The sequence below is a fragment of the Blautia sp. AF32-4BH genome, assembly GCF_003460565.1.
In the GTDB taxonomy this organism is placed as follows: Bacteria; Bacillota; Clostridia; order Lachnospirales; family Lachnospiraceae; genus Fusicatenibacter; species Fusicatenibacter saccharivorans.
This window is the reverse complement of sequence record NZ_QTVL01000008.1, coordinates 115,344-172,685: the sequence shown is the minus strand read 5'-3', so window position 1 is coordinate 172,685 and position 57,342 is coordinate 115,344. Positions and strand designations below refer to the sequence as shown.

At 50.1% G+C, this 57,342-nt stretch carries 57 protein-coding genes and 1 other annotated feature (2 of these 58 running past the window's edge); of the genes, 10 read left to right on the top strand and 47 right to left on the bottom strand.

The window, feature by feature from the left end; genetic code table 11:
• The 12 genes from DWZ44_RS11785 to DWZ44_RS11730 form a co-directional block, all read right to left on the bottom strand.
• A protein-coding gene (locus DWZ44_RS11785) for a YeiH family protein (protein WP_117802372.1) crosses the window boundary here: on the bottom strand, positions 1–933 show its 5' portion. 108 nt of this gene lie to the left of the window's left edge; 933 of the gene's 1,041 nt are visible here — the first part of the coding sequence; the start codon lies at positions 931–933; its stop codon lies beyond the left edge, outside the window.
• A 66-nt stretch (positions 934–999) separates the two neighbouring features.
• Complete coding sequence (locus DWZ44_RS11780) at positions 1,000–2,349, bottom strand: MATE family efflux transporter (protein WP_117804930.1); 1,350 nt, start codon at positions 2,347–2,349, stop codon at positions 1,000–1,002.
• Between the two features lie 116 nt (positions 2,350–2,465).
• Positions 2,466–3,023, bottom strand: a complete 558-nt coding sequence (locus DWZ44_RS11775) for a hypothetical protein (RefSeq protein ID WP_117804929.1) — start codon at positions 3,021–3,023, stop codon at positions 2,466–2,468.
• Positions 3,024–3,114: 91 nt separating this feature from the next.
• Positions 3,115–3,600 (bottom strand): hypothetical protein, encoded by a 486-nt coding sequence (locus DWZ44_RS11770; protein WP_117804928.1) that lies wholly within the window; start codon positions 3,598–3,600, stop codon positions 3,115–3,117.
• A gap of 25 nt (positions 3,601–3,625) precedes the next feature.
• Complete coding sequence (locus DWZ44_RS11765) at positions 3,626–4,108, bottom strand: hypothetical protein (RefSeq protein ID WP_117761627.1); 483 nt, start codon at positions 4,106–4,108, stop codon at positions 3,626–3,628.
• Positions 4,109–4,235: 127 nt separating this feature from the next.
• On the bottom strand, positions 4,236–4,490 hold the full coding sequence (locus DWZ44_RS18235) for a hypothetical protein (protein ID WP_055219949.1): 255 nt from the start codon (positions 4,488–4,490) through the stop codon (positions 4,236–4,238).
• Positions 4,491–4,648: 158 nt separating this feature from the next.
• The gene (locus tag DWZ44_RS11755; RefSeq protein ID WP_055219951.1) at positions 4,649–5,368 is read right to left on the bottom strand and encodes an N-acetylmuramoyl-L-alanine amidase; all 720 of its coding nucleotides are present in this window, start codon (positions 5,366–5,368) and stop codon (positions 4,649–4,651) included.
• Positions 5,365–5,784: a phage holin family protein gene (locus tag DWZ44_RS11750; RefSeq protein WP_055219953.1), complete on the bottom strand. Its 420-nt coding sequence runs from the start codon at positions 5,782–5,784 to the stop codon at positions 5,365–5,367. Before DWZ44_RS11750 ends, DWZ44_RS11755 begins: the two co-directional genes overlap by 4 nt.
• Before the next feature lie 95 nt (positions 5,785–5,879).
• Positions 5,880–6,365 (bottom strand): hypothetical protein, encoded by a 486-nt coding sequence (locus DWZ44_RS11745; protein ID WP_055219954.1) that lies wholly within the window; start codon positions 6,363–6,365, stop codon positions 5,880–5,882.
• Between the two features lie 81 nt (positions 6,366–6,446).
• Entirely contained in the window at positions 6,447–8,015 is a 1,569-nt protein-coding gene (locus DWZ44_RS11740; RefSeq protein WP_117804927.1) for an RHS repeat domain-containing protein, read from the bottom strand.
• Between the two features lie 110 nt (positions 8,016–8,125).
• Entirely contained in the window at positions 8,126–9,679 is a 1,554-nt protein-coding gene (locus DWZ44_RS11735) for a DUF3794 and LysM peptidoglycan-binding domain-containing protein (protein ID WP_117804926.1), read from the bottom strand.
• Positions 9,680–9,694: 15 nt separating this feature from the next.
• Positions 9,695–10,117 (bottom strand): protease complex subunit PrcB family protein, encoded by a 423-nt coding sequence (locus tag DWZ44_RS11730; RefSeq protein ID WP_022461788.1) that lies wholly within the window; start codon positions 10,115–10,117, stop codon positions 9,695–9,697.
• 177 nt (positions 10,118–10,294) lie between these two features.
• Between DWZ44_RS11730 and DWZ44_RS11725 the strand changes: the two genes are divergently transcribed.
• On the top strand, positions 10,295–11,026 hold the full coding sequence (locus DWZ44_RS11725; RefSeq protein ID WP_117804925.1) for a lysophospholipid acyltransferase family protein: 732 nt from the start codon (positions 10,295–10,297) through the stop codon (positions 11,024–11,026).
• 131 nt (positions 11,027–11,157) lie between these two features.
• Here the strand turns inward: DWZ44_RS11725 and DWZ44_RS18715 are convergent, their stop codons facing one another.
• From DWZ44_RS18715 to DWZ44_RS11700, 6 genes are all read right to left on the bottom strand, one after another.
• Positions 11,158–11,274: a putative holin-like toxin gene (locus DWZ44_RS18715; RefSeq protein WP_226906323.1), complete on the bottom strand. Its 117-nt coding sequence runs from the start codon at positions 11,272–11,274 to the stop codon at positions 11,158–11,160.
• 81 nt (positions 11,275–11,355) lie between these two features.
• Positions 11,356–12,735, bottom strand: a complete 1,380-nt coding sequence (locus tag DWZ44_RS11720; protein ID WP_117804924.1) for a UDP-N-acetylmuramoyl-tripeptide--D-alanyl-D-alanine ligase — start codon at positions 12,733–12,735, stop codon at positions 11,356–11,358.
• Positions 12,732–13,781 (bottom strand): D-alanine--D-alanine ligase family protein, encoded by a 1,050-nt coding sequence (locus DWZ44_RS11715; RefSeq protein ID WP_055228033.1) that lies wholly within the window; start codon positions 13,779–13,781, stop codon positions 12,732–12,734. The genes DWZ44_RS11720 and DWZ44_RS11715 overlap by 4 nt, the downstream gene beginning before the upstream one ends.
• Positions 13,782–13,836: 55 nt before the next feature.
• A complete protein-coding gene (locus tag DWZ44_RS11710) occupies positions 13,837–15,255 on the bottom strand; it encodes a L,D-transpeptidase family protein (protein ID WP_117804923.1) in 1,419 nt (472 codons plus the stop codon).
• 130 nt (positions 15,256–15,385) lie between these two features.
• A complete protein-coding gene (locus DWZ44_RS11705; RefSeq protein WP_117804922.1) occupies positions 15,386–16,672 on the bottom strand; it encodes an aminotransferase in 1,287 nt (428 codons plus the stop codon).
• A 218-nt stretch (positions 16,673–16,890) separates the two neighbouring features.
• A complete protein-coding gene (locus DWZ44_RS11700) occupies positions 16,891–17,757 on the bottom strand; it encodes a class I SAM-dependent methyltransferase (protein WP_022461781.1) in 867 nt (288 codons plus the stop codon).
• Positions 17,758–17,920: 163 nt separating this feature from the next.
• Here DWZ44_RS11700 and DWZ44_RS11695 point away from each other — a divergent pair, with 163 nt between their 5' ends.
• Together DWZ44_RS11695 and DWZ44_RS11690 are read left to right on the top strand one after the other, a co-directional pair.
• Positions 17,921–18,301, top strand: coding sequence for a DUF3783 domain-containing protein (locus DWZ44_RS11695; RefSeq protein ID WP_055219975.1), 381 nt, complete (start codon positions 17,921–17,923; stop codon positions 18,299–18,301).
• Positions 18,302–18,411: 110 nt separating this feature from the next.
• Positions 18,412–19,005, top strand: coding sequence for an ECF transporter S component (locus DWZ44_RS11690; protein ID WP_022461779.1), 594 nt, complete (start codon positions 18,412–18,414; stop codon positions 19,003–19,005).
• A 169-nt stretch (positions 19,006–19,174) separates the two neighbouring features.
• Here the strand turns inward: DWZ44_RS11690 and DWZ44_RS11685 are convergent, their stop codons facing one another.
• The gene (locus DWZ44_RS11685) at positions 19,175–20,257 is read right to left on the bottom strand and encodes an NUDIX domain-containing protein (protein ID WP_117761621.1); all 1,083 of its coding nucleotides are present in this window, start codon (positions 20,255–20,257) and stop codon (positions 19,175–19,177) included.
• 278 nt (positions 20,258–20,535) lie between these two features.
• Here DWZ44_RS11685 and proB point away from each other — a divergent pair, with 278 nt between their 5' ends.
• Together proB and DWZ44_RS11675 are read left to right on the top strand one after the other, a co-directional pair.
• Entirely contained in the window at positions 20,536–21,618 is a 1,083-nt protein-coding gene (proB, locus tag DWZ44_RS11680; RefSeq protein ID WP_226906324.1) for a glutamate 5-kinase, read from the top strand.
• Positions 21,619–21,793: 175 nt separating this feature from the next.
• The gene (locus tag DWZ44_RS11675; protein WP_055219980.1) at positions 21,794–22,996 is read left to right on the top strand and encodes a MalY/PatB family protein; all 1,203 of its coding nucleotides are present in this window, start codon (positions 21,794–21,796) and stop codon (positions 22,994–22,996) included.
• A gap of 99 nt (positions 22,997–23,095) precedes the next feature.
• On the opposite strand, the gene DWZ44_RS11670 is transcribed toward DWZ44_RS11675, so the two are convergent.
• The 3 genes from DWZ44_RS11670 to spoVAD all read right to left on the bottom strand — a co-directional run bounded on the left by DWZ44_RS11670 (position 23,096) and on the right by spoVAD (position 25,305).
• A complete protein-coding gene (locus DWZ44_RS11670; protein WP_055220159.1) occupies positions 23,096–23,758 on the bottom strand; it encodes a methylated-DNA--[protein]-cysteine S-methyltransferase in 663 nt (220 codons plus the stop codon).
• Positions 23,759–23,915: 157 nt separating this feature from the next.
• Positions 23,916–24,272 (bottom strand): SpoVA/SpoVAEb family sporulation membrane protein, encoded by a 357-nt coding sequence (locus DWZ44_RS11665; RefSeq protein ID WP_117761653.1) that lies wholly within the window; start codon positions 24,270–24,272, stop codon positions 23,916–23,918.
• Between the two features lie 13 nt (positions 24,273–24,285).
• Positions 24,286–25,305, bottom strand: a complete 1,020-nt coding sequence (gene spoVAD, locus DWZ44_RS11660) for a stage V sporulation protein AD (RefSeq protein WP_055219982.1) — start codon at positions 25,303–25,305, stop codon at positions 24,286–24,288.
• Positions 25,306–25,462: 157 nt separating this feature from the next.
• Here spoVAD and DWZ44_RS11655 point away from each other — a divergent pair, with 157 nt between their 5' ends.
• From DWZ44_RS11655 to spoVAC, 3 genes are read left to right on the top strand one after another with little or no spacing between them, the layout of a single operon-like run.
• Positions 25,463–26,131 (top strand): stage V sporulation protein AA, encoded by a 669-nt coding sequence (locus DWZ44_RS11655; RefSeq protein ID WP_055219984.1) that lies wholly within the window; start codon positions 25,463–25,465, stop codon positions 26,129–26,131.
• Positions 26,088–26,510, top strand: coding sequence for a stage V sporulation protein AB (locus DWZ44_RS11650; RefSeq protein ID WP_191901198.1), 423 nt, complete (start codon positions 26,088–26,090; stop codon positions 26,508–26,510). The genes DWZ44_RS11655 and DWZ44_RS11650 overlap by 44 nt, the downstream gene beginning before the upstream one ends.
• Before the next feature lie 19 nt (positions 26,511–26,529).
• On the top strand, positions 26,530–27,003 hold the full coding sequence (spoVAC, locus tag DWZ44_RS11645; protein ID WP_022461770.1) for a stage V sporulation protein AC: 474 nt from the start codon (positions 26,530–26,532) through the stop codon (positions 27,001–27,003).
• Position 27,004: 1 nt separating this feature from the next.
• On the opposite strand, the gene DWZ44_RS11640 is transcribed toward spoVAC, so the two are convergent.
• From DWZ44_RS11640 to DWZ44_RS11535, 24 genes are all read right to left on the bottom strand, one after another.
• The gene (locus DWZ44_RS11640; RefSeq protein WP_117804921.1) at positions 27,005–28,384 is read right to left on the bottom strand and encodes a DUF4129 domain-containing protein; all 1,380 of its coding nucleotides are present in this window, start codon (positions 28,382–28,384) and stop codon (positions 27,005–27,007) included.
• Entirely contained in the window at positions 28,375–29,505 is a 1,131-nt protein-coding gene (locus tag DWZ44_RS11635; RefSeq protein ID WP_022461768.1) for a DUF58 domain-containing protein, read from the bottom strand. Before DWZ44_RS11635 ends, DWZ44_RS11640 begins: the two co-directional genes overlap by 10 nt.
• A gap of 6 nt (positions 29,506–29,511) precedes the next feature.
• On the bottom strand, positions 29,512–30,456 hold the full coding sequence (locus DWZ44_RS11630) for an AAA family ATPase (protein ID WP_117761619.1): 945 nt from the start codon (positions 30,454–30,456) through the stop codon (positions 29,512–29,514).
• A gap of 187 nt (positions 30,457–30,643) precedes the next feature.
• A complete protein-coding gene (locus DWZ44_RS11625) occupies positions 30,644–31,828 on the bottom strand; it encodes an iron-containing alcohol dehydrogenase family protein (protein WP_117804949.1) in 1,185 nt (394 codons plus the stop codon).
• A gap of 78 nt (positions 31,829–31,906) precedes the next feature.
• On the bottom strand, positions 31,907–33,430 hold the full coding sequence (locus DWZ44_RS11620; protein ID WP_055219995.1) for an APC family permease: 1,524 nt from the start codon (positions 33,428–33,430) through the stop codon (positions 31,907–31,909).
• 3 nt (positions 33,431–33,433) lie between these two features.
• Complete coding sequence (locus DWZ44_RS11615; RefSeq protein ID WP_055219997.1) at positions 33,434–34,054, bottom strand: cytidylate kinase-like family protein; 621 nt, start codon at positions 34,052–34,054, stop codon at positions 33,434–33,436.
• A gap of 163 nt (positions 34,055–34,217) precedes the next feature.
• The gene (locus DWZ44_RS11610) at positions 34,218–35,435 is read right to left on the bottom strand and encodes an aspartate aminotransferase family protein (RefSeq protein WP_117509834.1); all 1,218 of its coding nucleotides are present in this window, start codon (positions 35,433–35,435) and stop codon (positions 34,218–34,220) included.
• 336 nt (positions 35,436–35,771) lie between these two features.
• Positions 35,772–36,326: a helix-turn-helix domain-containing protein gene (locus DWZ44_RS11605; RefSeq protein ID WP_055220001.1), complete on the bottom strand. Its 555-nt coding sequence runs from the start codon at positions 36,324–36,326 to the stop codon at positions 35,772–35,774.
• A gap of 193 nt (positions 36,327–36,519) precedes the next feature.
• Complete coding sequence (locus tag DWZ44_RS11600) at positions 36,520–37,236, bottom strand: SigB/SigF/SigG family RNA polymerase sigma factor (protein WP_055220004.1); 717 nt, start codon at positions 37,234–37,236, stop codon at positions 36,520–36,522.
• A 33-nt stretch (positions 37,237–37,269) separates the two neighbouring features.
• On the bottom strand, positions 37,270–37,740 hold the full coding sequence (gene spoIIAB / locus DWZ44_RS11595; RefSeq protein ID WP_270423031.1) for an anti-sigma F factor: 471 nt from the start codon (positions 37,738–37,740) through the stop codon (positions 37,270–37,272).
• 38 nt (positions 37,741–37,778) lie between these two features.
• Positions 37,779–38,102, bottom strand: coding sequence for an anti-sigma factor antagonist (locus tag DWZ44_RS11590; RefSeq protein ID WP_022461763.1), 324 nt, complete (start codon positions 38,100–38,102; stop codon positions 37,779–37,781).
• Between the two features lie 207 nt (positions 38,103–38,309).
• On the bottom strand, positions 38,310–39,725 hold the full coding sequence (locus tag DWZ44_RS11585; RefSeq protein WP_022461762.1) for a tetratricopeptide repeat protein: 1,416 nt from the start codon (positions 39,723–39,725) through the stop codon (positions 38,310–38,312).
• A gap of 9 nt (positions 39,726–39,734) precedes the next feature.
• Positions 39,735–39,908 (bottom strand): hypothetical protein, encoded by a 174-nt coding sequence (locus DWZ44_RS18445; protein ID WP_022461761.1) that lies wholly within the window; start codon positions 39,906–39,908, stop codon positions 39,735–39,737.
• A gap of 26 nt (positions 39,909–39,934) precedes the next feature.
• Complete coding sequence (locus DWZ44_RS11580; protein WP_055228045.1) at positions 39,935–41,230, bottom strand: bifunctional folylpolyglutamate synthase/dihydrofolate synthase; 1,296 nt, start codon at positions 41,228–41,230, stop codon at positions 39,935–39,937.
• Between the two features lie 182 nt (positions 41,231–41,412).
• Positions 41,413–43,629: an LTA synthase family protein gene (locus DWZ44_RS11575; protein ID WP_117761616.1), complete on the bottom strand. Its 2,217-nt coding sequence runs from the start codon at positions 43,627–43,629 to the stop codon at positions 41,413–41,415.
• The gene (locus DWZ44_RS11570; RefSeq protein ID WP_117761615.1) at positions 43,630–46,281 is read right to left on the bottom strand and encodes a valine--tRNA ligase; all 2,652 of its coding nucleotides are present in this window, start codon (positions 46,279–46,281) and stop codon (positions 43,630–43,632) included.
• Between the two features lie 95 nt (positions 46,282–46,376).
• Positions 46,377–46,597: a binding site (T-box leader), on the bottom strand.
• Between the two features lie 110 nt (positions 46,598–46,707).
• A complete protein-coding gene (locus DWZ44_RS11565) occupies positions 46,708–47,508 on the bottom strand; it encodes an MBL fold metallo-hydrolase (RefSeq protein WP_117761614.1) in 801 nt (266 codons plus the stop codon).
• 21 nt (positions 47,509–47,529) lie between these two features.
• Entirely contained in the window at positions 47,530–47,874 is a 345-nt protein-coding gene (locus DWZ44_RS11560) for a putative signal transducing protein (RefSeq protein ID WP_117509828.1), read from the bottom strand.
• Positions 47,875–48,021: 147 nt separating this feature from the next.
• Positions 48,022–48,462 (bottom strand): SseB family protein, encoded by a 441-nt coding sequence (locus DWZ44_RS11555; RefSeq protein ID WP_243002073.1) that lies wholly within the window; start codon positions 48,460–48,462, stop codon positions 48,022–48,024.
• 83 nt (positions 48,463–48,545) lie between these two features.
• Complete coding sequence (locus DWZ44_RS11550; RefSeq protein WP_117761613.1) at positions 48,546–49,505, bottom strand: hypothetical protein; 960 nt, start codon at positions 49,503–49,505, stop codon at positions 48,546–48,548.
• An 18-nt stretch (positions 49,506–49,523) separates the two neighbouring features.
• The gene (locus DWZ44_RS11545; protein WP_117761612.1) at positions 49,524–50,096 is read right to left on the bottom strand and encodes a M48 family metallopeptidase; all 573 of its coding nucleotides are present in this window, start codon (positions 50,094–50,096) and stop codon (positions 49,524–49,526) included.
• A 156-nt stretch (positions 50,097–50,252) separates the two neighbouring features.
• The gene (locus tag DWZ44_RS18230; RefSeq protein ID WP_156327580.1) at positions 50,253–50,390 is read right to left on the bottom strand and encodes a hypothetical protein; all 138 of its coding nucleotides are present in this window, start codon (positions 50,388–50,390) and stop codon (positions 50,253–50,255) included.
• Positions 50,391–50,412: 22 nt separating this feature from the next.
• Positions 50,413–51,168 carry a transglycosylase domain-containing protein gene (locus DWZ44_RS11540; protein ID WP_330411459.1) on the bottom strand — a complete coding sequence of 252 codons (756 nt, stop codon included), beginning with the start codon at positions 51,166–51,168 and terminating at the stop codon, positions 50,413–50,415.
• Positions 51,169–51,460: 292 nt separating this feature from the next.
• Positions 51,461–52,021 carry a biotin transporter BioY gene (locus DWZ44_RS11535; RefSeq protein ID WP_022461328.1) on the bottom strand — a complete coding sequence of 187 codons (561 nt, stop codon included), beginning with the start codon at positions 52,019–52,021 and terminating at the stop codon, positions 51,461–51,463.
• A 279-nt stretch (positions 52,022–52,300) separates the two neighbouring features.
• Here DWZ44_RS11535 and DWZ44_RS11530 point away from each other — a divergent pair, with 279 nt between their 5' ends.
• The gene (locus DWZ44_RS11530; protein ID WP_117804920.1) at positions 52,301–53,674 is read left to right on the top strand and encodes an MATE family efflux transporter; all 1,374 of its coding nucleotides are present in this window, start codon (positions 52,301–52,303) and stop codon (positions 53,672–53,674) included.
• Positions 53,675–53,874: 200 nt separating this feature from the next.
• Here the strand turns inward: DWZ44_RS11530 and DWZ44_RS11525 are convergent, their stop codons facing one another.
• Positions 53,875–56,304, bottom strand: coding sequence for a glycoside hydrolase family 3 protein (locus DWZ44_RS11525; protein WP_117804919.1), 2,430 nt, complete (start codon positions 56,302–56,304; stop codon positions 53,875–53,877).
• 405 nt (positions 56,305–56,709) lie between these two features.
• On the opposite strand from DWZ44_RS11525, the gene DWZ44_RS11520 reads away from it, so the two are divergent.
• Positions 56,710–57,342, top strand: partial view of an MGDG synthase family glycosyltransferase gene (locus tag DWZ44_RS11520; RefSeq protein WP_117804918.1) — the 5' portion only. 483 nt of this gene lie beyond the right edge of the window; 633 of the gene's 1,116 nt are visible here — the first part of the coding sequence; the start codon lies at positions 56,710–56,712; its stop codon lies beyond the right edge, outside the window.

The following is a 57,342-nucleotide window of genomic DNA, read 5'->3' as shown; positions in this document are numbered from 1 at the left end:
GCGGCAGAGGGATTTGAAATCGGTGTTCAGGCCGATGGCCGCAAGGGCGGCCACCATCAGAAATTTGCTGATGGTTTTTAATGCGGCTGCTGTGCCTGCCGGGATAAGACCTAAGGAGGTCAGTGCTGACATGGCGAGAAAACCTAAGATAAACCATGGAAAAATGGATTTGATGCTTACCTTTACGGCGGTTCCTTCTGCTGCCTGCGCCTTCCGTTTCAGATGTACGTTGATGGCGGCGAATGCCAGAACAGCCGGAATGATGGCGAGGGTCCGTGTCAGTTTTACCATGGTGGCGAAATCACCGGCGGCCTCGCTGAATGCGTAACCGGTGGCAACGACGCTTGAGGTATCGTTGACCGCAGTTCCGGCCCAGAGGCCAAACGCGGCATCCGAAAGGCCCATCCAGTGACCGAGGATCGGGAATACGACGATCATGACCGTATCAAATAAAAACGTTGCGGAGAGGCCATAGGCAATGTCCATATCGGTCGCCTCGATGACCGGCGCGATTGCCGCGATCGCGGAACCGCCGCAGATACCCGTGCCGGCGTTGATGAGACTGCTCGTCTTCCAGTTCAGTCCAAGTGCTTTTCCGATCAGCGCGCCAAGGCCGAAGCACGTTGCCAGGGTAAATACCATAACCGTCAGGGAAAATCTTCCGACCGTCAGCACCGTGCGGATATTCAGGCTCGCACCGAGCAGAATAATCGCAAATTTCAGGATCTTCTTCGATGTAAATTTAATTCCCGGCGCTGTCACGCTGTTCGGCTTGTAAAAGGCATTCACAATCATACCGATAAACATGGCGATGACCGATGCCCCGATAAAGTGCAGTCCGGCGCTCTCCTCCAGGCTTTCCAGGAATTTCGCCGCAGCGGCAATCACCAGCGCAATCGCCGCTCCGGGAATCAGTTTCTTTGCGTTTTTCATAATAATAACTTCCTCCAGATGTATCGTTTTTTCTTTCTCTCTCCCCAAAACATTCCGTATTTTTCATCACGTCTGATGCTGCCACTTCCCGCTTCGATAGCGAAGGACAAAGAAAATGGCACGAACAACCCAGTCCATCGTCATGGCGACCCAGACACCGAAGACGCCGAATCCCATACGCACACCGAGCACATAGCTCATGCCGATTCTGCAGATCCACATGGAAAGAATCGAGAGAATCATGCAAAATGCCACATCATTGGACGCGCGGAGTACATTCGGCAGATTGAAGGCAATTGGCCAGATTATCATACAGCAGATGCCGTGGTAAACGATGATATCTTCCGTCATGGCTGTTGCCTCCGCAGACAGACTGTAAACGTGAAGCACCGCCGGAAGTGCCGCGATGACACCGAGACAGCAGACGATCATCAGGCCATAAATGATGATGTGCAGCTTTTTCGCATAGTATTTTACCTGCTCATAGTCTCCCGCTCCCGCGCACTGTGCGCTTACGGTCAGCACTGCATTTCCGATCGCCATACCGGGCAGTGTCTGGAAGACAGCAATCGTGTTGGACACCGCATTTGCCGCGATCGACGCTGTTCCGAACTGTGTGATCATACTTAAGACCATAATTTTGCCGAGCTGGAACATACTGTTCTCGAGGCCGTTCGGAATGCCGATGCCAAGGATTTTTTTCAGCATATGGAAATCCGGTTTTAATTTCACCGGATAAGAGCACCGCACTGGATACCGCTTATTATGTACGAGAACAAATGCTGCCGCAGCCGCGTACATACGTGAAAGCAGCGTCGGAATCGCAACGCCGTCCACGCCGAATTTCAGCGCATAGACCAGAAGCGCATTTCCCGAAATATTGATCAGGTTCATGACGATGGATATTTTCATCGGCGTTTTCGAATCACCCTGCGCACGGAAAATGGCCGCACAGCCGTTGTAAACCGCCAGAAACGGAATGGAGGCCGCTACGATCATCAGATAAATATTGCAGTTTCTTTCTACCTCTGCCGTAATGTTTCCAAACACAACATGCAGAATAAACGGCTTTAAAAGATAGACCGCCGCCATGATCACAACTGACAGCGCCGTTGTCACCAGCAGAAGCTGGTCAGCTGCCTCACATGCTTTGTGTGGCCGCTTCTTTCCGATATACTGGCCGCACACGACGGCTCCGCCGGTTGCAATCGCGGTGAACATGTTGATCAGCAGAATAAAGATCGTATCAATCAGCGACACACTCGACACCGCCGCCTCGCCGACACTGGATACCATAATTGAATCCGCCATGCCGACTGCGATGGCAAGAAGCTGTTCAATCAGAAGCGGCACAATCAGCTGTTTCAGATCCGCATTGGAGAACAGGTCACCATCCCGTTCCTTCAGATAATTCATCTTTTGTTTCCTCCATTTTCATACCTTCTCCGTTGATGAGTTTTTACGCATGTGTATTACACTTATGCTGTTTTTATCTTACCTGCATTTTTACGTAAAAGCAAGAAGAACCGGCATTATCTCTTTACCGGTTCTCCATTGATTGTCTGTACCAGGACTTTGTCAAATCTTGCGTATTTTTTTACTTCTTTCATCAGCGTATCGAGGTCTTTCACAATCTGCTCGCGCTTTCCTGTCGGTCCTATGAAATATTCTCTGCCGCCCATTTCCAGCGGATTTCCTGTCGTTCTTGTGCGCACACCGAAAGTAAGTCTTCTGCTTCCTCTCCGGTAATAAATTGTATAGGTACGCGGCACATAGTTGAACAGGGAACTTTCTATTTCAGAAACCGTATAAAATTCACCACTCTCTTTCGCCGCCGCATACCGCCTGTCCTTCAGGCAGTCCATTTCGGCTACAGAAATAAAGCAGATCAGATAGTCCAGAAACGAAAACACAACCAGAATCAGCGCTTCCACGATTCGCCCCGTCTTTGTTTTATCCAAAATGTGAACATAGATATCTCCGTAAAATACCGCAAAGAAAAGAATAATACTCAAAATAATCTTAATCCACGGCCAGAGACGGGATTTAATTTTCCGGTTTACTTTAAAAACATTGATCCAGTCAAGCAACTGTTTTTCCTCCAAAGCTGTAATTATACATGTATTATACTACTCTCTTTCCCCCGTAAAAACAACAGAAATCCGATCACTTCCACTCTTCTCATGCTTTATTTTCCTTATACTTGACACCGTATGAAGTGAGGAGATCACAAAATTCGTCGGCACTGATTGGCATAGTACGGACACAACTAAATTGTGACTTATCAAATATCACAAAGCTAGTAAATGGATGATATGTTGAAAAAAACAGACCACTATCTTTTTGTTTTGATACGTTAAAGAAAAAATGATTTTTATATCTTTGTATAACGGAAAAATCCTCCCATACAATTTTTTTCTTATATCCCAAAAAGGCAAGTTCCATTCCCCACTTATGGATGTAAATACGTGTTAAAGCATCTACACTTCCCCATGACACTATCCCACAAATAAACATTATTCCAAATATTACCCAAAGCTTTTGAGGCAAATTATATAATTCACATTGTTTTTTTGCATCTTCCCAAAATCTTGTCATAAGATACCCGATGCCTATTAATGTAGCAACTTGTGCAAACATAAAAAACTTACGATATCCTGCTCTCATATTTTCTCTTTAATTCCTTCGATCTTTATTTTCTTTCCGTGTACTGAACACCATATGAAGTGAGCAGTTCACAAAATTCGTCGGCGTTAAGCGGCATGGTATGAACAGAACGATTTCGCGAATTATCGAATATTACAAAACTGGTAAAGGGATGAAACATTGCCCAATACGGACCTGCATCTTTTTGTTTTGACATATTGAAGAAAAAATGATTATGATATCTTCGTATAACAGAAAATTCTTCCCATTCGATTTTTTTCTTATATTTCAAAAATGAGATCTGCATTCCCCATTCATAAATGTAAATACTGGTTAAAGTATTTATAATTCCAGCAGCCGTACCAAAAGTATAAATCATAAACCACAATATCATAAGTGCTTTATCTTGCATGTTATAAGAACTAATTTGACCTTTTCCCTCTTCCCAAAAATTCAGCATAAGGTATCCGCAGCCCATAAATACCAATATACTAAAATATTTATAAAATTTACGATATCCTGCCTTCATATTTGCCACCTACTAATTTAACTTTTTGAACATTTCCGCTTTTACAACATCAAAGTTGTCTGCGCAAAGGAATCTGCACAATTCCAGATCGTAATAGCGGCTGGCGGTGACATAGAGCTTGGTGTCGTCATCGTAGCAGTAAGCACGATAGCGGAATGGATTGAGCTTTCCGATATTTTCTCCGCTGGTATCGGTCAGACCGGTCTGTTTTCCCCATATTTAAAACGAGCATTACCTCTATTAGAAATATAATACTTGTTTTTAATGAATATGCATGGAACTCATCTTTTCCATTTACCCATATACTCACCACATAGTAATTAATAATAACACACAGAATCAAATCTACACCTGTACCAAATTTTCCCCATATTACTTTCATACAATTTTCTCCTCGTTATTTCTTTCGACTGTGCAATATTCGCACCACTTGTATCCATGGTATTTACCAGTTCTCCCCCTGCATCGTAAGAATAGTTTACTCCCTGCTTTCCATCGCTGTCAATCCGTCCGATGACATCGTTTTGCAAAGATGGGATTTTATACTCTTCCCCCGTAAAAACAATATGCTTTATGGCAGTTGATCCATCCCGCTCCCGACAGCAGTCTGCCCCAGCTTTTGTTTCTGATTTCTGTGATCGTATAGCTTCCCTGGTCTTTGATGACTCCCACCACCGGGTATTCTACTCCGGGACCTGTGCGGATGTTGAGCGCCGGGTCTGTTACACGGTAGATGCCGGGATTGTATTCACTTTTCTCACTGCCGTCTTCTGTTTCCCGAATCAGACGCTGGAACCGCTCCCAGTCTCCCCGCTTCTGAATCTGGGACGGGCAGTTTTTGCTGCAGATGTCGTAATGCCGGTAAACTGCATCTGATGGAATCCCCGTCTCGTTCATCAGGTTTTTCACCAGCTCCACCGTATGTAAAAATGCGGTTTCGTAATCATATCCTTTCTGCACGCACATCTCAACCGCGATGCTGTTCCGGTTTCCATATCTGCCGAATAGATTTTTACTTCCATAATTTCTCCCGACATGCCAGCATCCTCTGCTGTGCGGCGCAGCCTGATAAGCGATCTCCCCGTCATCTACGTAATAATGCGCCGACATAATCTGAAAATTTCCCTGGTACTGCGCTCTTGCATGCGCGCGGGCATCGGCTCCGGCGGCAAAATTGTCTGTATTGTGTACCACAATACACTGCGGATGATTTTCCGACCATGTATTCTGGTTGCTACAATAGCTTCTGTCAACCCTCATTTACTCTGCTCCTCCTTTCTCAGCACATCAATCCTTGACCGCAGAACCTCAGGGATTTTCACACCCATCAGCCCTGCATTTTCCAAGATCGAAACCGCTTCATTTAAAATAAATCCAATGCAGACGGCATCCCGCAGGTAATTCGTCTGTGTGAGCTGATCCAGTTTTTCCGCGACCAGCACAAAGAACAGCATCATCCCTTTTCTGCAAAGCCCTTTCCATCCCGCACGGCTCTCCAACGTTCCGTTTTCAGATTTCGGACTCTTTTTAAAAACAACAGGAAGCAGAACACCTCCTGTGATCCAGTCAATTGCCATGAAGCAGACCAGCGTTTCCAGCGCAGCATCCCAGCCTCCAAACTGTGCCGCAAGGAAGCTGCCTGCTGCGGCAAGGATCGTGCGATAAATTGATTTCATTGGCATTTCCTTCTTTCTTTTTCTAAATTTGCATATAAAAAGGGAAGTGGCTGGTAATTCGTGGATCTTACGGCCACTTCCACTCTTTTTGTATGTTATTTACTTTCCGTATACTTGACACCGTATGAAGTGAGGAGTTCACAAAATTCGTCGGCGCTGAGCGGTATGATTCCCCAGCCCGGTCCGCGGAACTTGTCGAATATCATGATACTGGTAAATGGGTGATAGGTACACCAGAACAAACTGTCATCTTTCTGTTTCGATATGTTGAAGAAAAAATGATCATTGTATCTTTGTATCACAGTAAAATCTTCCCATTCTATCTTTTTTTCATAGCCCCAAAAAGATAACATTATTCCCCATTCATAAATATAAATTCGTTTTAGTAGAAATGTCACAGTTCCATAAGCTGCTATGCTTAAAAAGAACATTATTCCTAGAAACACTATGATACTTGTTTTTAATGAATAGGCGTGGAACGCATCTTTTTCATTTACCCACAGGCTCACCCACCAATAACTACTAATAGCACACACAATCAGGTCTACGCCGGTACCAAATTTTCCCCATACTACTTTCATACAATCTTCTCCTCGTTATTTCTTACGCTTTGCCTTTGTACAAAACTATTTTTCTTCGCGCAAAGGCATCTTAAAACTTTTCTATCTAAGCGCTGGAAGTCCTATATTTTGCATTTTTCTGGAAATTGCAGGCTTATTACTCTGCCAGTTCTTCTTTTTCCCCCCAACTTTTTTTGTACTAAAGTTGATGTTGCTGTTTTTCTTAAGTGTTGATCCATTTTTATTTGCCTGTTTCTTGGGTTTTCCAAACACTCCATCCAAAACACCGCTTTTGGGATAGCTCAGTAATGGAGACTGAAAAAAGTCTGTAAAAGCACCCAATGCATTCTCAATAGTTTCATTTTTTACATATGCGTTATACGTTTTAGGTTCTAACAAGGTCATTATAGCATCGTAAAATCCTGCCCCCATTGCTCTTGCCATATCTCCTGATTCCTGATACTCTAAATATCCTCCTTTCAAACCACTTACTACTACTGAAAAGATAATTCCTTGGCTATCTCCCAAAACACTACTGATTGCACTTTCTATGGCCACCTCTGCAATTCCTTCTAAGGTTACTTTCTCATTCGCCATTCCGCACTGTACCGCATATACAAATACATCTTTTAAGATATTCCATGCTACTTTTCTGGGATCGATTCCTGGGAATGCCAGCATTAAAATTCCAAAATCACCATCATCATCTACCGCATTCACCGGATTGTTGCAACAGTACACATAAAGGTTCTTTCCATTCATGCTAAACATTTTCGCTTTTACAGCATCAAAGTTGTCCGCACAAAGGAATCTGCACAATTCCGGATCATAATAACGGCTGGCGGTGACATAGAGTTTGGTATCGTCATCGTAGCAGTAAGCACGATAACGGAATGGGTTTAGTTTTCCGATATTTTCTCCGCTGATATCGGTCAGACCAGTCTGTTTTCCCCATGCATCGTAAGAATAGTTTACTACCTGTTTTCCATCGCTGTCAATCAGTCCTATGACATCATTCTGGCTGTTGTACAAGTAATAATACTCTTTTTCTCCCTTTTTCAGCATCAGCGGGGATTTATCCGCACCGTAAACAAACTGAACCAGTACATCTCCATATTTCGTTCCCATCAGTTTATTTCCGCACCAGTAGTTCTTATGGCTGACTCCGTTCAGGTCTTTCCACTGGACTCTGTGTCCTTCGCTGTCGTAATGGTAAACTGCTTTCTTTCCGTTTAAGGTCAGACTCTGCAGCAGGCTTCCTCTGTACCAGGTCAGTGTTCTTCCCTGATAAGCTGTAATGTTGCCGACCGCATCATAGGAAATGCTGCTGCCATTATAGGAAATAAGCTGATCTTTCCATCCTGAAGCACGGTAGGTAAACAGATCTGTCTTTACCGCATTGCCCAGTGTTCCCGTTGTATAGGAATACTCTTTTCTGGACGTCATATTCATTCCGGCATCGTAGGTATACGTAATACTCTTATTTTCCCATGCAGAATCCACACGGGTCAGTTCACTCAAAGCATTATACGTATATTTTACTTTCTGAACACCATTCTCGGAAATCGTAACAATATTTCCCACAGCATCATAAACAAAGGACAGTTTCTTTCCGTTATTGTTGATTTCTTTGAGAAGCAAGGTTGTAATTCCCGCTTTTCTTCCCGGCACAAAAGTGTACCTGTTCTTTCTGCAATGCAGATCGGCATGGAACTCGCAAAAAGACAGCCTGCTGCCTGATGGATTAACTCCATTCTTAAGGCAGTAGGCTGTCTTTTCCGCTATACCCGCTCCACTAATAACTGCTGCATCGGTGTGAGTGTTTCGGTTTTCAGTTCATTTAATTCCCTGATCTTATCCGTTGTCGTATAAAATTTCTTTGCGATATCCCACAGGGTATCCCCCGGCTTGACGAAGTAGCAGGTGATGCCCGGGAGGCTCTGCAGTTCTTCCGGATCTCGGTCTTTTTCTTCGACGTACTGCATTACCATCTCTTTTCTGCGGCGGAAGACGAGGGCGTTCAGGTTCAGTACGACTTTGGCTTCGATGTCGCTGCTGTCCGGCATGGTTGTGGAGAGCTGGTCAATGGAGGACTGGAGTTCGTAGCGGCAGTCCGGTCCGATTCCCGGGACTTCGATGGTGTGGCGGAAGGGTATGGCGGTTTCGGCGGCGTAGAACGGCATTTCGTCGTCACTGACCACGTAGAGCGCCCTGAGTTCCACCACACCGGTTACTTCGATGCCGTTTTCTACGTTTCTTTCCTCGTCGATCTTGATTTTGCCGTCGCTGTGGCAGATCTGCAGAATTTTATTTTTCGGCACGCGCATCTGCAGTTTGTCGGTCAGGCGGCATTTGGAGGAATTGCGGATCAGAAGGCTCTCCAAAGTCTCCTCCTGCACCTTTGGAATGCATTCTCGGTGCGGATGGTAAACGTCCTGCAGAAGTGATACGGTTTCTTCCTGATACAGACAGATGTCAAGTTCGAGTACGGCCTCCGCCTGCAGGACCCGCTCCTCGCCGTCGGAATCGGGCTGGATTTCGAGTGTGGTCTGGCCGAGTGTGCTTTCGATCCGCGGGATCATCTCGGAGATGCAGCCCTGGCATTCCACTTCTGCCTGGAACGGGAGCGCCTGCTCCACCCACTGCAGCGGGTGATCCTCCTCGCCGTCGCTGTACAGACAGAAGACAAAGAGTTCTCCCTGCGCACTGACCCGCCCCTCCTCAGAGCGGAGATCGAGACCGCGCACTTCCAGATCCTGCCAGAGAATCTCGTGCAATTCCGGCTTGCCGGACGGAATCGTAAGCTCCTTTTTGACACGCAGCACATCTTTTTTCTGCACTGCAAGCTCAACCACGCGGTATTCCTGCCTTTTTACCGCGACGTCGCTCTCCCCGCGGATTTCCATCGGCACGGCAAGGTCGCACAGTTCCTCGATCCACGCGTGCAGCGTGACGATCGCGCGCACGCCCAGCTTCCGCGAGTTGATGAGATGCAGGTTCAGATCTTCCACTTCCCAGGTGATGCAGACCTTGTCGCCCCCTGTCAGACCATCGAGATGGATCGTCTCGTCGATCGGAAGCTCGCCGGAGAGCTGGCAGATCCGGCGCCGTTCGCCGTCAGAGACGTACAGCAGATGAAAGGTGAGGCCGCCGAATACACGCGCTTTTCCTTCCGAAATCTGCACATCCCCGATCGTCACCTCGCCTTTTTTCTGAATCATCCGCCCCACATCGGGCCGTGCGTCCGGCACATTGTAGTCCTCGTCAAACGTAATCTGTGACACCGCTTCGCTTTTTCTGCTGATCTGATGCAGAATCTTTTTTACAAAATCCATAAGGCTCCTCCCACTCTAATCCTCAAATACGACTGAGATTCCCGCCGCCGCTTTCGTTTTCAGCACGACGTAAGGGCAGGAGGCGGCGCCTTTCTGCTCCTCCTTTGCGGCAGGTCCGACGAGTTTTGTCCGCACGAAAACGGCGTTTTCCGATTTCGATACTTCTTCGATCTGTATGGAAAAGCCTCCGCTTTTCTGCTTTCCGTAGCCGCGCAGTATGTAGAGATCGTCCCCGCTCTCGTACGCCATCTGGAACGCGGATTCTTTTTTCCTGCGCAAAATCTGATCGATTTCCGGCGGAAAATCGCCCGGCTTTACAATCGCATACGACAGTTCTTTCCGCTCGCCCTCGCTCACATCTGTGATCCGGCACGATGCCAGGAGCATCAGAATCACCGCCGCCAGAAGAACTCTTCCCCGTCTCTTTTTCTTCATCATTCCAAACGCCGCTTCCTGCTCTTTCTATCCATTGTATGACGGGCCACAGTCTTCTATGACGCAAAATCTTTTTCCGAAAAAGACGAAAGTTATTGCAACCCGCCCCATATATGACGTATACTGAAAAGTACGCAATAACTGAATATCACTATTTTTACCAAGAGGAGAAAAAGATTCATGATTCGTTTTATTCTGGTCATTCTGACCGCTTTTCTGTATCTGATTCTGTCGATCCCGGTGCTTCTTGTTCTGCTTCTGATCCGGAAGAAAAAGCCGGAGGTCTGTGACAAGGTAAGCCGTGCGCTGATCCGCTGGATTTTCCGCGTGATTCTGTTTTTTTCCGGCACGAAGGTCACCGTAAAAGGTCAGGAAAATATTCCGAAGGACCGGGCTGTTCTATACATCGGCAATCACCGCAGCTATTTTGATATCCTTGTAACCTACACAACGGTTCCGGGCTCCTGCGGATTTGTCGCAAAAAAAGAGCTTTCACGCATTCCGCTGTTAAAGAACTGGATGGAACTCATCCACTGCCTGTTTCTCGACCGTTCCGACATCAAGCAGGGTCTGCAGATGATTCTCTCCGGATGTGAGGAGATCAAGAGCGGCACTTCCATCTGTATCTTCCCGGAGGGTACCCGCGGCAAGACGGAGAGCGAGCTGGAGCTCGGCGAGTTCCACAACGGTTCATTCAAGATGGCAACGAAAACCGGCTGCCCGATCATTCCGCTTTCGATTTCCGGATCCAGAGAAATTCTGGAAGCACATTTCCCGAAGATCCGCGGTACCCACGTTACCGTAACGTACGGCAAGCCGATCATTCCGGGCGAGCTTACGAAGGAAGAGAAAAAAGAGATTGGAAATTATACGAAAAACATTCTATTAGAACAATTGAAAGAAAATGCTTGAAAATGCCAGACCCCTGCGATATAATAAATATATAAAAAGAAAGCACCCACTCCAAAGTGGATGCTCTCGAGAAAAGGGTTAAATGTTCTTACGAACACCGCCTATCCCGTTTGCCGACGGGGTAGGCATTTTTATTTTCGCTTATTTCTCTTATCGAGAAAGGTAAGCAACGCAATGATGAAGCCTCCGAAGGAAATCAGTAAAGCTAAGATTCCCAGAAAAACCATAATAATTTCGTATGCTGTCATTTACGCCACCTCCCTTCCTATGTATTCATTAGCTCGGGAGGCTACCACCCTGTCATGGGTACTTTCCAGTTTAAAATTTTATCATAATTTCTGTGCTGTTTCAAGCATCTCCACAATCTTTCCATACTCCATAAAGTGCGATGCCTTTACCAGAATCTGATCCCCGTCCTGTAAGAGTTTCGGCAGTTCTGCCATCAGGCTTTCGCGGTCTGCGAAGTGGCGGATTTCCAGTTTCGGGTCTGCCTCTTTTGCCGCTTTTGCAAGATGCTCGCAGAGCGGTCCCGCACAGTAGAGGGCGTCAATGCCGCAGGTTCCGGCATGTGTGCCGACTTCGGCGTGGAGTGCTGTCTCATCGGTTCCGAGCTCGCCCATATCGCCGAGCACGGCCACTTTTCTTCCCTTCGCCTCTTTCAGAACATCGAGAGATGCCTTCATCGAAACCGGGTTTGCGTTGTAGCAGTCATCGACAACGGTGTATTTTCCTGTCTCGATGATGTGGAATCTTCCGCTCACCGACTGCAGTGTCTCGATTCCCTGTTTGATCTGCTCCAGCGTCAGCCCGTACGTGCATCCGACTGCGGTTCCGGCCAGCGCATTGTAAACCATATGGCGTCCCGGAATCGGAATCAGTGCAGAAAAGCTCCCCTGCGGGGTATGAATCCGGCAGGAAATGCCGCGGAAGCCCTGGCTCTCGATCTCATCGGCATAATATTCGTTCTTTTCATCCAATCCGAAATGAACCGGCTTGATGCCGTGAACCGTTCCAACAGTAGACAGCTTATCATCGTCCCCATTGATGATAATGTGCCCGTTCTCACGCAGATGATCAAAGATCTCGGTTTTTGCCTGTAAAATACCGTCTCGCGTCTTCAGATTTTCCAGATGGCACCAGCCGATATTCGTAATGACTGCGGTCTCCGGGCGTGCGATCTTCGCCAGACGGTGCATCTGGCCGAAATCGTCGATTCCCATCTCGAGAACCGCCATCTCATCTTCCTCACGCAGACGGAAAACAGTGAGCGACAAGCCCAGCTCATTGTTGAAGTTCGCATCCGTTTTCAGCACACGGTATTTCTGCGCCAGCACCGACGCGATCGTCTCTTTCGTACTGGTCTTTCCAACGCTTCCCGTAATGCCGACAACCGGAATATTGAGCTGCTGCATATAGTATTCTGCCATTGCTTTAATGGCCTCCATGGAATCCTTCACGAGGATATACGGGCATGGCGGTGTTTCAAGTTTCTGCTCGGAAATGACAGCAAGTGCGCCCTGGGAAGCCACGTTCGGGATAAATTTATGGCCGTCCACACGCTCACCCGGAATTGCAACGAAGAGGCTTCCCTCTCCCGCTTTCCGGCTGTCCGTCACGATATCCGTGACTTCCGCTGTTTTCTTTTCTTCCGATCCGAAGTAGATTCCGCCGCACACCTCTGTGATGTGCGCAAGTGTCATATTTTTCATGCGTTGTTACCTCTTTTTCTGAGAGAAAGCTGGATCAGCAGCTCGCAGAGTTCCGGATAGGAAATGCCGAGTACCTGTGCCTCCTGCGGCAGAAGGCTGGTCGGGGTCATGCCCGGAAGGGTGTTTGCCTCGAGGCAGTACATTCTTCCGTCCTTGCGCATCATAAAGTCGAGACGGCAGTAGTTTTCGATACCGAGAGCGGCAGCGCCGTCCTCTGCGTGCTTCTGCATTTCTTTCGTCTGCTCCTCCGTCAGTACGGCCGGGCAGGTATCAACAGTAGCTCCGGCTTTGTATTTGTTCGTGTAATCATAGAAGCCTTCGATCGGTGCAATCTCGATGATCGGGTAAGCCTTTCCGTCTACCACGCCAACGGAGAACTCTCTTCCCTCGATATACTCCTCAACGACAACCTCCGGTTCGTAGGAGAAAGCATCCTTCATAGCCTGCCAGTATTCTTCGTTCGTGTGTGCAATATAGACACCGACACTGGAACCGCCGCAGCACGGTTTTACGACAACCGGAAGCTCCAGGCCAAAGCCGGACAAAGGCTCGCTCTCCTGGCCTTTTTTCAGGGTCACGCCGTTCGGGGTCGGCACATGGTGTGCACGGAAGAACTGTTTTGTGATGGATTTGTCCATTGCGAGGGCGCTGCTTAAATAGCCCGTTCCGGTATACGGAATGCCGAGCAGATCGAACGTAGCCTGTACCTTTCCGTCCTCTCCGTTTGCGCCATGCAGGGCAAGGAAAACAACATCCGCTGCCTCGCAGAGTTCCAGTACGTTCGGTCCGAAAAATCTGCGGCGGGATTCGATCATTTCGTTTAATCCTGCATCAAAGCTGTGCATATATTCTGCTGCTTTGTCTATATCGTACGCCTCCTCTGCAAATACATCTTCCAGGTTCCCCTTCACATCGATACCGCAGAAAACGTCTACCAGAACTGCCTGATGGTTTTTCTCGCGGAGTGCCTTGCAGACCATAGTTCCCGATGTAATGGATACCGAACGTTCCGTGCTGGTTCCTCCAGCTAATACTACTATTTTCATCTATCAAAATCTCCTTTATTTGATGTGCTTCTGCTGTGATGCTTAAGCGTTTTTCCTACAGGCTGTTTTTCTGTGTAGGCTGCGGCCCGGTTACATCATCCAGGCTATAGTATACGATAACCGGGTCACCAATTTCAATAGCATTGAACACTTTTTCTGCTTCTGTGTATGGGGTATTCACACATCCGTGGGATCCGTTCGTCAGATAGATGTCCCCGCCGTACTCGGTACGCCAGCTCGCATCGTGGATTCCGACGTCGCCGTTAAACGGAAGCCAGAACATGACATGGCTCGGATAGAGCTTGAAATCACAGTCACTTTTTTTCGCATCCACCGCCCAGACACTGCCTGCCGGAGTGTCATAGCCCGTCGCATGATTGCCCGTTGTGACCGGTGTTTCCGTCACCAGAACGCCATCCTTGTAGCACCACATTTTCTGCTGGGAAATGCACACCTCGACGTATGTATTTCCGATATCATTGGCCGAGCGGTCATTGGCCGTATAGAGGTAAACCGGGTCGAGATTTCCCTGTGTTTCGTCCTCGATCGCCTGCAGAAGTGCCTGCGTCGTCTCCTCCTTGTCGATGCCCCAGCCGTAATCGCCGCCCGCATTCAGGTTAATGGTCGCGCCAAGACTCGTTTTGAAGGTATGCGCCAGCCCGAAGGTGTCCGTCTCATACGCCATATGGCGCACAAAAGCTGCCGCTTCGTCCTGCGAAATCGTGTAGGTTCCATCCTCCCCCTGTACGAGCCAGCTCTGTAAGGTCGCCCGGTCTATGGCATAGCTGTTTTCACCGATTGCATACGTGATCCGCGCCGCTGTCAGGTGGTTCAGTTCCGCCATTTTCCCATTCAGTGCTTCATCATCCTGCGTAATGTCCGGTTTCCGGTAAACATCTTTTTCTTCCAGATCCACGCTCGCCGCTCCGGCATCCAGCGCCTCGATGACAGCCTGCTCCGCCTTCTCATAGTCCACCTGCTCGCCCTCTGTTTCCGGCACAATGACGTACGAGGTTCCGTCATCCGTCAGATACGCATCCGTCGGCGCTTCCTGCTGTTCTTCCTGAAACCCTTCCATCGTCTGCAGTTTTTCCTGCACCATTTCTTTGTCATAGACAGAGTCCGCCGCCACCTGGTTTTCTTTCTCTTTCCAATAGAATGCAGGCCATGCAAGAGTATTCTGGGACTCCAGCAGTTTTTCCACCGCGTGGTCGTCCACATACGTGAGGCCGATCTCCGTGCCGCTTAATGTCTCTGTTTTTCCACCGCGCTCGGTAATGCTGAGTGTATAATCCACAATGTGCTTCTGAATTTCCTCTTTGACCTGCTCTGCGGTCAGCCCTGCGCAGTTCAGTCCGTTGATCGCGGTTTTCGGGAAAAAGTGGGATGCATAGTAATGCCCCACGCCCGCGTAACCGCCTGCGGCCGCAAGGAGTATGATTCCTGCGGCAATTCCTATTACTTTCTTTTTCATGTTTTTCCTTTCTGTCCCATAGAAAATTTCTTTTTAACTTTCTGATAGAAAAAAGCCGGAACTCCCACACCAGAGTTCACAAAAACTGTGTCCCCCGGGAGAATCCGGCTTTTGTATTTTTACTTATCTGTTATTTGCTTTCCAGAATCTTATCCACGCTGACCAGTTTGACACTCAGCACGAATACCTGACCTGCGATTTCCAGCTCTTCCGGTGTCGGGAAGGACGGTGCAATACGGATGTTGGAATCCTGCGGATCGTTGTGATATGGATACGTTGCGCCCGCGCCTGTCATGGTAAGACCGGCCTCTTTTGCCTTTGCAACGATCTTCTTTGCGCATCCCTCCATCGCATCGAAGGAGATGAAGTATCCACCGTTCGGTTTTGTCCAGGAAGCGATGCCAAGGCCGCTCAGCTCCTGATCCATTACCTGCAGAATTGCCTCGAATTTCGGTCCTAAGATCTCAGCATGCTTTTTCATCTGATTCATCACGCCGTCCAGGTTCTGGAAGAATTTTACATGGCGCAGCTGATTCAGTTTATCATGACCGATGATCTGGAAGTTCATGTACTCCTGTGCCTCTTTGAGGTTTGCCTCAGAAGAAATGAGAGCTGCAATTCCGGCTCCCGGATAGCTTACTTTCGAAGTGGATACGAACTCATAGACCATATCCGGATTTCCGGCTTTCTCGCACTCCTCGATGATGTTCAGCAGGTGATCCTGTCTGTCATCATACAGGTGATGGATAATGTATGCATTATCCCAGAAAATACGGAAGTCTTTGGCTGCCGGTTTCAGGTTTGCAAATCTTCTGACGGTCTCATCGGAGTAGGTGTAGCCCTGCGGGTTGGAGTATTTCGGTACACACCAGATTCCCTTGATGGCGTCATCTTCTGCAACGAGTTTTTCTACCATGTCCATGTCCGGTCCTTCCGGCGTCATCTGAACATTGATCATCTCAACGCCGAAGTACTCGGTTACACCGAAGTGACGGTCATAGCCCGGTACCGGACAGAGGAATTTTACTTTGTCCAGCTTGTTCCACGGAGTGCAGCCTGCAACGCCCTTCAGGAACGAACGTGCTACGGTATCAAACATAATGGTAAGGCTGGCGTTTCCGTAAACGATGACGTTTTCCGCCGGAACCTCACAGATATCTCCGATCAGTTTTCTTGCTTCCGGAATACCGGTCAGCACGCCGTAGTTCCGGCAGTCGGTTCCATCTTCTGCGAAGGTGTCTTCATTTTTCGAGAGAACGGTAAGCATTCCTTCCGTGAGATCTAACTGGGCTGCTGCAGGTTTTCCTCTGGAAATATTCAGATTGAGGCCTTTTGCTTTTACCTCTGCAAATTCCTGCTCCAGTCTGGCTTTCTCGGCAACTAATTCTTCTTTGGTCCATTCGATATACGGTTTCATGAAACGTCCTCCCTTGTACTTTCCTTACCCGTTTTTCAGGTTTCTTGCTCAACTAAAGACCATTTTACCAGATCATGAGTTTCTGTCAAGGAGAACTTGCATGTTTTATACACTTTTCAGCATTTTATCCCACTTTTTGCAGTTTTATACTTCATTTCCTGCAATTTCAGCCAAATGTTTTTCGTATGACGGACATACGTCCGCTGCCAAAAGATGTTTTAAACGTTGTCAGACTGCCATCTTCCCGATGCACCGCACGGCAGAACAAGGCCGGTCGACTTGACCGGAAGGCCGATTTCCTGTGCTTCTACGTGGCCTTTGTACTGTTTTAATTCCAGGGAAATCATGTACGTCAGGACAGCCGGTGCAAGTCCTGTCGTGTAAGAATTCACAAGGAAGAACAGCGGGTCATCGCTTAAGAGCTGCGTGCAGAGCTTGATGAACGGATGAATCGACTCCTCGATTTTCCAGATCTCGCCCTTTGGTCCTCTTCCGTAGGACGGCGGGTCCATGATGATCGCGTCGTAGTGGTTGCCTCTGCGGATCTCGCGCTCGACAAATTTGGTGCAGTCATCCACAAGCCAGCGGATCGGCTTGTCCGAAAGGCCGGACACGGCAGCGTTCTCTTTTGCCCAGTTGACCATGCCTTTGGATGCATCGACATGTGTGACGCTTGCGCCTGCTGCGGCCGCTGCGAGCGTTGCGCCTCCCGTGTAGGCGAACAGGTTCAGCACTTTAATCGGGCGGTTGGCACGGCGGATCAGATCGCCGAACCAGTCCCAGTTCGTTGCCTGCTCCGGGAAAAGGCCGGTGTGTTTGAAGCTGAACGGTTTCAGGCGGAAGGTCAGGTCTTTATAGTTGATCTCCCACTGCTCCGGCAGATGGAAAAACTCCCATTCTCCGCCGCCCTTGCTGCTTCTGTGATAATGACCGTTTTTCTTTTTCCAGCCCGGATTTTCTTTTTTCGTGTTCCAGATGACCTGCGGGTCTGGTCTTACCAGAAGGTAATCTCCCCACCGCTCCAGTTTTTCTCCGCCGGACGTATCCAGCACTTCATAATCTTTCCATCCATCTGCTATCCACATTTTATTGGTTTCCTTTCTCTTTTATCTCAAAATTTATCGTGTTCTGAATTGTACGTTCCTATGATACCATAAAAGTATTGTTTTTCCAAAACATTTCTTATATCATAGTTCTGGGCATCCGCGCATTTGATCCGGAAATCTGCCCGTGGAAAGGATTTTTCTCATGGAAACCGTACTCTTATATCAGATCAAAGGAACGAAAACAGCTGTGCTTTTAAAGCCGGTTCTCTTAAAGCTCGGTATCCGCGTGCGCATTGTGGAACCGGAACAGTATCTCCAGTCGATCGGATTTCTTGCCGGAAATAAAGCATTTGCAGAATCCCCCGAAGCCTATGACGGCGCCGGATTTGATGAACCAATGATGGTCATGGCCGGCTTTTCCGAGCGGAAACTTGATCTTTTTCTCACCGAAATGCGCCGGAAAAAAGTGCCGCCGATCGCCCTCAAAGCCATCGTCACAACGCAGAACCAGGCGTGGAATTCGCTGCAGCTCTACAGAGAATTAAAAGAAGAACACGAAAAAATGAAATCGTACCGGAAATAACTGGTCTGGTCAAAAAATCCGGAATTGGAACTTTTTCTTCATGCCACCACTCCCTATAATAGGGTGCAATCAAGGAACGAAAGTTCCAGATACCAAAGGAGTGCGTTGTTATGAAAAATGAAAAAGTCTGGAAAATCGCAATGACAGGTGTCTTTGCAGCCCTTTCCTACGTTGTCTTCACCTTCCTGCAGTTCAAAATCTGGCTGCCAGGCGGAGATGCCACCTCAATCCATTTCGGAAACGCTGTCTGTGTGCTCGGTGCGCTAATTCTCGGCGGTGTTTACGGCGGAATCGGCGGTGCGATCGGCATGACCATCGGAGATCTTCTCGATCCGGTCTATGTGGTATACGCACCAAAGACCTTCATCTTAAAATTCTGCATCGGCCTCATCGCAGGACTGATCGCACACAAAATCGGTAAAATCAACGAGCAGACCGATCAGAAACAGATCTTCAAATGGGCACTGCTTGCAGCCATCGGCGGACTTCTGTTCAATGTGATCTTCGATCCGCTCATCGGTTACTTCTACAAACTGGTTCTTCTTGGAAAACCGGCAGCAGAGGTTACCTTAAGCTGGAACGTAGCGGCAACTTCCATCAACGCCGTACTTTCCACCATCGCTTCCGTTGTCATCTACATGGCACTGCGTCCGGCTCTTCAGAAATCCGGACTGTTTAGCCAGGTAAAGGCAGCAGCGAAATAAAAAAATAAATTTCATTTACGCGATATCCAAAAAAGTCACCATGTTCTATTTCGAACCGGTGACTTTTTTCATGCATTTCTTTTTATTTTTCAGCGGTGGCTGCTGCCTCTTCTTCCTCGTGCTTCGGGGTCAGCTTCTCGTTGATGAATCCATTTTCTTTCATCTTCTCTTACTCCTCATCTTTTGTTTTTTCTCCGGCGAACCACGCTTTTTCAATCATTTCCAGTTCCCGGATATCAATACAGTTGGGAATGCTTCCTTCTCTTACCGCCTTCTGGCACTCTTTGAGATCCATCCAGCGGACTGCTTCTACTTCCGACTCCTGTAGATGCAGTTTTTCCGCCTCGACCGGCTTCGTGTAAAGATACACGGCGCTGACCTCATGATCGTGGAACGGTTTTCCGTAAAAAACACCGTGTGATACTTTTTCCAGCAGGCCAAGATCCCTCAGCTCCTCTGCCTCTGCGTGGATGCCGAGCTCCTCGCCGATTTCCCGCAGAGCCCCTTCCAAATATGTATCGCCCGCCGAAAGATGGCCGGCGCTTGAAATATCGTAGCAGCCCGGATTCGAATCTTTCCAGGCACTCCTTTTCTGCAGCAGTACCTCACAGCCGCTCTTCTCATTCGCCCGTGCAATCCAGATATGTGCCGTTCCGTGACACCGTCCCTCACTGTGCGCCACGCCGCGTTCTACGATGGTTCCGGTCGGCGTGCCGTCGCCTGAGCGCTCCTCAAAAAGTTCCATCTGTTTTCCGTTCAGCACCGCTTCTGCGAGCGTGTCGCCCACATACCGCAGCTTCAGGGAGAAAAACGGCTCGTCTTCATTCAGAAGGCGGAAAAAGATTTTGTCTCCCTCCCACAGATTCAGGTGCAGGACGTCCTCTTTTTTCACCCAGGCGAGTTCGCCCTCATCACATGCAATCGGTTCTCCCGTAAATCCGTCTGCCGTGTAGAGACACATATACTCCATGTACTCCACCGTTTTGCTGTTTTCTGCCTCTGTCACAAAGGTAACGAGACCGCGGAAACGCCAGCTCGTCAGCGTGTAGCCGGTTTCCTCTTTTACTTCACGCAGCAGGCATTCCTCCGGGCTTTCGCCAAGTTCCGCATGGCCGCCGACGCCGATCCACTTGTCCTTGTTGACATCGTTCTTTTTCACCGTGCGGTGCATCATCAGATAGCTGTCATCCTTTTCGATGTAGCACAGCGTTGTCATGCAGCCTCTGCCTCTTTCTTCTGTTTTTTCCTCCATCTTTGACTCCCTCCGTCGTGTGCCGGACTTCTTTCCGCTTCTTTTGTTTTTCAGGAAAAATGTATTTCTGCACACACCTTTTTCTCGTTTTCTATTCTACCATACTTTTTCAGAATTCCAGCAACAAATTTCTATCTTTTTGCAGATCTTTCACGAAAAATGTAACGACCATTCCGCATCTTCTTGACTCTCACACAGTACTGTGTTAAAGTGTCTGTAATTGATGTTTTGTCACCCGTAAACAACGTTTCTTATCATTTCTTACATTTGAGGTTTTCATGATGGAAAAACAGACGATAGTTGTGAAAGTCGGCACCAGCTCCCTGACACTCTCAGACGGAACCATGGATGCTGAAAAAATACGGAACATTACGACCCAGCTTGCCGCGCTGCAGACGGCAGGCCACCATGTGATTCTCGTTTCCTCCGGTGCGATCGCCGCAGGCTTTTCCCGTCTCGGCTTTAAAAAACGGCCGACGAAAATTGCCGATAAACAGGCTGCCGCTGCTGTCGGCCAGGGCCTTCTGATGGAGGAATACACGAAAAATCTGATGGCGTACCAGATTCCGTGTGCGCAGATTCTTTTGAACCGCAGTGACTTTGAGGACCGCCGCCGCTATAAAAACATCTTCGGCTCCCTCTCCGTCCTGCTCGGGCGCGGTGCGATTCCGATCATCAATGAGAACGATACGATCGCGATTGAGGAGCTGAAGGTCGGCGACAACGACACGCTCTCCGCCCAGGTGGCTGCGATGCTGCATGCATCGCTTCTGATTCTGCTGACCGATATCGACGGGCTCTACACTGCCAATCCAAAGAGTGACCCGAATGCGCGCCATATCGACGTGGTAAATGAGATCACGCCGGAGCTCACTGCTGCGGCAGGCGGTGCGGGATCGGGCAACGGAACGGGAGGCATGACAACGAAGCTCTCCGCCGCTTCGCTTGCCACAAGAGCCGGTGTGCCGGTTCTGATCTGCTCCTCGGCGGAGGAAAACAACATTGTGCGTGCGGTGAAAGGAACCGCAAAAGGAACGTACTTTACCGCCAGCGGCCACAACATGAAAACGCGTCTGCAGTGGATGGCATTCTATGCGCCGAGTGCGGGCAACCTCTACGTCGATGAGGGTGCCGCAGAAGCACTTGCTGTTCAGGCAAAGAGCCTGCTTCCCAAAGGCATCGTGGCAGTCGAAGGCGATTTTAAGAAAGGCGATGTCGTCAGCGTCTTCCGGCGCGGCAGCCATGAATATCTCGGAAAGGGCATTGTCAACTATGACCGGCCGGATCTGCAGAAAATCATGAACGAAAGCACCAGCCACACGGAAGCAATCAACCGCGATAACTGGATCGGCGCGGAATAAATGGTGCCGAATAAAGCATTCTTTTGTTTACGAAAATTCCCCTCCGTGTTATAATATTTGTATTCAGCCGGCTGCAGGTTTTTCTTTCAGCGAGGAAAGGAAGCTGCATCCGGTTTTCCATGTGCTTTTGGTTTTACTTCGAGAGCACAGCAAACACAAAGGAGGGTTTTTACCAATGAAATACGATTTTACATCTCTGATGAACCGCAGCGGCCACGATTCGATCGCTGTCGATCAGATCCCGATTCCGGGTGCGGAAGTCAAAGAGGGCTTCTCCCGCATCCCGATGTGGGTGGCCGACATGAACTTCCCGTCTCTTCCGACCATTCAGGAAGCAATTCACGCGAGAGTCAACGAACCGCATTTTGGCTACTTTAATCTGCCGGATGCATATTTTGACAGCATCATCCGCTGGCAGAAAGAGCGCAACGGTGTGGAAGATCTGCCGCGTGAGGCGATCGGCTATGAGAACGGCGTGCTCGGCTGTGTTGCTTCGGCTGCTGCCGCTTTTACATCCCCGGGCGAATCCATTCTTCTGCATTCCCCGACATACATCGGTTTTACCGGTGTTCTTGAGAACTGCGGACGCAATATCGTTCTCTCCGATCTTGTTCAGGATGAGAACGGCGTATGGCGTATGGACTACGCCGATATGGACCGCAAGTTAAAAGAACACAACATTCATTTCGCGATTTTCTGCTCTCCGCACAACCCGACAGGCCGTGTCTGGGAGCGCGAGGAAATTGAAAAGGCGATGGAAATTTACAAAGCAAATGAATGCGTTGTCATCTCCGATGAGATCTGGTCTGACCTGACACTGCCGGGCTTCAAACATATCCCAACGCAGTCCGTTTCGAAGGATGCACGCGAGCGCACCATCGCACTTTATGCACCGTCCAAGACCTTTAACCTGGCTGGCCTTGTAGGCTCCTACCACATCATCTACAACCGCATGCTGCGCGACCGTGTGGAGAAGGCTTCGTCCCTTTCTCACTACAATTCTCCGAACGTACTCTCTGTTCATGCGCTGATCGGCGCTTACCGTCCGGAGGGATACCAGTGGGTGGATGAACTGCGCGAAGTGCTGAAATCGAATGCGGATTATGCGTACAACTACATTCTCGAGCATTTCAAGGGCGTGAAGCTTTCCAAACCAGAAGGAACGTACATGCTGTACCTCGACTGCGAGGAGTGGTGCAAGGAGCATGATACCGATATGGATACACTGCTGAAAGCCGGTGTTGCTGTCGGCGTGATCTGGCAGGACGGACGGCCGTTCCACAGACCGTATGCGATCCGCCTGAATCTGGCACTGCCGCATGTGCTTGTGAAAGAGGCATTTGACCGTATGGATAAGTATGTATTCAATGCGAAATAATTGTATTTTCTAATTTTATAAGCCAAACATAATGAAAGACCGAAACGGACATTTTCCTCTGCCGTTCCGGTCTTTCGCTGTTTTGTGCATCCTGTTTTTTCAGTTTTGCTCCAGCTCCCGCTGTGCCAGCATCTCTTCCACGTTGATGCCGTACTTCTTTAAATTGACGCGGCCGTTTTCCAGCACAATGCCGTCTGCCTCCAGCATATCCGCCTGTTTCCCGGCGCCGCCGAAGACAAATTCCGCGGCCAGTTCGCCTTTGGAGTTTACCACACGGTAGCATGGAATGTGCTCCGGATCTGTGTTTTTATGTAAGGCGTTTCCCACGGCACGCGCCATCTTCGGCTCGCCTGCAAGCGCTGCTATCTGGCCGTATGTCGCCACTTTTCCGCGCGGAATCTGCTTTACCGCCTCATAGATTCTTTTGGTCGGGCTGTCCGTGATGATGTCGTAGCTCTCGGCGATCATGGTACGCACAGCGTCATCGGGTACGGTTCCGTCGAGGAGAATCGTGTTCCAATGTTCTTTGTTCTGATGATATCCCGGGATAACTGACGCGAATGCATCGCGCCAGTAGTCCCGCCATTCCGGGTTTGCTTTTACATTCAGCTGAATGATTCCGTCCTTTTCATAGACCCACAGAAATGCCTTTTTGCTTCCTTTCACGCGGATGAGCTGCCAGTTGTCATCGTGGAACGGTGCTTCCTGATATGTGTCCGGGAAGGAAAGGCCATAGGATAGCGCTTCTTCTCTTGTCTTCATTGCAGACTTCCTTTCTTCCTGTCGCGGGTGTTTTGATGTTTTTTCCGCAAAACACCCGCTTTTTTCTGTATTCGTCCTGCCGCTGCGATTCTGCTTTTTTCTGCGGCATTTTTCTTTATTATATCAGTCCGCCTGCTTCTGCGCAATTTTTCACCTGCTATTTTTTCATCTTCGGCTGGAAAATCCAGCTTGCAAGATACGCGAAAATCAACGCCGCTGATGTTCCGACAGCCCCCGCCTTTAATCCGCCCTGGAACAATCCTAAAAATCCGCTTTCTTTTACGGCATCTTTTACTCCCTGAAACAAAAGATGCCCGAATCCGAGCAGCGGCACCGACGCGCCTGCCCCGGCGTATTCTGCAAATGGATCGTAGAGTCCCATAAAGCTCAACACCGCGCCCGTGCACACAAGCGTTACCATAATTCTTCCCGGCAGCATTTTCGTGCGGTCGAGCAGAATCTGGCACAGGGCACAAATGAGGCCGCCGACCCAGAAGGCATTGAAATATTCCATAAACGTTCCCATTTTACACATCCTCCTCCCGCTCGATTACAACCGCCTGTGCAATACCAGGCACGCTGCTGCCCTCCTGAAAGCTGACCTTCGACATCAGCGCACCAGTCGGTACAAACAGAATCCTCTTCCACTCTCCGTTTTCCAGCTTCGGCAGCAGATACTCCGCCAGCACCGATGCCGCACAGCCGCAGCCGCTTCCGCCCGCGCCGGTGTCCTGTTTTGCCGGATCGAAGATCAGCATGCCGCAGTCACTGTGCTGTTCCGAGATATCGTATCCTTTTTTCTTCAGCAGCTCCAGCAGAATTTCCCGCCCCACAACGCCGAGATCTCCCGTCACAATGCGGTCGTAATCGGCCGGTTCCCGGTTGAAATCGACGAGATTCTGTGCAATCGTATCGCACGCAGCGGGGGCCATGCAGGCGCCCATGTTCTGGTTGTCTTTCAGCCCGTAATCAATGATTTTTCCCGTCGTAGCGCCCGTGATTTTCACTCTGCTCTTCGTTTTTCCAAGCACACACGCGCCGCTTCCCGTCACCGTCCAGCTCGCGGACGGCGGGCGCTGGTTTCCGTAGGCGAGCGGAAAACGGAACTCCTTCTCCGCCGTTCCAAAGTGGCTCGATGTCACCGCCAGCACCCGGTCACCGTATCCTCCCGCGACTGCCATCGCGCCAAGCGAAAGCGCCTCTCCCATCGTCGAGCAGGCACCGAACAGGCCGTAGAGCGGGCAGTTCAGATCCACCAGACCGAACGATGATGCGATTGACTGTGCCAGAAGATCGCCCGCAAAAATCATGCGGATCTGCTCCGGCCTCACATTGGCTTTCTGCATTGCCAGCTTCGCGGTGGCAAGCTGCAGTTCACTCTCGCCCTCCTCCCAGCTCTCCTGCCCGCACATCGGGTCCGAAAGCGTGTGCGAAAAGTATTCGCCCAGCGGTCCATCCTTTTCCTTTTCTCCTACAATCGCCGCGCTGCCCTCGATATAGACGGCTTTGGCAAACGAGATGCTCTGCTTTCCTGTCATCTGTCTCATCGGCAAATTCCTCCGTTTTCTTATTTTGCGTCTTACCATTTCTGACCTTCAGTATTTCCGTTTTTTCCATTCTTACGCATGATTTTCCTGTTTTAGGGAACTCTGTACGCTGTAGCACAAAAATCCTGTTTCAGAAACTTTTAGAGGAATGTTTTTCATGAGTGAAATGCTGTATCTTCAGACGGAGCGGAATATCAAAATCACCAGTCCCGTCGTGACGCTCGGCGATGTGGCGCAGCTTTCCTGTTCAGACGGCGCTGTCCTCGCCCGCAATCAGGTCCGCCGCGTGGCGCATCTTCCCGATGACGGATACGGGCGCTACGTCTGCTCCGCCTCCACCCTCGTCCGCCTCGTCACGGAGGCCGAGGAGCACGTCGATGTCACCCACATCGGCGAGCCGAATTTTATTTTAACGTACGAGGATCCGCGTCAGAAAAACACCTGGATCAGCTGGTGCAAAACGATTCTGGTCGGCATCCTTACGTTTATCGGAACTGCGTTTTCCATTATGACCTTCCACACCGACATCGGCGTCCGCGAGCTGTTTTTGGATGTTTACACCCGTTTTCTCCCGCAGATGACGCCCGGATTTTCGGTGCTGGAAATTTCATATTCCATCGGCATCGGCCTTGGCGTCGTGCTCTATTTCAACCATTTCGGACGGCGGAAATTCACGCAGGACCCGACGCCGCTCGAGGTGGAAATGCGGGTCTACGAGGATGATATCGATACGACCATTATCGAACAGAACGACCGCTCCGGTAAAGGAAAGGAGGCTTTTCATGCGAATCCTGCCAGAGATCCTGCTGATCACAGCCGGTCTTAGCCTTGGCTTTTTCATCGCGAGCGGCCTTGTCGCGCTTGTGATCGGCCTTGGCATCGTGACACGGTACGCCGGCATCACAAAGACAGCAGGGAGCCTGCGTTTTTACGAATGCTGCTGTATGGCCGGGGCGCTGTTCGGCGATCTTTTCTCGCTTGGCACCTTCTCGTTTTCCCTGCCCTCCTGGACGGCCGGTGTGTTCTGGCTTTTTGCGGGCATTTATCTGGGAAGCTGGATCATCGCGCTCGGCGAAGTCGTCAACCTGTTTTCGATCCTCTGCCGCCGGATCGGACTGACGCGCGGACTGCCGTTTGTAATTCTCTGCATGGCGGCAGGGAAAATCGCGGGCTCTCTCTATTATTTTGCAAGTGGATTTCAATAAGAACTGGAGGTAAGATGTGATGCAGAGTTTAAAAAGTGAACGGGCAAAAAAAGAATACGAACAGTTTGTCAAAGAGGTGACGCCAAAGCAGAATCTCTTCTGCAATATGGCAAAAGCCTTTATCGTCGGCGGTCTGATCTGTGTCGTGGGGCAGATTCTGCTCCATATCGGCAAAACGCAGTTCTCGCTCAGCAAAGATGACGCCGGCTCCTGGTGCTCGCTGATTCTGATCCTTAGCAGTGTGATTTTAACCGGCCTCAACATCTATCAGAAAATCGTCACCTTTGCCGGCTGCGGTGCGCTCGTCCCGATCACCGGCTTTGCCAACTCGGTTGCAGCTCCTGCGATTGAATATAAAAAAGAAGGACAGGTCTTCGGCATCGGTGCGAAAATTTTCACCATCGCCGGACCTGTCATTCTGTACGGTGTCTTTGCAAGCTGGCTGCTCGGCTTTCTCTATTGGCTGTGGACCGCTGCCGGGAACTGGTTTTAAATCAGTTCCGCAGCGCTTCCGCCTCTTCTTTTGTGCAGCCCTCGCGGCTGTAACGGGCTTTTTCATAGCCGTCGTGCAGCCGTCTCATACCGTCGCCGGAAAGCTCGTTTCTCTCTTCCAGCTCCGCCGGGGTTTCGGCTCCGGTCGGCTGGTATTTTCCGGCTTTTTTGATCGTTTTTTTATACTGCCGGCGGATACGCATATTCGGGGAGAGATAGCCCTCTTTCTTTTCCCGCCGCCACGGCAGATTTTCCCGTTCGTCGTTTCCCTGATGCAGGAAGAGAACTTCGTCCTCCTCATCCTCTGAGAAGGCTTTTCCCGCATTTTTTACGCTCTGGTAAATCGCCCGCAGAACCGCGATTCCGACGGCAACCATCACAAGATACATGACCGCCGTAAAAAGATTCTGGATCCACTGCGGCATCGGTTTGTACTCTTTGTCCCCCAGCATATCGGACAGATCGGCCTGCTCCATGCCCTGCGGCGTCTCGGCCTCCGGTGTTTCGATCGTAAGATCGCTTTCCAGCTCTTTCGGCTCATAACCTGCGATCGCCTCCGCAATCGGATCCTTTCCGTAGAGCGCCGATGGGAGCACGAACAGTACCAGAAGGAGTACTGCAATTTTCAGGATCAGTTTTCCCGTCCGCTGCATCGTCTCCACCGGGAGATTGGCGATTTTCTGATGGTCACGGATGAACCCGTGCATGCCGTCGAGGTACTGGCAGAAGAAGCACAGGAATACATCTGCAAAGAAAAACCAGTAGATCAGATGCCAGTAGAACGGCATTTTCATCAGCACACCGATCACATACTGTATCATAAACCAGAGAAAATGAAGGGGCTTTGGCTCATCGAGGAGCGTCGGGATCTCCCACGCTTCCATATCCGCCAGCGGCATTGAGCCGGCCGGCAGTTCCTGCGCTGCTTTCTTTAACTGGCCTTTGCGGATTCTGACATAGCCGCGGATCAGGAAAATCACAGCGGCCATAAGACCCGTCATCACGCCGGAAAGGCTCTCCAGAAATGCAGGAGAAATACCGTTCTCAAACTTGTTTTTTCCATCGTTTGCCGCCGCAGCCGCTTCAATTACCGCTGCCGCCTGCACACTGAACAGGGAACAGAAAAATTTCGCTGCCAGATACGTCACCGCGCAGACCGCAATTCCGCCAAGCAGAAACTGCCAGAGTGCTTTCGTTTTCCGGATCAGAATCCAGCTTGCAGCGGCCGGAATCAGCAGCAATAAGGATATGGCGCAGAAATACAGCGCCTCCCTTCCCGTCAGCTCCAGAAAACCGGCGGCAAAGCCATAGATGCCGGCGAATAAAAGCCAGACATGAAGCCAGGTCAGCGGGATCTGTACCGGTGTCTTTTTTATTTCCATGGTTTCACCTCCCAGCCGATTGCGGTGTACGCACGGTTCTGCTCCGACGGAACTTCTTCGCCCGGCAGATACGGAATCACCCACAGAACCTGGTTCTGCGCACCAGAGAGCAGATGAAGCGCCTCACGGACCTCATCGGTTCTGTTTTTGGATACGACAACGTAGGTGTGGCCGGTGAGCTCTTTTTCCGCCTCTTTGTGCAGAAACTCCGCGCTGCCTGTGAGATTGCCCCCAAGCTGCACGCACGCCAGTTTCCGGTTCAGCTCCGCTGTTTTTCCGGCGCCCGCTGCCAGATGGACACGCAGCTCCTCGCCGGTCTCCTCATCTTTCGCATTGCTCTTCACCCACAGATTCATCTTGTTTTTCACCATCCGCGCCGCAAGCGAAGACGTGATGCGGATGCTCTCCTCGACCTGCGCTTCCTCGCGCAGAATGTTGGCGTCCTCGATATCGAGAAGCACCGTAACTTCCACGCTCGTCGTCGCGTCAAACTGATTGACCATCAGATCTCCCATCCGTGCCGACGATTTCCAGTTGATGCGGTTCATCGGGTCTTCTTTCCGGTAATCGCGGATACCGGAAAATTCAAACGGGTCCTCGTACAGGCGATTCCGTGACAGAACCATGCCCGACACGGCACGGCAGATCATCTGAATCCGTGCAGTATCGACCTGGCGCGGGTAAACGTACATCTGTGTCTGCTGCGGGTAATCGCTGTAAAGACCCTCCCGGAAAAAAAGATCGTACGCTACGGCATGCGCACCGGTGATCTCGTAGAATCCTCGTTTTTTCGCCTGAAACGGCAGTGTTCTCGTGACCTGCTGATGAAACAGGAACGAAAAGACATCGCGTTTGTAGCTCTGGTCGGTGATGCTCGCGTTTGCTTTTGCCTCGCGGTCGAATTCCAGATTGCGGCTCATCGAAATGCCAAGCTCGAGTGCCGGAATCGGCAGCAGTTTGTCGTTTACGACGACCTCTTTTAACGTACTCTCCTCGCCCTCATAGATCGCAGAATCCTGGAAGCTGACCTGGATTTTCAGATTTTTCTGCCAGTTTTTCTGGTACAGCTTTTTCTGCAGAAACCAGGCAAGCGCCATTCCAAATAGTAATAAAAGAAGCATAGTCCGTTACCTTCCTGACCAGTTTTCGGTCGGCAGACCGATGCGGTTTAAAATTTCCTCGATCACCGATTCTGCGGCTCTTCCGTCGTCTGCGCCGATCTGCATGGTGAGACGGTGTGCGAGTACCGGAACAGCCACGGTCTTGAAGTCCTCCGGCACAACGTAGTTTCGTCCCTGCACCAGCGCGTGGCCCTGTACGGCACGTAAAAATGCGAGTGTTCCACGCGGGCTCACACCGCTTGCAAATTTGCTGTTGACTCTCGTCTCCTGTACGATGTGGACGAGATACTGTACCAGTTCCGGATGCAGGTAGACTTCTTTACACGCCTCCTGCAGGGCACGGATTTCTTCTTTTTGGCAGACGGACGACAGCTCGGCGAGCGGCTCCTCGGTCAGAAAACGGGCGATCATCTGTGTCTCTTCCGCCGGGCTTAATGCTTCCATCGAAAGTTTCATTAAAAAACGGTCCATCTGCGCCTCCGGCAGCGGGAAGGTTCCGAGCGTCTCGAGCGGGTTCTGCGTGGCGATGACGAGGAACGGCTCCTCAAGCGGCCGTGTCACACCGTCCACGGTGATCTGGCGCTCAGCCATGCACTCGAGAAGGCTGCTCTGCGTCTTCGGCGTTGCACGGTTGATCTCATCGGCAAGCAGAATGTTGCAGAAGGCAGGGCCTTTCGAAAAGACGAACTCTCCGCTTTTAGCATCAAAATAATTGAGACCGGTAACATCGGACGGCAGTAAGTCCGGTGTGAACTGGATGCGGCCGAACTCTGCCTCGACGGATTTCGCAAGGGATTTCGCCATGACCGTTTTTCCTGTTCCCGGGACATCCTCGAGCAGGATATGACCTTTGGCAACAAGGCAGGTCAGGACAAGCTCGATCGTGCGCTCGTTTCCGATCATGACCTTTGCGATATTTTCTTTTAATTGCTGCAATACATTATTTTCCATGTTTTGCTTCCTCCAATAGTAAGATTTAATAAAAAAATCCACCCCTCGCTGTTCTGTTTTATGAGAACAGCACGATAAATTTATTTTACTGCACATATTTTCGGAAGACAAGCAGAAAAAGGACGATGCTGTACATACTTTTCACAGCATCGCCCTTTACGGTTTCTTCTATAAATTAGCTTGTCTCTTACAGTGCTTTCCGGTACAGCGCCTCGATGTCCTGCTGACGGGACGCTCTCGGGTTGACGGCGATGTTTCCGCTCTTCATCGCATCTACCGCCATCGGCACGATTTTGCTCTCGATCTCCTCTGCTGTCACTTCTTTTCCCTTTGCCGCCTGGCGGATCGCATCGGTCAGGCTGGCCGGGATTCCGATGGCTGCGGTCAGCTCGCGGACCGCGCCGACCAGCATCATCGGCTCAAATTCATCGGCGTATGCCGGGATTTCGCTGATGTAGTTGTAGATCTTCAAATATCTTCCATGGTCTGCCAGTGCATTGTACTCTGCGATGACCGGAAGCAGAACGGCATTTGCCAAGCCGTGCGGCACATCGAAGAAGGCGCTCACAGGATGACTCATTGCATGGACATTTCCAAGTCTTGCGTAGGAAAATGCAATACCCGCGAACAGCGAACCGGTCAGCATCGCCTCTGCGGCTTCGAGATCGGTTCTGCGCGCCACGAAACGGCGGATATTTTTACCGATCAATTCCATCGCTTTTTCTGCCATGGCATCGGAGAACGGAGATGCGGCTGTGGAAATATAAGCCTCCTCCGCATGGATAAAGGCATCAATACCGCACGCTGCCGCAACGGATGCCGGAGCGGAAGTTAAAAGTTCCGGATCGAGAATCGCGTACTCTGGAAGAAGTTCATAGCTAAATACGGTCAGCTTGTAATCTCTGCTGTGGTCGGTGATCACGGAAAATGCGGTCACCTCGGAGCCGGTTCCCGCAGTCGTCGGAATGGCAATCAGCGGGACAATTTTTCCCGGCACTTTGTGTGCGCCTTCGTATTCCGTGATGCTTCCGCCGTATTTTGCCGTCACACCGACGGCCTTTGCTACATCCATCGGAGAACCACCGCCGAGTGCTACGAGAAAGTCTGCGCCAGAAGCAAGATAGCTCTCGGTTGCTTTTTCTACTGTCGTCACAGACGGATTCACCTCAATATCTGTGAAAATATCGGCTGCGATGCCTGCCGCTTTCAGGCTGTCCGCTGCTTTATCCACAACGCCCATTTTTTTCAGGGTAGGACCGGAAAGAATCATCGCATGGGTTCCGCCCATCTTCTTGGCACACTCCGGCAGTTTGGCAAGCGTTCCTGCTCCGACAATAATATTCTGTGGAATCGAAAATTCGAATGGATTCATCTTATTTTTCCCCTTTCTTTCAGAAAGCGTGCCGAAAATTTTTCTTTCCGACACGCTTTGTTTTATCCTATCTCAGCTTCAGCCAGCCATTTTGGCAAGAACACGGTCGATCGCTGCATCGATAACAACGTCGAGTTCCGCATCGTCTGCCTCCGGCATCAGGGACGCTGCGTCCTCGTCGGAGATCAGCTCGATCAGGCTGCCGAACTTCTCTTTATATTTGAACTTGCAGACTGCAAAGAATACAACACCGAGGAGGCTCCAGCCGCCTACCATCAGCCACTCCTGCCATACCAGTGTTCCGCCGGAACCAGGAATGCAGTAAACAAGTACCATGCATCCGGACATCAGAACCGCCATCGTTCCAACAAATTTGTATGCCGGAACACGGTACGGACGCGGCATATCCGGTTCTTTCTTCCGCAGGATCAGGAAGGAAAGAGATACCATACAGTAGGCAAGACAGCATCCAAAGTTACCTGCATCACAGATCCACACCATCATGCCTCGTCCTGCAAACGGAGCCAGCATAGTCAGCGCGCCGATCAGGAACAGGGCGTTGATCGGAGTTTTGTGCTGCGGATGAAGCTTTGCGAACATCGGCGGAATCATGTAGGATTCAGCCATAGAGTACAGGGCACGGGAACCGCCGATCATAAAGGAGTTCCAGGATGTGATGATACCGCACATACCGCCGACGATGATGACTTTTGCCATAACCGCTGTACCGAACGCTTTCGCCATCGCATCTGCTGTGACAAGTCCGGTTCCTGCTTCCGAGCTCAGGATTTCGGACGGGTTCAGCACATAGCCGACAGCCAGGATAACACAGGAATAGAAAACAACAGCGAGTACAACGGAGAGAATCATCATTTTACCGATTTTCTTTAACGGAACGTTGATTTCCTCTGCTGCCTGCGGGATAACGTCAAAGCCGATGAAGAAGAACGGGGTAACAACAGCAACTTTGATGATGTTCTGGAACATCGTTCCGGTGCTCTCGCCGACGAACATCTGTCCCTGCAGATTGCTGGAATCTCCGTTGATCACGGATGCCACAATCAGAAGGATACCAGCGCCGCCGATGATACAGGTAAGGACCGTCTGCAGGACGGCTGCTGTTTTTGCGCCCAGCACATTGATCAGTGTGATGAGGAACGCTACAATAACGGCTACGGCTACCCAGGAAGCATAGATATCAAATCCTGCCACGCTGTACATATAGCCTTTCAGGAATCCCGGCCACAGATATGTGATGATGGTTGGGAAGGCGCACGCCTCGAAACACGTAACACTGACGTATCCTAAAATAATCGCCCAGGTACAGATGAACGAACCGTTCGGGCCCATCGCCTTGTAGCTGAAGACATGCTCGCCGCCGCACTGCGGCATCGCTGCAGTCAGTTCTGCGTAAGTCAGTCCGATGAAGAAGATCATGACACCGCCGATCGCAAACGCAATTGAAGCTCCGACAACGCCGCCCTTCTGAATCCAGCTTCCTGAGGATACGACCCAGCCCCAGCCGATCATGGCTCCGAAAGCGATGACGAGAATATCCCATGCACCTAATACTTTGTCAAATTCTGATTTTTTCTGTTCCATGGCTTATTCCTCCCCGCTTCCGTATTTCTTCTGAATCAGTTCCTCGAGATACTCCGCTGTGCCCTCCACACCAAGGAATGCACTGTTGATCAGAATGTCTCGGTTGTGCCGGTCTCCGCGGTTGCTGCCGGTCAGCGCCAGATGACGCTTGTGATACCGTTTGTCCTTCTCGAGCAGCAGAATTTTTGCATCGCTCTCGGAAAGGCTGTGGCTCTTCATGATATTCTGAATGCGGATCTCATCCGGTGCATAGATAAAAGCCCGGAGGAGCTTGATATCTTTGCTGTCCTTTAAGATGTAATCCGCGGATCGTCCGATGATGACGCAGGCCTCTTTTTCTGCCAGTTTCCGGATGATCTGCTTCTGTACATGAATCGCACGCTCGGTCAGGTCCGCATATTTGGAGAAGGATCCACGGACATCGCCCTCGGCTCCTTTTCCGGCAATCGTACCGCCCTCTTCTACACGGTTCATGATGTCTTTCGGAATTCCGACTTCTTCAATAATCTGATCCACCAGTTCGCGGTCGTAGAACTTAATTCCGAGATCCTCCGCAATTTTCCTGCCGATGGCATTTCCTTTGGCTCCGTACTCGCAGCCGATTGTGATAACCAGATGTCCCATACCGTTTTCCTCTCACATTTAATTTCTCTGTTTTACCTGTTGTTTCCGATTCACAGAATGAAAAGAAAAACAGGACAGGGGCGAAGCATGGTTCTTTGCTTTTTGACGTCCTTGTCCTGTTCTTTTCACGCTATGAGATTTTCTTTGTTTCTATAAGAATTCTTTATTTTTCCAGAGCTTTTACGGTTTCTTCGATGATAGCAACTGCCTTGTCGCAGTCCTCCTCGGTTACGATAAGCGGAGGGATCAGACGAATGATGTGCGCTCCGATGGCGGTGATCAGCAGATGGCGGTCAAGGCAGCCATGTTTGACTTCTACGCCGCTGATGGTATCATCAAACTCTACGCCGACCAGCAGTCCCTGATGTCTGACTTCTTTGACATGCGGCAGTTTTGCTAATTTTTCTGCGAAGTAATCACCGACTTTCTTTGCATTTCCGGCAAGGTCGCGGTCGATCAGTTCGTTGACTTCTGCCAGTGCTGCTGCACAGCTGACTGGATGGCCGCCGAAGGTAGTTCCGTGAGATCCCGGGGTAAAGGCTTTTGCTACTTCAGCTGTTGCGCAGATTGCGCCAATCGGCATTCCGCCGCCAAGACCTTTTGCCATGGATACGATATCCGGTTTGATGCCGTAATTCATGTAAGACATTACCGCACCGGTTCTGCACCAGCCGGTCTGTACTTCATCAATCAGAAGCAGCATGTCGTTCTCATCACAGAACTTCCGGAGTCCCTGCATGAACTCTTTCGTTGCCGGATGAACACCGCCTTCGCCCTGTACCGGCTCAACCATGATGGCAATGGTGTTTTCGGTACATGCATCTTTGAAGGCCTGCAGATCATTGTACGGTGCGTAGGAGAATCCGTAGGTCATCGGTCCGAATCCAACCTGGCATCCGTTGCCCGGCTGACCGGTTGCAGACATGGCACCGAAGGTTCTTCCATGGAAGCCCATCTTTGCGGTTACGATGTGGTAACGGTTCGGGCCGTATTTCTCGATGCCGTACTTTCTTGCCATTTTGATCATGGCCTCGTTCGCCTCGGTACCGGAGTTCTGATAGAAAATCTTGTCCATGCCGATGGTCTCGCAGACTTTCTCAGCAAGCAGTGCCTGCGGGATGGTGTATGGATAGTTGAAGGTATGCATGATATCGTCGAGCTGCTCTTTTGCTGCTGCAACAACTTTCGGGTTTCTGTTTCCGGCGTTGTTTACGGCGATTCCTGCGTAAAAGTCAAGATACGGCGTTCCGTTTTCGTCGTACATGTACATCCCCTCTGCGGTTTCTGCAAGGAAATCGAAACGCTCGTAGGTCTCGATCATGTACTTGTTTACTTTGTCTTTGATGTCTTGAACCGTTAATCCTGTGTCTTTTAATCTCATAGTGTTATCCTCCCATAGCGTTGAAAAGATTTTTTAAATAAAAAACAAAAAAGCAAAGACTACTCGTTGGTAAGCGTCTTTGCTTTGTTTTTCGTTTATTATTTTGTACAACCATACAATAGCACCACTCCCTATATTTGTCAATTACTTTTTTTTAAAAAGTTTTTTATTTTTGTTTTTTTTTTAACACCCGCTTTTTCTATTTTTTTGATGTTTTTTCGTCTTCCGCCGTATTTTTTTCATATCCGTTGTTTTTTATTCTGATGTTCCAGCGGATTTCTGTCCATTATATTGAACAGTTCATTCAAAAAAAGAAAGCCTGTTATTCTGCGGCTTTTAGTGATAGTCGAGAAAGAAACACATGCAGCTCGTCTTCTCCGTCCCTCTGTTGCGGTAGATGTGGGTCTGGTCTGTCTCGAAACGGAATGCCTGCTTCAGGTGGATCTCATGCTCTTTTCCATTGCACTCCACGGTCATCACGCCATCTGTCACCACCAGGTACTCTCTTGTTTTCTCTCCGTGGCCGCCGCTCACATACGTTCCGCCCGGTTCGATGTCGATGCGGTAGATTTCCACAAGCCGCGTGTCCTCATACGGAAAGCACGTCCACACAGTGTACTGCCCCTCCAGCTCTTTCGTCGGAACCAGATCCTCCGGTGTCACAAGATAACTATCCACCAGCGGCGTTGCAATCAGCTCTTGAAATTCAATCCGCAGGCCGCTCGTAATCTTCCCGAGCACGCCAAGCGACGGGTTCGCCGTTCCCTTTTCGATCTGCGAGAGCATACTCTTGCTGACCCCGGTCTGCTCTGAGACCTGGTCGAGACTCATCCCTTTCGACTGCCGGATCCGTTTCAGATTGACCGCCACATTTTCTGTCAGATAATCCATGTTCTTCCACCTGCCTTTCTTCGTATTTCGCTCATTGTAGCACACCTTCCTCCGATATTCCAGTGAATATTTTTAAACTTTCTGCCGCCTTTCCCCGCTTCGCCTTTCTTTTCTTCCTTTATCCGCCCGGGTTTCAGGCGCTTTTCTCTGCCTTTCCCAGGAAAAGCGCCCTTCCGCCGGATTTGTATTTTTGTCAGACCTTTTCCATCCGCATCTGCCGCAGAATCTTCTTTTCCATCCGCGACACCTGCACCTGCGAAATCCCCAGTTTTCCGGCGATCTGCGCCTGCGTCATGTCCTGAAAATAGCGCATGTAGATGAGCTGCCGCTCCTTCGCGGGCAGTCGTCCCAACAGCTCTTCCAAGAAAATCCGGTTCAGCAGCTTTTCCTGCCCGTTCTCTTTTTCCGGAATGCGGTCCATCAGAGAAATATCGTGGTTTTCCCCCTGATAGATGGTCTTCTGCAGCGATTCCACCTCCGCGCCGGACTCCATCGCCTCCACGATTTCTTCCACGGTAACATCAAGCTCCCCCGCTATCTCCGCCAGCGTCGGATCGCGCCCGTTCTCCCGCTCCAGCCGCTCACGCACCGCATACGCTTTCCACGCCAGTTCCCGGATCGGGCGGCTCACCTTCACCATCCCCTCCGACCGCAGAAACCGCCGGATCTCCCCCGCAATCATCGGAACCGCATACGTCGAAAAACAGACTTCAAACGAAGGATCAAATTTATCAATCGCCTTCAACAGCCCAATGCTCCCGATCTGGCACAGATCCTCCATCTCCACCCCGCGGTTTGCAAACCGCCTCACCATGCTCCAGACCAGTCCCATATTTTCCTCTGCCAGTGTATCCCTTGCCGCTTTATCCCCTTCGTGTGCCTTTTCGATCAGGGCAAGCGTATGTTCCATGCATTCTGACTCCTATGACTTCCGATCCGGCCCTTACATTTCCGGATGCACACCGATTTTCCGTTTCATCACCACTTCCGTCCCCCATCCCGGATGCGACCTTACTTCCAGCTCATCCATAAACGCCTCCATAAACGAAAACCCCATCCCCGACCGCTCCAGCTCCGGGCAGGTCGTAAACATCGGCTCCATCGCCTTCTCCACATTTTCGATCCCGACGCCGGTATCTTTTACCGTCACCTGAAACACCTTCTCCTCCAGATCCAGCACACACTTCATCTGAATTTTCCCTTTTTCCTGCCGGTATCCGTGAATCATCGCATTCGTAACCGCCTCCGAAATCGCCGTCTTGACATCCGCCACTTCCTCCACCGTCGGATTCAGCTGCGCCAGAAACGCCGCCGCAGACACCCGCGCAAAACTCTCATTGCAGGGACGGCTCTCAAATTCCAGCGTCATCGTATTCCACCGCATCTTCTCTTCTGTTTTCATCCTTTCTCGCATCATCCCATTCCCCTTTCTGCCCACTCCCCGTCCAAAACCTACTTCCACGTCTTCTCCTCTTCCACCTCAATCACCCGCGTCACCCCCGACATCACCAGAATCCTCCGCATCCGCTCTCCCACATGCACCGCTCTCACCTTCCCGCCAATCAGCTCCATCTCCCGAAACCTCCCCATCACCAGTCCAATCCCCGAACTGTCCATAAACACCGTCTTCCGAAAATCAAACACCACCTCCCTCACATTCCTCTCCACCAAAATCTCCCCCGCCTCCTCCCGAAGCCGGTCAGCCACAAAATGATCCACCTCTTCCGGAAGCCGAATCGTCATCACCGCATCCTTCACCCAAACACGATTATCCATTTCCTATCCTCCCTCTTTCCTGTCATAAAATAAAAAACACAAAAGATTTTTCGCCGTAAAGCGAATTTCATCTTTTGTGTTTTATCTTCTCACTTTTATACTTTTTTGCCCTTCGTCCCACGCAACCTCCGCGTAGTCAGTGGTATCAGCCCGACGAAACAGCGCCGCATCTCCTGCGGCATTCTGCCCCGTGGGCATCCGTCCTCACTATTCCTCCGTCTTCACAGTCCCCCCCAGCGCCTCAATCTGCTGCTCGGCCTTAGTAGCCTTCTGGGTTCCCGGGAACTTATCGATGATCTCCTGGAACACCGAAATCGCATTATCGGTATCCCCACTCAGCCGATACGCATGCGCCAGATAGTTAAGCACCGTATAGTCACTGTCGTTGATATTCTTAGCCTTCGAAAGCTTATCAATCGCCTCAGTGTAATTCGCATCGTCAAATGCATTCACACCCGACTGCGAAAGCTCCTGGAACATAGACGACTGCATGCTCTTGTAAATAGTGTCATACACAGCCTTTGCGTCCACAGAAAGCACCTCCGGGTTGACCTCGGTCAGTGCGTTTGTTGCGTTGCTCGTGTTGCCCTGCTGCTGCGCTTCCACAGCCTTTAAAAGGTTCTCGTAGGAAGCCGCCGTATCCTGTGCCGTCTGGATCTGCTGCTGCGCAGAAGCCGTCGTTTCGTTCAGAGAATCCACCTGGCTCTGGAGCTGGTTCAGCTGGGCCTCCTGGCTCGCCATCTTGCCGCTGTATTCCACAACCTTCTCGTCCGCCTGCCGGTTAATTCGCTGCGTATTCGCAGGCCCGATCAGGAACCACACAACCAGTGCGCCAAGCACCAGCCCAATACCGATATTCAGCATCGTTGCCGCTGTAGACGTCTCGCGGAACGTCGGCGGAATAATCACCGTATCCCCGCTTACCACACGCTCACGCTCGTCCTCGCGCTGCTCCTCCGTACGCTCCCTGCGGCCGAACCGCCGCGGCTCCAGCGACGTCTGCGTACCCGTCTGGAAATCAACCTCCTTCAGGAAACGAAGCGTCGTCGAGTTCGTCTTGTCAATTTTCGCCGCCTTTTTCAGAATCTTCCGCGCTTTCTCATACTCACCCTTGTGAATATAAATCAGCGCCAGCAGATGATATCCCTTGATCAGCTTCGGATTCTGGTTCAGAATCTTGCGCAGCTGGATCGCAGCCACATCCTCATTGTTCTCGCGGCAGCATTTCAGCGCACTGTTGTATTTCTTGATCGTCTGATTGATCATATCCAGCTTCGCCTGCTCCGCCTGCAGCGTCGCAATATACTCCGTCGCCACATTATTCTCCGGCATAATATTCTTGCTGATGATCCACTCACTTAACGCCGCAACCGCTTCACCCGTCTCAAAATAGACAAGGCCTAACAAGTTCCGCGCATGGATATTGTATTTGTTAAACTTCAGACTCCGCCGCAGCATATCGATCGCTCCGGAAAGATCCCGGATCTCTGCCTTGTCGAGGCCCAGATTGTAGTACATATTCGAAAGAGAAAAACATTTTCTCTGTACTCTCAGGTTAAAACCACAGTTGGGACAGATCTCCATTCCGACATCCACAACCGATTTACAATTCATACAGTTCATTCCGGCACCTTACTCTTCCTTTTCCGCTTCTGTCTCGTTTTCCTGTTCCGGCTTGTCGTTTTTCATCATTTCTTTCAAAATGTCGATCACATCCGTCAGATCACGGCTGTAAATCGCATCCTCCACCTCGTCCACATCGAGACATGGTTTAAACTTCTTCAGTTCTTCTTCGTAATTTAACATAAACAAAAAATTCCTTCCTGTATTCGCTAACCATTCCGCTTTGCAAGATATGCTTTCAGTTCGCCCGCCAGATACAGAGAACCCACGCAGAACAGCATGCCGCTGCCCTTTTTGCCCAGTGCCTTCTCATACGCTGCCCCGATCTCCGGTTCCGCGCAGACATCCGTGCATCCTGCTTTTCTGAAGTCCTCTGCAAGCACTTCCGCCGGTACGACGCGGCTTCCGTCGATCTGCGTTGCAACAACATGGGACGGATGGATGCCCTCGCAGATTTCACCGATCATCTCATGATAGTGCTTGTCTGCAACTGCCGTGAACAGAATCGTGATCTCGTTTTCTTTCGCAAAATAGCCTGCCGTGCTGACAAACTGTGCAATGCCGTCCTCGTTGTGCGCGCCGTCGATGATGACGCCCGGCGCAGCCATTTCCATACGGCACGGCCATTTGATCTTCGAAAGGCCTTCCGCAAGCACGTTCTTAGGAATGTCGTGCACGTCCTGCAGAATATGCATCGTGTAGAACGCAAGGCTTGCATTCATCATCTGGTATTTTGCCACGTACGGAATCGCAAGCTCTGCTTTTTCGCCGCCCGGATATGCAAAGGTAAAGGTGATACCCTCGCGGCTCTGTGTTTTCATCTCATAGAACGACGGCTCCATCGGCCATGCCGGGCTTCCCATCTCTTTCGCCTTTGCGGCAATGACAGAAGCCGGACCTGGCTGGCTGGCGTCGTAGATTACCGGGACACCGGCTTTGATGATGCCGGCTTTCTCTCCCGCAATCGCCTCGAGGGTGTCGCCGAGATACTCGGTGTGGTCGCGGCTGATGGACGTGATGATGCATGCCAGCGGCTTTTCGACCACATTTGTCGCATCCAGCCGTCCGCCAAGGCCGGTCTCCATGACCAGGTATTCCACGCCGGCTTCTTTGAAAATCAGCATTCCCATCAGGAACAGCGTCTCAAAATAGCTCGGATGGCCTTCGCCCTCCGCCTCGTATTCTTTGGCTGCTTTTTCCACTTTGAGAAATGCGTCGAGAAACTGCTCATCCGACACATCTTCCCCGTTGATCTGAAACCGCTCGTTGATGCGTACAAGGTGCGGGGAGGTAAAAAGTCCTGTCTTTTTGCCGCCTGCAAGCAGCATCGCATTCAAGTACGCGCAGACGCTTCCCTTTCCGTTCGTGCCCGCCACATGGATAATTTTGATCCCTTCCTGCGGATTCCCAAGGCGCGAAAGAAGCTCCCTCGTATGTTCCGGCGGATGCTTCACCGTAAATTTCGGTATTGTTTCGATATAATCAACTGCTTCTGTATAATTCACTTTATTTCACCATTCTTCAGTATTTTAGGGCTGCTTTCAAACCCTAGTATCATTATAATCGAGTGACCGGATATGTCCATAGCAATTTTCAAAATTTTGTCCCGACTTTTCGACTTTCCCCGTAAAAAGATACAGTGGGACGTCAAAATCCGCCCCACTGTATGATCTTTCGGACACTCTTTTTAATTCTGCAGACCGCCGTCTTCGGCCGGTTTATCGCTGTTTTCTGTTTTTGACGGCTCAATCTTGTCGCCTTCGCCCTCCGGCGCACCGGACGGCGCTGCCGTCAGTTCATCCTGCGGCGCAGTGCTCGTATTGGCATTTTCCTGCGTCACATCTGTTTTCGTGCTGTCCGGGTTCGGCGTCGACGTCGGTGTAGATACCGTTTTTGGCTCTTCATACATCATCGGCTCTGTCCTTGTCAGCACCTTCTTCGTCGAGCTGTTGCTCTGCTGCGCGATTGTAATCTGATCACCGTCTTCCAGGGTCAGACTATGCACCATCAGAATCGACGGGCTGACATAGACGGTATCCTGTATCTCCTCGTTGACTTCCACACGGCTCGATGCCGTAAAGTTTTCTCCGTAAAAATACCAGGTATCTTCTCCGGATTTTTCGATTCGTTCCAGTGTTACCGGCAAAGCACCCATCTGCAGCTTCACACGCTCATACGGTGTCTCTCCGTCTTCTCCGTAAACGTACCGTTTTCCATACAGCATATCATACTGCAGCACCTCGAGATCCACCTGATAATTCTTCGTATTCCGTCTCGTCTGATGATACCGGAAAATGGTTCCGTCATGAATTCCCACACGGTTCATAACCTCTGCTGCAATCTGGTAGGAAGCAATGTTTTCCTGTTTTCTTTTCAGTCCCATATTATCCCAGATTACGTATTCGGTCTGATACAGATAGCGGTTCTCCAGATCTTCTACTTTCAGTCCCATCGTTGGCAGATGGTCCCCGTACATCACAAGTACCACCGGCTCCGGATAATCCGCAAGCTTTGTCGTCAGCTCTTTGACAAATATGTCCATCTCATGAATCTGATTTACATAATATTCCCAGGAGTAATTATTTTTTTCCCGGTCTTCCGCGCCTGTCACTGTAATCTCCGGATCGTCAAGCACCGGCTCTGTCGGATAATCACCGTGGCCCTGTACCGAAATCGTATAGATATAATCCGGTTCGTCTGTCGCATCGAGCGTTTTTATGATCTCTTTTGTCAGAATATGGTCTTTTACCCATCCTGTCGCCGTCACATCCGAGATATCCGGCATATATTCCTCCGAGGTAAAGGTATCAAAACCAAGACGTGAGAACACACTTCTTCTGGAATAGAAGTTTGCTTCATTGTTGTGGATCGCATGGGTCGCATAGCCAAGATTCTTTAAAACATACGGCGCACTCTCACACGTCTCCTCTGAAAGCACCGATTTGTACGGATACTCACCCGCTCCGAAATACCGGAGGCTCATGCCGGAAATAGTTTCAAACTCTGTGTTTGCTGTTCCGGCTCCCACCACCGGCACGCGGAGATAACCGGAAGAATAATCCTTCATCAGCTGCCGGTAATACGGGATCGGATCCTCGGAAATGTTGAGGAAATTAACCAGCTCCGGATCGAAAAAGGACTCCAGCTGCAAAAAGATAATATTCGGTTTTACCGTATCATCCTCTTTTTGTTCGCCTTCACTCGTCTCAATCTGTTTCACGAGCTGTTCGGAATAGCCGTTCGGCTCTGAAATTCCCGTATCAAACAGGGTGACTGCCAGACAGTACGGATAGCCGTAATCCTGGTAGGCAAATGCGATGTTGACGAAATAGCTGGAAAGCACACGCTTTGCAAGCGCCAGATTTGTTGCTCCCGTAAAGAGTACAATTACCAGAGCAATCAACGGCACATTCAGATACCAGCGGATTTTCCCCTGAAATTTCGGTCCTTTGATCCAGACCCATACAAAAAATGCCAATAATGCCACAAGGGCTGCTACGACGAGGATCATGGTACCTTTCGACAGATACTTCGTCACGACCTTTGCGCCGTCGCTTAAATTCCGCAAGTCCGGTCCGGTAAACGGCGTGACGCGGTTTGCCAGAATCACACCGTTAATGATGCCGAGCAGCAGCCAGAAGCTGCTCATGATGAGCCGCACCAGCACACGTCTGCGGAACAGATAAACTACCATAAAGGTAGTGAAGATCAAAAATGCATTGTACAAAAAGACCCATGGGCTTTCCACCATGTAGCTCCATGCAGATGCCAGCGAATGGCGGGAAAATGCTTCAATCACCAGATACAGAATACAGCATCCCAGGGCCTGCAGTGGTAAAGAGAGCCAGTTGCAGACTTTCACTACGGTTTCCTTGTTTCCATGCAGTTTTTTTCCTTTTTTCATTTATTTTTTCAGCTGCTCCAATCTTGTCTGAACCTGCTCCATCATCTGCTGATAGTTCGCCAGTTTTTCTTTCTCTGCCTGAACCTTTGCCTCCGGAGCTTTGTTAATAAAGTTCGGGTTTCCAAGCATGCCGTTGGAACGTGCGATTTCTTTTGTCAGACGCTCCTCCTCTTTTTCGAGACGGGCGATCTCTTTTTCGAGGTCAACCAGCTCGGCAAACGGAATATAAATCGTTGCCTGCGGGATCACTGCAGATACCGCATCGTCTGCAATGCCGGCTTTATCTGCCTGTACGTGAACTTCGCTTGCTCCTGCCAGAGTTCCGAAGAATACAGCACCATTTTTGAAGGTTTCCTGTACAGCAGCATCTTCGGTTACAACGAATACGCTTGCTTTCTTTGACGGCGGTACATTCATGCTGGTGCGTACACCACGGATGCTTCTTACGGCCTCTTTCATCATCTCAACAGCTGCCTCATCCTCTGCGTATGCAAAGTCTTCGGTCTCTTTCGGCCATGCAGCGATCATGATGGAATCCTCTTCCGGATTCAGCGTGCAGTAGATTTCCTCTGTGATGAACGGCATGAACGGATGCAGCAGTTTCAGTGCATTGCCGAGAACGGTTTTTAAGGTCCACAGTGCAGCGCCCTTCGTCTCGTCGGTCTCGCTGTACAGACGCGGTTTTACCATCTCGATGTACCAGTCGCAGAACTCCTCCCATATGAAGTCGTAAACTTTCTGTACGGCGATGCCGAGCTCGTAGCGGTCCATGTTGTCCGTTACTTCCGTTGCCAGCGTGTTTACCTTAGAAAGAATCCATTTATCTGCCAGTGTCAGTTTGTCTTTTGGCATTTCAGACGGAACTTCTGCTTTTTCCAGGTTCATCATGATGAAACGGGAAGCGTTCCATACTTTGTTTGCGAAGTTACGGCTGGCTTCTACACGCTCCCAGTAGAAACGCATATCGTTTCCAGGTGCATTACCGGTCATCAAAGTCAGACGGAGAGCATCTGCACCGTATTTGTCAATGACTTCGAGCGGATCGATACCGTTTCCGAGGGATTTACTCATCTTGCGTCCCTGGGAGTCACGAACGAGTCCGTGAATCAGTACGTGGTGGAACGGAACCTGTTTGGTCTGCTCCAGTGCGGAGAATACCATACGGATAACCCAGAAGAAAATGATGTCATATCCGGTTACGAGAACATCCGTCGGATAGAAGTAATCAAATTCCGGTGTTTTCTCCGGCCATCCTAACGTGGAGAACGGCCACAGAGCAGAACTGAACCAGGTGTCCAGGGTATCCGGGTCCTGAGTGAGATGGGTGCTGCCGCATTTCGGGCATTTTTCCGGCATTCCGCCTCTTACAACCGTGATCTCGCCACAGTCATCACAGGTATAGGCCGGGATACGATGACCCCACCAGAGCTGACGGGAAATACACCAGTCGTGGATATTGTTCAGCCAGTTCTGATAAATCTTGCTGAAACGATCCGGGATGAAGTTTACTTCCCCGTTCTTCTCTGCTTCGCTGGCAGCGGCAGCCATATCCGCCATTTTTACAAACCACTGTGGTTTGATCATCGGCTCTACGGTTGTCTTACATCTGTCGTGGGTTCCTACGTTGTGAACGTGATCCACTACTTTTACAAGAAGGCCAAGCTTCTCGAGATCCTCTACCATGGCTTTTCTTGCCTCGTAGCGGTCCATGCCGGCGTATTTGCCGCACTTGTTGTTCATGGTTCCGTCATCGTTTAAGATGTTGATCTCTTCGAGGTTGTGGCGTTTTCCTACCTCAAAATCGTTCGGGTCGTGTGCCGGTGTGATTTTTACGCATCCGGTTCCGAACTCTTTGTCTACGTAAGCATCTGCGATAACCGGGATCTCACGGTCGGTCAGCGGAAGCTTCAGCATTTTTCCTACAATATCTGTATATCTTTCATCCTCCGGATTGACAGCTACGGCAGTATCGCCGAGCAGAGTCTCCGGACGGGTCGTTGCGATTTCTACGAAGCGGCCTTCTTCTCCAACTACCGGGTAGTTGATGTGCCAGAAGTGGCCTGCCTGCTCCTGATATTCAACCTCTGCATCGGAGATGGAAGTCTGGCATACCGGGCACCAGTTGATGATGCGGCTTCCTTTGTAGATCCATCCTTTTTCATACAGACGGCAGAATACTTCTTCTACGGCTTTGGAGCATCCCTCGTCCATGGTGAAGCGTTCTCTCTCCCAGTCTGCGGAGGAGCCGATCTTTCTTAACTGGCTGTTGATGCGTCCGCCGTACTCTTTTTTCCACTCCCAGCAATGCTCCAGGAATTTTTCGCGTCCGATTTCATCTTTGTCGATGCCCTGCTCTTTGAGCATATTGGTAACCTTTACCTCGGTTGCAATCGCCGCATGGTCGGTTCCCGGCTGCCAGAGGACTTCATATCCCTCCATCCGTTTGAAACGGCAGAGAATATCCTGCATGGTGTTGTCGAGTGCATGGCCCATGTGAAGCTGTCCGGTTACGTTCGGAGGCGGCATCATAATGGTAAACGGTTTTTTGTTCGGGTTTACAGTGGCGTGGAAATATCCTTTATCCAGCCATTTCTGATACAGTCTGTCCTCGAGTCCTTTCGGATCGTAGGTCTTTGCGAGTTCTTTGCTCATGAGATCCTCCTTTTATGTTTGGTGTATTGTGGTATTTATTCCCGCAGAGGCTTGTCTTAAATCAAAAACGCCCTTCACATACACATAACATGCATGCAAAGGGCGAAAATTCCGCGGTACCACCTTAATTTGTATCTCGTTTCGGAGTCTGTAACGTGACTCATGCGTGAGAACCTAATCATCACATCTTCTGTGCTTTTCAGCTCTCCGGTTCAGAAGCTACCTTCCATGACCACCTTCCCGGACAGCCTTTCAGCCGGTGAACCGTCCTCTCTTTTGGGGCCTGCCATGTACTCCTCTTCCTCATAACCTTTTCTTTTTCTGTTGGAATAGAAACTGCATTTATCATAATCGCGTTTTTTTATTTTGTCAAGCCGCCGCGGGCAAAAACCTTTCTTCTTATGGAAGTTTTAAGATTTCACGCGCTTATTTTCGGTGAATCCGCGATGCACAGTACTGCATTTCTGCGCGGCCGTACGACGCGTAGCGGACCTGTTCTTTCGAAAACGGCTTCGCATTGCTTGGCCGTCCTAGGTTTTCGCCGTGGATCACCTGATCCACAAGGTCGATGAGATCTGCGAGAACGCCGAGGCTGAGCGGATTGTAAACCGGATGCGCCGTCGATTCAAACACCTGCGTGTGATGACCGCCGAAGAATTTCATGCGGCCGCCCTTTTTCACCAGCCACGCCATCAGACCAACCAGACCATCGTAATACTCTTCCAGGCTCGTTCCGCCCGGCACCTGCATCCAGACACCGCAGCCGCTTCCGATCGCATCTCCGGTGAACAGGTAATTCTGTTTCGTCTCCAGCACGACAACACTGCCCGGCGTATGGCCCGGTGTCTGACAGACGGCCAGCTCTGTGCCGCCGAGCGGAATCACGGAATCGGTACGGATGTCATGAATCTCCTCCCACGGTTTTAATTTTCCCGCTGTCAGTACGCTGAGCGTCTCCGGGTCCATCTTCTTTTCGTCGTGGCACATGTAAACCTCGTTGAACTCATCGATATGATACATGTGATCCGGGTGCGCATGCGTGATAACCAGCAGCAGAGGCTTATCTGTCAACTCCCTTATCACCGGCAGAATCTTTGCGCCTGCTGTGATGCCGGTATCAATCACAGCCGCTTTCTCTTCTCCTTCTACCACATAGAATGACGAATTTCCCGCGTCAAGAATACAGTAAATTTTTTCTCCGATTTCTGTTACCTGAAAACCTTCCATTTTGTAAAACCTCCCTTTTGTTCACCGGAACATACTGAACCCTATGTTAAATAAAATCCCCATAACAATAATAATAACCCAGATCAGAGCTGCAATTCTTGCTTTTGGCGTATGGGACTGTGTTCGGAGCGGCTCAGGAAATTCCCCTTTTTTCTCCCAGTCGGCAATCCGTTTTTTTGCCTCCTCTGCCTGCTCTTCCTTCACATAAACAACGCGTCCCTGATACGGTATTCCAGTTGTAATCTGCAGAATTTCTCCGGCTCCTTCGCTTTTTCCATAAGCCATGATTCCATGACGCTGCAGCATCTTTACCATCTTTTTTGTAGTCTGTTCATCTACCGTACGATACACCTTTCGATACCCCATATCTTTCCCTCCTGTGCTTTGTGCCTTAGATCCACCTTCCGCTATTTTATGCTATTTTCTTTTTTTCTCTCAGCATCATCACCCACGCAATCCGTAATCGAAGTTGATTGTGAGCAGCATCGTAATCTGGCCAAGTGAAATATGATATCAATGTCCTGCATTCTCTTCTCCGATGATAATCGAAAGCAGCGTATGATCCAGCATGATCGTGCGGTTCCACGGATTGAAAATCACACCGCTGATCTCCTTTGTTTCGGATGCCATGTGGATCAGCTGTTCCAGACTCACGAGAAACGTAGATTTCACGCTGCTGCTCCCCTTTAATTCCTCATCAAAGCTCGTAAACGCGGCCCACCAGACTTTTCCGTCTGCGCTCTTTACCGTTCCGATCCGGATCTGATCGTCGCCGGATGGCGGTTCCACGGAAAGAATCGCCTGTCCGCCCTCTTTCATTCTGCGGCGGATTACCGTCAGCACATGTGCCAGCAGTTCCGGCGTCGGCTCCTTTTGCAGTCCCAGAATTGCTTCCTCTATCGTTTCATTCCCCTGCAGCCCTTCGTCCTTTGGAGTTTCCATTTTTTTTGCCATTGCTCTTGTCCTTTCTTTTTCGCTTTTCCCACACAGAATCTGTGTACCATCATCCCCGGCAGCTTCGGCACTTCCGATGACCTTTACTCTGCGCCTACCCAGATGCCATCTTCCCCGCAGAATCTGCACTCTTTTGATAAATCCAAAACGTTTTCCATCCGCTTTAAGATCTGATCGTACTTCCCTTCCCGCATCAATGCAATCGTCACCTGATCCGTTCCGATCTGCAGATGGCGGAAGCCGCGTTTTCCTTCCTCCGTCCACGGCAGAGTCAGCTCCAGTTCAAAGCCGCCGCTGCTTCCGTACAGCTCACCCGGCTGTTCGTCCGCAAACAGCTCGAAAAGCGGCTGATAATATGCTTTGAAATAATTCTCCTCTGGAAACCAAAGTGTCCCGTCCCCGGTCCGCTCCGGCTCTTTTACAACGGCATTCAGATAGCCTCTCTCGTAATACGTCATGCACGCCGCGCTCTTCGCCAGCGGATTTTCATTGATCTTCTCGATCTCCGACGCCGCCCGGCATCCGTTTCCAAAGGCCGCCTGGCTGTTCTCGCTCCTGCCGACCGGCTCCCAGACGCTCCATGCGTTCTGCTTTCCGTATCCGATCAGATCCTGGCGGTATGCACCGTTGTATTTTACAAATTTTTTCTCCCCCGGCTGCTCGATCAGGTTCAGCGGTACCATACAGTCAATTCCGTACAGCTTCTGCGCAATCAGCCGCGTGTAGATGATGCCGAGATAATGACAGATTGCACTGCGCTCCGCCGTGTCGAGATACATAATCTGCTCCGCTTTTGTCAGCTGGTCGCCGCGTGTTTCGAGCACACTCTCCACCATCGCAATCCGTGACTGCAGCTCCGCCTTCCGTTTTCCGCGGTAGCGCGCCGACAGACGGCCGTACGGCATCGTGCTTGCAAGAACCGCGTGCAGCAGCTCCAGATTCGTGTATTTGATCATAATATCTTTCTTATTTAAACCGAGCTCTGCGTCGGTATCGACTTCCGTCACATTGATGATATATGTTTTTTCTTCGGTCAGTATCATTTGTTTTGCCTCTCTTTTTCAGTACTCTCTTCCATGCTCCTTCAGCCAGCTCTGCCACACTTTGTAATCGGGCATCTGCTGTGCCACCACCGCGTAAAACCGCGCGGAATGGTCCATCTCTTTCCGGTGCGCCAGCTCGTGGATAACGACGTAATCCATCACGTGCTCCGGCATCAGCACCAGCTTCCAGTTGTAGTTCAGGTTTCCGGCGCTGCTGCAGCTGCCCCAGCGGGTTTTCTGCTCACGAATTGTGATTCTGCCATACGTTACGCCCATCTCTTTTGCAAAATGTGCCGTCTTTTCCGCCAGCATCTGCGCCGCACGTTTAACCGCCGCTTTTCGTTCTGCTTCCGTCAGACGGTTCGCTGCTTTCTGCTCTGCGGCCGCCAACGCTTTTTCCCGGTGTGTGTGAATCCAATCCTGTTTTTCTTTTAAGAATGCTTCGATTTTGTATTTTGCCATCCGTTTCGGTGCGCGCACCACCACGCTTCCATCCGCTTTGACCTGGACGGCGAGCGTTTTACGGGCGGAATACACGATCTCATAGGGAATCTGTTTTAAAATCCGTTCTGCGCTGTCTTTCTGTTCCATTTATTTTTCCTCAAAAGCTGTCTGTTTTACCATTTTTTTGCCTGTTTTTCATTATACCTTTTTCCCGGCGGAAACGCAATCGGATTGCTCACAGAAAAAAACGCGAGCAGAATCACCGTTTTTCTTCCGGCAATTCTGCTCACATTTTTCCTTCTCTTATTTCAGCTCAATTTTTTTCTGCTTTCTTCGGATGCACAGCCTCACAAATAAAATCGCCGCCTGCACACAGAGAATCATCACCAAAATTCCAATCATGGACAGCGCTGTTGCCCCCAGTCTGATCAGTTTTCCCATTCTTTTTTCCTCACTTTTCTTTCTATCGTGCCAGAACCGGATCGGCTGCCGCATCCCACAGCAGGCTGTCCGTCTCACTTTGTTCCAGGTATCCATATTTTACCATTGCCGCCAGCACCTGCTTTTCCCGCTGCAGCGCCAGATCCGCGTGGCGCGACGGTGCGTAGGCGGACGGTGCATTCGGGATTCCGGCGAGGAGAACGGCTTCGCTGTCGGTCAGATCCTGCGGCTCTTTTCCGAAATAACCACGCGATGCTTCTTTGAGTCCGTAATAGCCATCCCCGAAATAAATAGTGTTGATGTACAGCTCCAGAATTTCTTCCTTGGAGAGCTGTCGTTCCACATAGAGTGCTGTCCACGCCTCTGCCGCTTTTCTGGCAAGTGTCTTATTCTGATCGTAATACATGTTTTTTACCAGCTGCTGTGTGATAGTACTGCCTCCCTGCTCCGGTTTCATCACGCGGATGTCATGTACAACCGCGCGCGCCATGCTGATCCAGTCTATCCCGTGATGTGTGTAATACCGGTGATCCTCGACAGCAAGCACCGCTTTTTTGTACAGCTCCGGCACCTGTTTCAGGGGAACCCACTGTGCTTCGCTTCTGATTTCCTCTACCGCCTGCGCGAGCGGCTTTTCCTTCACTGCCTTCTGATAGGAAACATATCCCTGGATTGCCCAGAACATTCCGGCCATCAGCAGGATCAGGCAGAAAAATGCCAGAAAACCTCCAACCATTTTTCCCGCTGTTCCCCGGTGTTTTCGTGTTCTTTTTCTCATAGTTTCAAACCCCTTTGTTGTTCTTTCCTGCTTTCTATCCTACCATATCTCCCTTAACGCCTTCTTGCCTCTTTCTTAGGAATTCATTAAAATTTTGAAACTGTATGAAATGCATTTTGCACGTTTTTTCAAATAACCGCTGCTGCTGCGGAATACTTTAACCGAATCAGGCAAGTAGCGAAGCGGATTGCGAATATCCGCTTGACAAAACAGAAAAAGACAGACACCTGGCAGATTGTCAGGATGCCTGTCTCTTGTTTTTATCTTTTGGTTTTTCAGAAACGCTCTGTGATTATGCTGCGGTTCCGTAGTTCATTACATGAGCTGCTGACAGTGCTTTTCGAACGGCTACACCGAGAATTTCAGCTACTACAACGGAAATCACATCTTTTACGATGTACGGAACGGAAACTGCCAGGAACGAAGCCGGGATCGTGTTTCCTGTTACAATGGAAAACTGTACCACACCGAATGCGTGACATACCGCAAGACCTGCGATTCCAAGAACGAATGGTTTGCCCGGGAAGCCTTTTTTAATTCCGGCACCGCAGAGCATTGCCATCGGAATAAATCCGAAAATAAAGCCGCCGGCCGGTCCGAGAAGAGCGCCGAATCCACCGCTCATGCCGGCATAAACCGGAACGCCGATCGCGCCGAGGATCAGATAAAGAGCGGACGATGCACCTCCCAATTTCCAGCCAAGCACGTAGCCGCAAAATGCCATTGCAAAGGTCTGCAGCGTCACCGGAACGCCGGTCGGAAGCGGAATCGTCACAATGGACAGTACCGCAAGCACTGCCGTCATCATGCCGGTCAGTACAATCTGTTTTGTGGTAAGTTTTGATTTTTTCATGAATGTAAATCCTCCTCGCAGGTTCTTGTATCCAATTCTTTCTGCTTTTGAATTGTTAACCTTGTTTCAATATAGGTTAATATTTTATTTTTGTCAATCCCTTTTTTTAAAAACACAGAGTGTTCTGCTACGATTCTGTTACACTTCCTGAAAATAACGGTCACCCTCTTGTTTTCTGTTTTCTTTCTATGGTATACTGTATAGTCTCGGAGTTTTTCCGTGAATGTTCACCCGATACAAACGATGAATTTTTATTCCATTTGAAAGGAGATACCCTCTATGAAACCTTCCGAAAATCCTCTCGGCTCGGAACCGGTCAGCTCTCTTTTGCGGCGTTTTGCGATTCCGAGCGTCATCGCGATGCTCGTCAGCGCCCTCTATAACATGGTAGACCAGCTCTTTATCGGTCACAGCATCGGCGTGCTCGGAAACGCAGCGACCAACGTAGCGTTCCCACTCAGCATGGTCTGCACATCCATCGGTCTGCTCTGCGGCATCGGCGGTGCTGCAAATTTCAATCTCTGCATGGGCAGAAAGGATCCGGAGCACGCGAAATCCTATGTTGGAAATGCCATCTCCATGCTGGCAATCCTCGGTGTGATCCTCTGCGTTGCCGTTCAGCTTTTTCTGCGTCCGATGATGCTTCTCTTTGGTGCAACGCCGGATGTCATTGATTATGCCTGTACTTACACCAGAATTACCTCCATCGGATTCCCGTTTCTGATCATCACAATCGGCGGCTCCAACCTGATCCGCGCGGATGGCAGCCCGAAATTTTCCATGCTGTGTAACCTGATCGGCGCGATCGTCAACACGATTCTCGACCCGCTGTTCATCTTCGTTTTCCACATGGGCATGGCAGGTGCAGCGCTCGCCACGATCACCGGACAGATTTTATCGTTCGCGCTCGTTGTCTTCTATCTGCGCGGTTTTAAAACGCTGCCGCTTTCTCTTTCCGATCTGAAGCCGAAAATAGCCTGCTGGGCACGGATCGCTGCGCTTGGTGCAACTCCGGCATTCAACCAGGTGGCAATGATGGTTGTTCAGATCGTTATGAACAACACACTGACCTACTACGGCTCCAATTCCGTCTATGGAAGCGACATTCCGCTTGCATGCGCCGGTATTATTTCAAAGGTGAATATGCTGTTCTTCTCCTTTGTCATCGGCATTTCCCAGGGACTTCAGCCGATTGTCAGCTTCAACTTCGGTGCACAGAAATATGACCGCGTGAAGGACGCCTATAAAAAAGCAGTTTTTGCGGCGACTGCCATTTCCATCGTCGCCTTCCTCTGCTTCCAGTTCTTTCCGCGCCAGATTATCGGCATTTTTGGTTCCGGTTCAGAAGAGTACCTGCATTTTGCAGAGCGGTACTTCCGCATTTTCCTGTTTTTCACATTCCTGAACGGTATCCAGCCGGTCAGCTCGAATTTCTTTACCTCAATCGGAGCACCGAAGAAGGGTATTTTTCTTTCGCTGACGAGACAGATTATTTTCCTGCTTCCGCTGCTGCTGATTTTTCCGTATCTCTTCGGCATTGACGGCGTGATGTACACTGCACCGATTGCAGACCTTGCAGCCGCATCAGTCAGCATCGTTATGGTCGTGCGGGAATTTAAGATTATGGCAGAGCTACAGAAGGCTGCCGCCTGAAAACAGTTTTTTTCCTGTAGTTTCCGCTCGTTTTTACTGCGCTGCGGTCGCCAGAGTCTTGCTACAGATCATTGCCGTGTAAACAGGAAAGAATCCTGTCCGGAAAGTAAAAAATCGTATGCTGTTGCTTTTTCCACAACAGCATACGATTTTTTTATGTGTTATCCACACTTTTCTTTATTTATTCACATGCATCCACATCAGTCCATGCGAAGAATCATGGTCAGGATTCGTTTTGCACAAAGAGCGATTTCGTCGCGGGTGATGTATCCCTTCTCAAATGCCTCCTGTACGCGCTCCTCGTATCCGTTTGCCATCTTGATATCATTTCCGGCTTTTGTCTCACGGTAATGCTCGCCGTGGGTCCACCAATCGGTCGTTACCATTCCCTTAAAGTCCCACTCACCGCGCAGAATACCGGTCAAAAGATCCTTGTTCTCAGATGCCTGAACGCCGTTGATCAGGTTGTAGGACGACATGATTGTGTATGGATCTGCCTCTTTTACGATGATTTCGAAGGCTTTCAGGTAAATCTCACGCAGCGCACGCTCGGAAACGCGGGAATCGCTGTCTTTTCGGTTTGTTTCTTTGTTGTTGCAGCAGAAGTGTTTCACACTTGCCCCGATATGCTCGGACTGCATACCGCGTACCATTGCCGCACCGGATTTTCCGGCTACAAGCGGATCCTCGGAATAATACTCAAAGTTTCTTCCGCAGAGCGGGCTTCTGTGAATGTTGACAGCCGGGGTCAGCCAGATGCCGATGTTGTTTTCTTTGACTTCCTCTCCGCCGGCTTTACCGATTTCTTCGATCAGCTCCGGATCCCAGGTGCAGGCAAGCAATGTTGCGCACGGCCATGCGGTCGTGTTGACGCCACACTGCGGCTGAATGCGAAGGCCTGCCGGTCCGTCTGCGGTCATGATATTCGGGATGCCGTACTCAGGCAGATTTCCCATGCCAAACGTATTGGCAACTCCTGTGTTCGGCTGACCGCCGAGCAGATGAATAAGTGCTTCTGTCGGAAGCTTATCTACAAACTCGTCGAGCGTTTCTTTTCCTTCGACCACATTCATCAGGTTCGGATTCGTCTTTGCTGCTTCCATAAGCTCGCCAAAGCTCTTTCTCTCCTGTGCTTTGACTGCCGGGAGGAAGCCTTCCAGAGTCAGCTTATCCTGACGCTCCAGTCCTTCTTCCTCGACAGGGCCGTTATCGGTCGGAAGCGCTTCGTAGGTTCCATCCGCAAGGAGACGTTTTTCCAGCTTATGCGGAGCGGCAAGGCTGGTGTACTGTGCAGTCACTTCTGCCTCTGCCAGATCGTAGGTGAAGTCCAGTTTCTTCGCATCTCTTACATTGTTTCCAACGTAGAAGACGTAGCTTCCTGCCTCAAGAACATAGGCAGATTTTGCAACCTTTCCAAGGTCATCAAAAGATGCCATATCTTCCACTGTAAAGGAAAGAACGACTCTCTGTGTCTCGCCTGGCTGCAGCAGTCTTGTTTTCCGGTAAGCGCCAAGCTCTTTGGCCGGCTTGCCAAGCTTGCCCTGCGGTGCGCCATAGTAGAGCTGTACAACTTCTTTTCCGGCACGTTTTCCGGTGTTGGTAACAGCTGCTTTTACAACAATCTTTCCATCCTTCTCTTCTGCCCCCAGAACTTCTGTCTCAAAGCTGGTGTAGGAAAGGCCGAAGCCGAACGGATAATTGACCTTCTCCGCTGCGCCAGGAATCGTCTCGAAATAACGGTAGCCAACGTAGATATCCTCGTTGTAATCCACGTAATAAACGGATTTATGGAAGTTCTCGGTGGATGGATAATCCTCGAGGGTTGCTGCGTAGGTATCAACCAGTTTACCGGATGGGTTGACGTCGCCTGTTACAACGTCCGCTGCCGCGAGGCCGCCTTCCATGCCGCCCTGCCATGCCATCAGCACCGCCGGAATCTCTTTGCAGTCTTTGAACCAGCTGGTATCAACCATACCGCCGACGTTCATGACAACGATGACATTTTTAAAGTTTGCTTTTACTTTTTCTACCATGGCTGCTTCGCCGTTTGTCAGGCAGAAGTCGCCGTTTTCGAAGATGCTGGCGCTCAGCTCGATCTGTTTTTTCTCATCCTCAAACAGCTCATAGCCTTCCTCGGTGATCTGGCATTTGCGGTCCCAGCCCTCGCCGGAGAAACGGCAGATGGTGATGATTGCGGTATCGGTATATGCTTTTGCTTTCTGTACCAGCTCGTCCGGTACTTCCGGCTCTCTTGTCATGCCCGGTACAGCGCCTGCAGCATACTGCTCTTTTACATTTTTCTCATAGAATTCCGGCAGCTCATGGAACAGAGAAACCTCCCCCTCGGCTTCTTTGATCTTCATGCCTTCGTAGAAGTTGCGGATATACTCGACCGTAACGTCACCGCTTCCGCCGCCGCCTTTTACGTAATCAATCGTTCCTTTTCCAAATAAAGCTACTTTTGTGCCTTTTGCGAGCGGCAGTGTGTCGTTCTCGTTTTTCACCAGAACCATACCTTCTCCTGCTGCTTTTCTGGAAAGTGCGATATGTTCCGCGCTTCCTGTTACTCTTTTTCCGTCTTTTCCCAGCGGCAGAACCGGCTGGTAAAGACTTCTCTGCCATTTACCCATTTTAAGCTTACCTCCTGTATTTTCCGGTGCGCAGATTGCTTTCCGAACGCGCCCCATTCTGTCTTTATGATACGAAGTTTTGGAGTGGATGTCAATTGATTTTTCAGCATTTTATCCTGTTTTTCGTTTCTTTTTCTTTCGATTTTATTCTATTTTGCCAATTTTTCAGGCATCCGTCGTTTCTTTCCTTTCTCTCAATATCTTGATCCGTAGGTGGATGCTCCGTCTGCGTCTCCCCGGTGTTTCTGCTGCCTGCCGCTTTTCTGTTATATCAGACACTTTTCTCATTTTGTGGATTGTCCGAAAAATAACAGCGTTCTATACTAAAGCGTGTCTGAAAACAAAACATCGGCATCCCCTTTTTCAGGTTCTCTTCGGGATACAACAAAAGAATGGAGTTTTCTTATGAAGGTACTGATTTTATCCTGCAATACTGGCGGTGGCCACAATGCTGCGGCCTCTGCATTAAAAGAAAGTCTGAATTTTTATCACCACGAAGCCGAGGTTCTGGATCTGATGAGCCTCGGGCGAAAGCATACCTCCGCACTGGTCGGCGGAGCTTATGTGAAGCTTGTCTCCGTTTTTCCGGCCGGCTTCGGCGCACTCTATCAGCTTGGTGAGCTGGTACGGAAATTTCCCTGGAAATCCCCCGTTTACTATGCAAATGCGCGGCTTGGAAATGCGCTTGCAGATTATATTGATCAAAACCATTTTAATGCCGTTGTCACCACACATCTTTATCCGGCGGAAACACTGACCTGGATGAAACAGAAAGGACGGCTGACGATTCCCTGCGTTGCCGTTGCCACCGATTACGCGTGCATTCCGTTCTGGGAAGAGACGAACTGCGATTACTATGTGGTTCCGCACAAGGATCTGATCCCGGAGTTTGCATCCTGCGGTATCCCGGAAGAAAAACTGCTTCCTCTCGGTATTCCGATGCGGCCCGCATTTGCGCGCCCTGCATCCAAAGAGGATGTGCGCCGCCATCTCGGTCTTCCCGAGAATGCTCCGCTGTTTCTCGTCATGAGCGGCAGT

Bases quoted from the DNA above. Each gene is read 5' to 3' on its own strand.
- DWZ44_RS11545 (WP_117761612.1), bottom strand. From the start codon at position 50,096: ATGGAACAGAAAGACAGCGCAGAACGGATTTTAAAACAGATTCCCTAT.
- spoVAC (WP_022461770.1), top strand. From the start codon at position 26,530: ATGCAGAGTTTAAAAAGTGAACGGGCAAAAAAAGAATACGAACAGTTT.
- DWZ44_RS11540 (WP_330411459.1), bottom strand. From the start codon at position 51,168: ATGAGAAAAAGAACACGAAAACACCGGGGAACAGCGGGAAAAATGGTT.
- DWZ44_RS11690 (WP_022461779.1), top strand. From the start codon at position 18,412: ATGAAAAATGAAAAAGTCTGGAAAATCGCAATGACAGGTGTCTTTGCA.
- DWZ44_RS11715 (WP_055228033.1), bottom strand. From the start codon at position 13,781: ATGAAAATAGTAGTATTAGCTGGAGGAACCAGCACGGAACGTTCGGTA.
- DWZ44_RS11575 (WP_117761616.1), bottom strand. From the start codon at position 43,629: ATGAAAAAAGGAAAAAAACTGCATGGAAACAAGGAAACCGTAGTGAAA.
- DWZ44_RS11675 (WP_055219980.1), top strand. From the start codon at position 21,794: ATGAAATACGATTTTACATCTCTGATGAACCGCAGCGGCCACGATTCG.
- DWZ44_RS11750 (WP_055219953.1), bottom strand. From the start codon at position 5,784: ATGAAATCAATTTATCGCACGATCCTTGCCGCAGCAGGCAGCTTCCTT.
- DWZ44_RS11635 (WP_022461768.1), bottom strand. From the start codon at position 29,505: ATGCTTCTTTTATTACTATTTGGAATGGCGCTTGCCTGGTTTCTGCAG.
- DWZ44_RS11590 (WP_022461763.1), bottom strand. From the start codon at position 38,102: ATGGATAATCGTGTTTGGGTGAAGGATGCGGTGATGACGATTCGGCTT.
- DWZ44_RS11630 (WP_117761619.1), bottom strand. From the start codon at position 30,456: ATGGAAAATAATGTATTGCAGCAATTAAAAGAAAATATCGCAAAGGTC.
- proB (WP_226906324.1), top strand. From the start codon at position 20,536: ATGATGGAAAAACAGACGATAGTTGTGAAAGTCGGCACCAGCTCCCTG.
- DWZ44_RS11735 (WP_117804926.1), bottom strand. From the start codon at position 9,679: ATGGATTTTGTAAAAAAGATTCTGCATCAGATCAGCAGAAAAAGCGAA.
- DWZ44_RS11640 (WP_117804921.1), bottom strand. From the start codon at position 28,384: ATGGAAATAAAAAAGACACCGGTACAGATCCCGCTGACCTGGCTTCAT.
- DWZ44_RS11555 (WP_243002073.1), bottom strand. From the start codon at position 48,462: ATGGCAAAAAAAATGGAAACTCCAAAGGACGAAGGGCTGCAGGGGAAT.
- DWZ44_RS11720 (WP_117804924.1), bottom strand. From the start codon at position 12,735: ATGAAAAATATGACACTTGCGCACATCACAGAGGTGTGCGGCGGAATC.
- DWZ44_RS11550 (WP_117761613.1), bottom strand. From the start codon at position 49,505: ATGATACTGACCGAAGAAAAAACATATATCATCAATGTGACGGAAGTC.
- DWZ44_RS11625 (WP_117804949.1), bottom strand. From the start codon at position 31,828: ATGAATCCATTCGAATTTTCGATTCCACAGAATATTATTGTCGGAGCA.
- DWZ44_RS11770 (WP_117804928.1), bottom strand. From the start codon at position 3,600: ATGAGAGCAGGATATCGTAAGTTTTTTATGTTTGCACAAGTTGCTACA.
- DWZ44_RS11650 (WP_191901198.1), top strand. From the start codon at position 26,088: ATGCGAATCCTGCCAGAGATCCTGCTGATCACAGCCGGTCTTAGCCTT.
- DWZ44_RS18715 (WP_226906323.1), bottom strand. From the start codon at position 11,274: ATGACAGCATACGAAATTATTATGGTTTTTCTGGGAATCTTAGCTTTA.
- DWZ44_RS11655 (WP_055219984.1), top strand. From the start codon at position 25,463: ATGAGTGAAATGCTGTATCTTCAGACGGAGCGGAATATCAAAATCACC.
- DWZ44_RS11525 (WP_117804919.1), bottom strand. From the start codon at position 56,304: ATGGGTAAATGGCAGAGAAGTCTTTACCAGCCGGTTCTGCCGCTGGGA.
- DWZ44_RS11670 (WP_055220159.1), bottom strand. From the start codon at position 23,758: ATGAAGACAAGAGAAGAAGCGCTATCCTATGGCCTTTCCTTCCCGGAC.
- DWZ44_RS11780 (WP_117804930.1), bottom strand. From the start codon at position 2,349: ATGAATTATCTGAAGGAACGGGATGGTGACCTGTTCTCCAATGCGGAT.
- spoIIAB (WP_270423031.1), bottom strand. From the start codon at position 37,740: ATGCGAGAAAGGATGAAAACAGAAGAGAAGATGCGGTGGAATACGATG.
- DWZ44_RS11565 (WP_117761614.1), bottom strand. From the start codon at position 47,508: ATGGAAGGTTTTCAGGTAACAGAAATCGGAGAAAAAATTTACTGTATT.
- DWZ44_RS11695 (WP_055219975.1), top strand. From the start codon at position 17,921: ATGGAAACCGTACTCTTATATCAGATCAAAGGAACGAAAACAGCTGTG.
- DWZ44_RS18230 (WP_156327580.1), bottom strand. From the start codon at position 50,390: ATGGGAAAACTGATCAGACTGGGGGCAACAGCGCTGTCCATGATTGGA.
- DWZ44_RS11585 (WP_022461762.1), bottom strand. From the start codon at position 39,725: ATGAACTGTATGAATTGTAAATCGGTTGTGGATGTCGGAATGGAGATC.
- DWZ44_RS11685 (WP_117761621.1), bottom strand. From the start codon at position 20,257: ATGGAGGAAAAAACAGAAGAAAGAGGCAGAGGCTGCATGACAACGCTG.
- DWZ44_RS18235 (WP_055219949.1), bottom strand. From the start codon at position 4,490: ATGAAAGTAATATGGGGAAAATTTGGTACAGGTGTAGATTTGATTCTG.
- DWZ44_RS11605 (WP_055220001.1), bottom strand. From the start codon at position 36,326: ATGGATTATCTGACAGAAAATGTGGCGGTCAATCTGAAACGGATCCGG.
- DWZ44_RS11570 (WP_117761615.1), bottom strand. From the start codon at position 46,281: ATGAGCAAAGAACTCGCAAAGACCTACGATCCGAAAGGACTCGAGGAC.
- DWZ44_RS11730 (WP_022461788.1), bottom strand. From the start codon at position 10,117: ATGATGAAGAAAAAGAGACGGGGAAGAGTTCTTCTGGCGGCGGTGATT.
- DWZ44_RS11755 (WP_055219951.1), bottom strand. From the start codon at position 5,368: ATGAGGGTTGACAGAAGCTATTGTAGCAACCAGAATACATGGTCGGAA.
- DWZ44_RS11535 (WP_022461328.1), bottom strand. From the start codon at position 52,021: ATGAAAAAATCAAAACTTACCACAAAACAGATTGTACTGACCGGCATG.
- DWZ44_RS11560 (WP_117509828.1), bottom strand. From the start codon at position 47,874: ATGGGGTATCGAAAGGTGTATCGTACGGTAGATGAACAGACTACAAAA.
- DWZ44_RS11705 (WP_117804922.1), bottom strand. From the start codon at position 16,672: ATGAAACCGTATATCGAATGGACCAAAGAAGAATTAGTTGCCGAGAAA.
- DWZ44_RS11700 (WP_022461781.1), bottom strand. From the start codon at position 17,757: ATGTGGATAGCAGATGGATGGAAAGATTATGAAGTGCTGGATACGTCC.
- DWZ44_RS11665 (WP_117761653.1), bottom strand. From the start codon at position 24,272: ATGGAATATTTCAATGCCTTCTGGGTCGGCGGCCTCATTTGTGCCCTG.
- DWZ44_RS11600 (WP_055220004.1), bottom strand. From the start codon at position 37,236: ATGGAACATACGCTTGCCCTGATCGAAAAGGCACACGAAGGGGATAAA.
- DWZ44_RS11725 (WP_117804925.1), top strand. From the start codon at position 10,295: ATGATTCGTTTTATTCTGGTCATTCTGACCGCTTTTCTGTATCTGATT.
- DWZ44_RS11765 (WP_117761627.1), bottom strand. From the start codon at position 4,108: ATGAAGGCAGGATATCGTAAATTTTATAAATATTTTAGTATATTGGTA.
- spoVAD (WP_055219982.1), bottom strand. From the start codon at position 25,305: ATGAGACAGATGACAGGAAAGCAGAGCATCTCGTTTGCCAAAGCCGTC.
- DWZ44_RS11745 (WP_055219954.1), bottom strand. From the start codon at position 6,365: ATGAAAGTAGTATGGGGAAAATTTGGTACCGGCGTAGACCTGATTGTG.
- DWZ44_RS11530 (WP_117804920.1), top strand. From the start codon at position 52,301: ATGAAACCTTCCGAAAATCCTCTCGGCTCGGAACCGGTCAGCTCTCTT.
- DWZ44_RS11710 (WP_117804923.1), bottom strand. From the start codon at position 15,255: ATGAAAAAGAAAGTAATAGGAATTGCCGCAGGAATCATACTCCTTGCG.
- DWZ44_RS11615 (WP_055219997.1), bottom strand. From the start codon at position 34,054: ATGGGACATCTGGTTATCACAATCGGCTGCGAGTACGGAGCCAAAGGA.
- DWZ44_RS18445 (WP_022461761.1), bottom strand. From the start codon at position 39,908: ATGTTAAATTACGAAGAAGAACTGAAGAAGTTTAAACCATGTCTCGAT.
- DWZ44_RS11610 (WP_117509834.1), bottom strand. From the start codon at position 35,435: ATGAGATTAAAAGACACAGGATTAACGGTTCAAGACATCAAAGACAAA.
- DWZ44_RS11620 (WP_055219995.1), bottom strand. From the start codon at position 33,430: ATGGAACAGAAAAAATCAGAATTTGACAAAGTATTAGGTGCATGGGAT.